This is a genomic window from Streptomyces sp. NPDC007157, from assembly GCF_040634235.1.
GTDB lineage: Bacteria > Actinomycetota > Actinomycetes > Streptomycetales > Streptomycetaceae > Streptomyces.
The window spans coordinates 11,998-59,355 of the sequence record NZ_JBEYFE010000043.1; the positions used below are offsets into that span (position 1 = coordinate 11,998).

Annotated in this window: 46 protein-coding genes and 1 pseudogene; 29 read left to right on the top strand and 18 right to left on the bottom strand. The window is 71.9% G+C overall.

Annotated features, from left to right (window positions below; all coding sequences use genetic code 11):
* Positions 1-90 precede the first annotated feature (90 nt).
* The gene (locus ABZ642_RS43445) at positions 91-495 is read right to left on the bottom strand and encodes a tautomerase family protein (protein ID WP_360496297.1); all 405 of its coding nucleotides are present in this window, start codon (positions 493-495) and stop codon (positions 91-93) included.
* Positions 496-561: 66 nt separating this feature from the next.
* Here ABZ642_RS43445 and ABZ642_RS43450 point away from each other — a divergent pair, with 66 nt between their 5' ends.
* The 4 genes from ABZ642_RS43450 to ABZ642_RS43465 all read left to right on the top strand — a co-directional run bounded on the left by ABZ642_RS43450 (position 562) and on the right by ABZ642_RS43465 (position 5,462).
* Positions 562-1,566 carry an alcohol dehydrogenase catalytic domain-containing protein gene (locus ABZ642_RS43450; RefSeq protein ID WP_360496300.1) on the top strand — a complete coding sequence of 335 codons (1,005 nt, stop codon included), beginning with the start codon at positions 562-564 and terminating at the stop codon, positions 1,564-1,566.
* Positions 1,567-1,805: 239 nt separating this feature from the next.
* The gene (gene mdlC / locus ABZ642_RS43455) at positions 1,806-3,389 is read left to right on the top strand and encodes a benzoylformate decarboxylase (protein ID WP_360496303.1); all 1,584 of its coding nucleotides are present in this window, start codon (positions 1,806-1,808) and stop codon (positions 3,387-3,389) included.
* An 11-nt stretch (positions 3,390-3,400) separates the two neighbouring features.
* Positions 3,401-4,150, top strand: coding sequence for an SDR family oxidoreductase (locus ABZ642_RS43460; RefSeq protein ID WP_360496306.1), 750 nt, complete (start codon positions 3,401-3,403; stop codon positions 4,148-4,150).
* Positions 4,151-4,238: 88 nt separating this feature from the next.
* Positions 4,239-5,462: a cytochrome P450 gene (locus ABZ642_RS43465; RefSeq protein ID WP_360496309.1), complete on the top strand. Its 1,224-nt coding sequence runs from the start codon at positions 4,239-4,241 to the stop codon at positions 5,460-5,462.
* On the opposite strand, the gene ABZ642_RS43470 is transcribed toward ABZ642_RS43465, so the two are convergent.
* Positions 5,459-6,454 (bottom strand): Lrp/AsnC family transcriptional regulator, encoded by a 996-nt coding sequence (locus ABZ642_RS43470; RefSeq protein WP_360496312.1) that lies wholly within the window; start codon positions 6,452-6,454, stop codon positions 5,459-5,461. The genes ABZ642_RS43465 and ABZ642_RS43470 overlap by 4 nt on opposite strands.
* Before the next feature lie 191 nt (positions 6,455-6,645).
* Between ABZ642_RS43470 and ABZ642_RS43475 the strand changes: the two genes are divergently transcribed.
* The 3 genes from ABZ642_RS43475 to ABZ642_RS43485 all read left to right on the top strand — a co-directional run bounded on the left by ABZ642_RS43475 (position 6,646) and on the right by ABZ642_RS43485 (position 10,801).
* Entirely contained in the window at positions 6,646-8,238 is a 1,593-nt protein-coding gene (locus tag ABZ642_RS43475) for an MFS transporter (protein ID WP_360496315.1), read from the top strand.
* Positions 8,239-8,536: 298 nt separating this feature from the next.
* Positions 8,537-9,670, top strand: coding sequence for an SPFH domain-containing protein (locus ABZ642_RS43480; protein ID WP_360496318.1), 1,134 nt, complete (start codon positions 8,537-8,539; stop codon positions 9,668-9,670).
* A 48-nt stretch (positions 9,671-9,718) separates the two neighbouring features.
* Positions 9,719-10,801, top strand: coding sequence for a hypothetical protein (locus ABZ642_RS43485; RefSeq protein ID WP_360496321.1), 1,083 nt, complete (start codon positions 9,719-9,721; stop codon positions 10,799-10,801).
* A gap of 76 nt (positions 10,802-10,877) precedes the next feature.
* Here ABZ642_RS43485 and ABZ642_RS43490 read toward each other — a convergent pair whose 3' ends face one another.
* From ABZ642_RS43490 to ABZ642_RS43500, 3 genes are all read right to left on the bottom strand, one after another.
* Positions 10,878-12,209 carry an enolase C-terminal domain-like protein gene (locus ABZ642_RS43490; RefSeq protein WP_360496324.1) on the bottom strand — a complete coding sequence of 444 codons (1,332 nt, stop codon included), beginning with the start codon at positions 12,207-12,209 and terminating at the stop codon, positions 10,878-10,880.
* A 183-nt stretch (positions 12,210-12,392) separates the two neighbouring features.
* A complete protein-coding gene (locus tag ABZ642_RS43495) occupies positions 12,393-13,067 on the bottom strand; it encodes a response regulator transcription factor (RefSeq protein WP_360496327.1) in 675 nt (224 codons plus the stop codon).
* Entirely contained in the window at positions 13,064-14,293 is a 1,230-nt protein-coding gene (locus tag ABZ642_RS43500; RefSeq protein ID WP_360496330.1) for a histidine kinase, read from the bottom strand. The genes ABZ642_RS43495 and ABZ642_RS43500 overlap by 4 nt, the downstream gene beginning before the upstream one ends.
* A gap of 173 nt (positions 14,294-14,466) precedes the next feature.
* Here ABZ642_RS43500 and ABZ642_RS43505 point away from each other — a divergent pair, with 173 nt between their 5' ends.
* From ABZ642_RS43505 to ABZ642_RS43520, 4 genes are all read left to right on the top strand, one after another.
* On the top strand, positions 14,467-15,159 hold the full coding sequence (locus ABZ642_RS43505) for an ABC transporter ATP-binding protein (protein ID WP_360496333.1): 693 nt from the start codon (positions 14,467-14,469) through the stop codon (positions 15,157-15,159).
* Entirely contained in the window at positions 15,156-17,498 is a 2,343-nt protein-coding gene (locus ABZ642_RS43510) for an FtsX-like permease family protein (protein WP_360496336.1), read from the top strand. The genes ABZ642_RS43505 and ABZ642_RS43510 overlap by 4 nt, the downstream gene beginning before the upstream one ends.
* A gap of 79 nt (positions 17,499-17,577) precedes the next feature.
* Positions 17,578-17,943 carry a DUF779 domain-containing protein gene (locus ABZ642_RS43515; protein ID WP_360496339.1) on the top strand — a complete coding sequence of 122 codons (366 nt, stop codon included), beginning with the start codon at positions 17,578-17,580 and terminating at the stop codon, positions 17,941-17,943.
* Positions 17,944-18,086: 143 nt separating this feature from the next.
* On the top strand, positions 18,087-19,259 hold the full coding sequence (locus ABZ642_RS43520) for a phosphodiester glycosidase family protein (RefSeq protein ID WP_360496342.1): 1,173 nt from the start codon (positions 18,087-18,089) through the stop codon (positions 19,257-19,259).
* Positions 19,260-19,295: 36 nt separating this feature from the next.
* On the opposite strand, the gene ABZ642_RS43525 is transcribed toward ABZ642_RS43520, so the two are convergent.
* From ABZ642_RS43525 to ABZ642_RS43550, 6 genes are all read right to left on the bottom strand, one after another.
* Complete coding sequence (locus tag ABZ642_RS43525; RefSeq protein ID WP_360496345.1) at positions 19,296-19,490, bottom strand: hypothetical protein; 195 nt, start codon at positions 19,488-19,490, stop codon at positions 19,296-19,298.
* 102 nt (positions 19,491-19,592) lie between these two features.
* Complete coding sequence (locus ABZ642_RS43530; protein ID WP_360496347.1) at positions 19,593-20,456, bottom strand: phosphatidylinositol-specific phospholipase C/glycerophosphodiester phosphodiesterase family protein; 864 nt, start codon at positions 20,454-20,456, stop codon at positions 19,593-19,595.
* A 226-nt stretch (positions 20,457-20,682) separates the two neighbouring features.
* On the bottom strand, positions 20,683-21,774 hold the full coding sequence (locus tag ABZ642_RS43535; RefSeq protein WP_360496350.1) for an acyl-CoA dehydrogenase family protein: 1,092 nt from the start codon (positions 21,772-21,774) through the stop codon (positions 20,683-20,685).
* Positions 21,771-22,952, bottom strand: coding sequence for an acyl-CoA dehydrogenase family protein (locus tag ABZ642_RS43540; RefSeq protein WP_360496353.1), 1,182 nt, complete (start codon positions 22,950-22,952; stop codon positions 21,771-21,773). The genes ABZ642_RS43535 and ABZ642_RS43540 overlap by 4 nt, the downstream gene beginning before the upstream one ends.
* On the bottom strand, positions 22,949-23,917 hold the full coding sequence (locus tag ABZ642_RS43545) for an NADPH:quinone oxidoreductase family protein (RefSeq protein ID WP_360496356.1): 969 nt from the start codon (positions 23,915-23,917) through the stop codon (positions 22,949-22,951). Before ABZ642_RS43545 ends, ABZ642_RS43540 begins: the two co-directional genes overlap by 4 nt.
* Positions 23,918-24,008: 91 nt before the next feature.
* Positions 24,009-24,584 carry an XRE family transcriptional regulator gene (locus tag ABZ642_RS43550; RefSeq protein ID WP_360496359.1) on the bottom strand — a complete coding sequence of 192 codons (576 nt, stop codon included), beginning with the start codon at positions 24,582-24,584 and terminating at the stop codon, positions 24,009-24,011.
* A 78-nt stretch (positions 24,585-24,662) separates the two neighbouring features.
* Here ABZ642_RS43550 and ABZ642_RS43555 point away from each other — a divergent pair, with 78 nt between their 5' ends.
* The 6 genes and pseudogenes from ABZ642_RS43555 to ABZ642_RS43580 all read left to right on the top strand — a co-directional run bounded on the left by ABZ642_RS43555 (position 24,663) and on the right by ABZ642_RS43580 (position 28,746).
* The gene (locus tag ABZ642_RS43555) at positions 24,663-24,800 is read left to right on the top strand and encodes a hypothetical protein (protein WP_360496362.1); all 138 of its coding nucleotides are present in this window, start codon (positions 24,663-24,665) and stop codon (positions 24,798-24,800) included.
* A gap of 66 nt (positions 24,801-24,866) precedes the next feature.
* Positions 24,867-24,992, top strand: a pseudogene (locus tag ABZ642_RS43560) (thioredoxin reductase); the annotation flags it as partial.
* Positions 24,993-25,021: 29 nt separating this feature from the next.
* Positions 25,022-26,560, top strand: coding sequence for an ATP-dependent DNA ligase (locus ABZ642_RS43565; RefSeq protein ID WP_360496365.1), 1,539 nt, complete (start codon positions 25,022-25,024; stop codon positions 26,558-26,560).
* Positions 26,557-27,024, top strand: a complete 468-nt coding sequence (locus ABZ642_RS43570; RefSeq protein ID WP_360496368.1) for an NUDIX domain-containing protein — start codon at positions 26,557-26,559, stop codon at positions 27,022-27,024. The genes ABZ642_RS43565 and ABZ642_RS43570 overlap by 4 nt, the downstream gene beginning before the upstream one ends.
* Positions 27,025-27,099: 75 nt before the next feature.
* Complete coding sequence (locus ABZ642_RS43575; RefSeq protein ID WP_360496371.1) at positions 27,100-28,485, top strand: NADP-dependent succinic semialdehyde dehydrogenase; 1,386 nt, start codon at positions 27,100-27,102, stop codon at positions 28,483-28,485.
* A gap of 24 nt (positions 28,486-28,509) precedes the next feature.
* Positions 28,510-28,746, top strand: coding sequence for a DUF6213 family protein (locus ABZ642_RS43580; protein ID WP_351733680.1), 237 nt, complete (start codon positions 28,510-28,512; stop codon positions 28,744-28,746).
* Positions 28,747-28,820: 74 nt separating this feature from the next.
* Here ABZ642_RS43580 and ABZ642_RS43585 read toward each other — a convergent pair whose 3' ends face one another.
* A complete protein-coding gene (locus tag ABZ642_RS43585; RefSeq protein ID WP_360496374.1) occupies positions 28,821-29,489 on the bottom strand; it encodes a transcriptional regulator in 669 nt (222 codons plus the stop codon).
* 185 nt (positions 29,490-29,674) lie between these two features.
* On the opposite strand from ABZ642_RS43585, the gene ABZ642_RS43590 reads away from it, so the two are divergent.
* The 3 genes from ABZ642_RS43590 to ABZ642_RS43600 are packed head-to-tail and all read left to right on the top strand — an operon-like array spanning position 29,675 to position 32,500.
* On the top strand, positions 29,675-30,739 hold the full coding sequence (locus tag ABZ642_RS43590) for a type III polyketide synthase (RefSeq protein ID WP_360496377.1): 1,065 nt from the start codon (positions 29,675-29,677) through the stop codon (positions 30,737-30,739).
* A 5-nt stretch (positions 30,740-30,744) separates the two neighbouring features.
* Positions 30,745-31,971 (top strand): cytochrome P450, encoded by a 1,227-nt coding sequence (locus ABZ642_RS43595; protein WP_360496425.1) that lies wholly within the window; start codon positions 30,745-30,747, stop codon positions 31,969-31,971.
* Between the two features lie 7 nt (positions 31,972-31,978).
* Entirely contained in the window at positions 31,979-32,500 is a 522-nt protein-coding gene (locus ABZ642_RS43600; RefSeq protein WP_360496380.1) for a cupin domain-containing protein, read from the top strand.
* Between the two features lie 83 nt (positions 32,501-32,583).
* On the opposite strand, the gene ABZ642_RS43605 is transcribed toward ABZ642_RS43600, so the two are convergent.
* Positions 32,584-33,810 carry an acyl-CoA dehydrogenase family protein gene (locus ABZ642_RS43605; RefSeq protein WP_360496383.1) on the bottom strand — a complete coding sequence of 409 codons (1,227 nt, stop codon included), beginning with the start codon at positions 33,808-33,810 and terminating at the stop codon, positions 32,584-32,586.
* A 172-nt stretch (positions 33,811-33,982) separates the two neighbouring features.
* Here ABZ642_RS43605 and ABZ642_RS43610 point away from each other — a divergent pair, with 172 nt between their 5' ends.
* Entirely contained in the window at positions 33,983-34,627 is a 645-nt protein-coding gene (locus tag ABZ642_RS43610; RefSeq protein ID WP_360496386.1) for a TetR family transcriptional regulator, read from the top strand.
* 100 nt (positions 34,628-34,727) lie between these two features.
* Here the strand turns inward: ABZ642_RS43610 and def are convergent, their stop codons facing one another.
* Positions 34,728-35,267: a peptide deformylase gene (gene def / locus ABZ642_RS43615; protein WP_360496389.1), complete on the bottom strand. Its 540-nt coding sequence runs from the start codon at positions 35,265-35,267 to the stop codon at positions 34,728-34,730.
* A 151-nt stretch (positions 35,268-35,418) separates the two neighbouring features.
* Between def and ABZ642_RS43620 the strand changes: the two genes are divergently transcribed.
* The 5 genes from ABZ642_RS43620 (at position 35,419) to ABZ642_RS43640 (ending at position 40,218) form a co-directional block, all read left to right on the top strand.
* Entirely contained in the window at positions 35,419-36,657 is a 1,239-nt protein-coding gene (locus tag ABZ642_RS43620) for a MurT ligase domain-containing protein (RefSeq protein WP_360496392.1), read from the top strand.
* 23 nt (positions 36,658-36,680) lie between these two features.
* Positions 36,681-37,409: a glutamine amidotransferase gene (locus tag ABZ642_RS43625; protein ID WP_360496395.1), complete on the top strand. Its 729-nt coding sequence runs from the start codon at positions 36,681-36,683 to the stop codon at positions 37,407-37,409.
* A gap of 178 nt (positions 37,410-37,587) precedes the next feature.
* On the top strand, positions 37,588-38,613 hold the full coding sequence (locus ABZ642_RS43630) for a 6-phosphofructokinase (protein ID WP_351733704.1): 1,026 nt from the start codon (positions 37,588-37,590) through the stop codon (positions 38,611-38,613).
* A 168-nt stretch (positions 38,614-38,781) separates the two neighbouring features.
* The gene (locus ABZ642_RS43635) at positions 38,782-39,732 is read left to right on the top strand and encodes a cytochrome c oxidase assembly protein (RefSeq protein ID WP_360496398.1); all 951 of its coding nucleotides are present in this window, start codon (positions 38,782-38,784) and stop codon (positions 39,730-39,732) included.
* 315 nt (positions 39,733-40,047) lie between these two features.
* Positions 40,048-40,218, top strand: coding sequence for a hypothetical protein (locus ABZ642_RS43640; protein ID WP_351698366.1), 171 nt, complete (start codon positions 40,048-40,050; stop codon positions 40,216-40,218).
* 135 nt (positions 40,219-40,353) lie between these two features.
* Here ABZ642_RS43640 and ABZ642_RS43645 read toward each other — a convergent pair whose 3' ends face one another.
* Genes ABZ642_RS43645 through ABZ642_RS43660 form a run of 4 tightly spaced genes read right to left on the bottom strand, consistent with a single transcriptional unit; the run spans position 40,354 to position 44,378 of the window.
* Positions 40,354-41,535, bottom strand: a complete 1,182-nt coding sequence (locus ABZ642_RS43645; protein ID WP_360496401.1) for a histidine kinase — start codon at positions 41,533-41,535, stop codon at positions 40,354-40,356.
* Positions 41,532-43,244 (bottom strand): cation acetate symporter, encoded by a 1,713-nt coding sequence (locus tag ABZ642_RS43650; protein ID WP_360496404.1) that lies wholly within the window; start codon positions 43,242-43,244, stop codon positions 41,532-41,534. The genes ABZ642_RS43645 and ABZ642_RS43650 overlap by 4 nt, the downstream gene beginning before the upstream one ends.
* Before the next feature lie 22 nt (positions 43,245-43,266).
* Positions 43,267-43,626, bottom strand: coding sequence for a hypothetical protein (locus ABZ642_RS43655; protein ID WP_360496407.1), 360 nt, complete (start codon positions 43,624-43,626; stop codon positions 43,267-43,269).
* Between the two features lie 2 nt (positions 43,627-43,628).
* Positions 43,629-44,378, bottom strand: a complete 750-nt coding sequence (locus tag ABZ642_RS43660) for a LytTR family DNA-binding domain-containing protein (protein ID WP_360496410.1) — start codon at positions 44,376-44,378, stop codon at positions 43,629-43,631.
* Between the two features lie 121 nt (positions 44,379-44,499).
* Here ABZ642_RS43660 and ABZ642_RS43665 point away from each other — a divergent pair, with 121 nt between their 5' ends.
* From ABZ642_RS43665 to rocD, 3 genes are all read left to right on the top strand, one after another.
* Positions 44,500-44,985, top strand: coding sequence for an Lrp/AsnC family transcriptional regulator (locus tag ABZ642_RS43665; RefSeq protein WP_360496413.1), 486 nt, complete (start codon positions 44,500-44,502; stop codon positions 44,983-44,985).
* Positions 44,986-45,103: 118 nt separating this feature from the next.
* Positions 45,104-45,961: a dimethylargininase gene (gene ddaH / locus ABZ642_RS43670; protein WP_360496416.1), complete on the top strand. Its 858-nt coding sequence runs from the start codon at positions 45,104-45,106 to the stop codon at positions 45,959-45,961.
* Between the two features lie 19 nt (positions 45,962-45,980).
* Positions 45,981-47,201, top strand: a complete 1,221-nt coding sequence (gene rocD, locus ABZ642_RS43675) for an ornithine--oxo-acid transaminase (RefSeq protein ID WP_360496419.1) — start codon at positions 45,981-45,983, stop codon at positions 47,199-47,201.
* Positions 47,202-47,358 lie beyond the last annotated feature (157 nt).

The window sequence follows — 47,358 nt, forward strand, 5'->3', positions numbered from 1 at the left end:
GGCGGGGGGGGGGGCGGGGGCGGGGGGGGGGGGGGGGCGCGGGCCCCCCCCCCCCCCCCCGGCCGGGTCACGGTGTACGGCTGTCCGCCGTCAGGCCTCGCCCCGGCGGGCCAGCCACTCCCGCTCCGCGCCCGGCTCGGGCAGCACCTGGCCGCCTTCGACGGCGGACCGGGCGGGGCCGTCCTCCAGCACCACCATGACGTGGCTCTCCGGCACCCCGGTGACGCGGGCGGCCGCCGAGGACAGCTCCAGCGCCAGCCGGGTCGCGTCCTCCTGCGGATGTCCGCGCCGGACCCAGCCGCTGACGATCAGCGGGGCCCCCGGCACCCCGCCGGCGAAGACACTGTCCGGCGGCGGCTCGGAGAAGATCACGTTCACGTAGGCCGGTGGCACATGGTTGACCGCCACGTGGATCCGGGTGATCTCGGCCGCCAGCGCGGCCTTCGACTCACTTGTCAGAGTTCCCTGTGCTGCGGTGCAGGTGTAGACGGGCATTTCGGCTCCTCCTCGAACGGGGCGGAATCGCTCACGGCAACGGCGGAAGGGCTGTGATCGGCCGTGATGGAAGCAGTGGTCCTGGGTGTGGACCGGAAGATCGTGCTGGAGTCGAGGCCCGAGCCCGAACTCCGTCCCGATCAGGTGGTCGTGGAGGTCGACCTGTGCGGCATCTGTGGCACCGACCTGCATGCGCCGCAGATGCCGCAGGTCTACCGCGGCGGTTTCGTCATGGGGCACGAGCCGTCGGGCCGGATCAGCCGCGTCGGAGACGCGGTCGAGGGCTGGGAGGTGGGGCAGCGGGTCGCCGTCAACCCGAACGGCAACGTGTGCGGCCGGTGCCCGTACTGCCTCTCGGGGCGGCCCAACTTCTGCCGCCGGGCGACCATGGAGACCGCGCTCGGGCTCCAGTCGGACGGCGCCCTCGCCCGGCAGATGGCCGTCTTCCCGGGCACCCTGCGGGCGCTCCCCGCCTCCATGGGCCGCTTGGAGGCCGCCTGGGTCGAGCCGACGGCCACGGCCCTGCGGGCGGCGGTGCTGGCCGGAGATCTCAAGGGGGCCACGGTCGCGGTGTTCGGCGGCGGCCCGATCGGGCAGCTGGCCTGCCGTATCGCCGCCCACCGGGGCGCGGACCGGATCGTCCTGGTGGAGCCGGCCCCGGAGCGTCGCCGCTTCGGCCCGGCCTCGGGCGCCGACCTGTCGCTGAGCCCGGCCGAGTCCGGTGCCGGGCTCGCCGAGTCCTCGGTGGACGTCGTGTTCGAGTGCTCGGGCAACGCGGCGGCCCGTACCGAGGCCCTGCGGCTGCTGACCCCCGGCGGGGTGCTGGTCAACGTGGGCGCGGGTCCCGGCGGCGGCTTCGATCCCGATGTGGTGCTGCTCAAGGAGATCACCATCCGCGGGTCGTTCGTGTACGGCTCGGAGTTCGACGACGCCGTCGGCCTGCTCGCCCGCGGCGACGTCCGCGTCGACGACCTCACCACAGAGATCGTCCCGGTCGGTGAGGCGCTGCGAGCCATCGACACCCTCCGATCGGCCGAGGTGATGAAGGTGTTCGTAGCACCGAACGGCTGACCCCACACTCCGACGGACCAAGGTGTTCCGGCTTCGGTCATCCGACTGACGCCCGAACTGCGGTATGAGCCCGCACCCGGCCGGGAGCGGCCCGGAACCGTCGTCTCAGCAGACACTTCAGTCATCGGACGGAAGGCGTGGCGGCCACCCTCCAGTCAGTATGGGGGTGATCATCCCGATATCGGGCCCGCCACGAGAACCGGCAGGTTGCCATGACCGAACAAGCCACCGTCCGAACCGTGACCTACGACCTGCTGCGCTCCCTCGGGCTCACCACCGTCTTCGGTAATCCGGGGTCGACCGAGCAGACGTTCCTGCAGGAGTTCCCCGAGGACTTCACCTATGTACTGGCCCTGCAGGAGGCCTCCGTCATCGCCATGGCCGACACCTTCGCCCAGGTGACCGGCCGGCCCGCGCTGGTCAACGTGCACTCCTCGGCCGGGCTGGGCAACGCCGTGGGCAATCTGGTGGCCGCCTACCACGGCAACACCCCACTGATCGTCACCTCCGGGCAGCAGCACCGGGAACTGCTGATCGGCGAGCCGTACCTGGGCAACCGCGAGGCCACCACGCTGCCCAAGCCGTGGGTGAAATGGTCGTACGAACCCGCCCGCGCCGAGGACGTGCCCGAGGCGTTCCTGCGGGCCTACGCGATGGCACTGCAACCGCCCGCCGGTCCCGTCTACCTGTCGATCCCCATGGACGACTGGAAGCGGCCGCTGTCCGGCTTCACCCGCACGCGGACCTTCAGCGACCGGGTGATGCCCGACCCGGACCGGCTGCGGACCTTCGCCGACCGCATCTCCGCCAGCAGCCGTCCCGCACTGGTCTTCGGGCCGGAGGTCGACAAGGCCGGCGGCTGGGACGTGGCCGTCGCGCTCGCGGAGAGACTGCGCGCGGCCGTCTACGGCTCCCCGTTGCTGGACCGCGCCTCCTTCCCCGAGGACCACCCGCTCTTCCGCGGCCCCCTCGGCATGTCGGTGAAGACCATCAGCGACCGGCTGGAGGGACACGACCTGGTCGTCGTGATCGGCGCCGAGGTGTTCCGGTACTACCCCTACGTCCCGGGGCCCTACCTGCCGGACGGCACCGAGCTCCTCCAGATCACCGGCAACCCCGACGTCGCCGCGTCCGCACGCGTGGGCGACAGCCTGCTGGGCGACCCCAAGGCGGCGATCGAGCAACTCCTGGCCGCGGTCGAGGAGGGCACCGCCCGGACCGCTCCGCAGCCGATGGAGCGTCCCCGGGTGCTCCCGGAGGCACCGAACAGCCCGCTGACCCCGCCGGAGGTCTATGCGGCCCTGAGCAGCGTCAAGCCGGCCGACGCGGTCATCGTCAACGAGTCGACCTCCACGATGGCCCAGCAGATCGAGTGGCTGCCCACCACCCGCACCGGATCCTTCTTCGCCACCGCCAGCGGCGGCATCGGGTGGGGCGCGCCGGCGGCCGTCGGCGTGGCCCTGGCCGACCGGCAGCGGGGCGTGGCCCGGCCGGTCGTCGGACTGATCGGCGACGGCTCCTTCCAGTACTCCGTGCAGTCCGTCTGGACGGCGGCGCAGCACGGGCTGCCCATCGTCTACGTCGTGATGCGCAACCAGGAGTACTCGATCCTCAAGTCGTTCGCGGTGCTGGAGGAGACGCCGGGCGTGCCCGGCCTCGACCTGCCCGGGCTCGACATCGCCGGCGTGGCCCGCGGCTTCGGCTGCCACGCGGTCGACGTCGACACGACCGAGGACCTGCAGCGCGAGTTCAAGGCGGCCCTGACCGCGGACACCACCACCGTGCTCGTGGTGGCCACCCAGCCCCAGAAGGCGATGCTGTAACGGGAGCAGTGATGGATCTCGGACTCAAGGACCGCGTCTACATCGTCACGGGCGGCACCCGCGGCCTCGGCCTGGCCGCCGCCCGTGAACTGACCGCAGGCGGAGCGAAGGTGGTGGTCAGCGGGCGCAGCACGCACTCGCTGGCCGCGGCGGAGGCGGAGCTCGGCGGCCCCGGGCAGGCCGTCGGCGTCGTCGCCGACAACGCCGACCCCGGGACCCCGGACCGGCTGATCACCTCGGCACACGGGGCGTTCAAGGGGCTGGACGGCGTGCTCATCAGCGTCGGCGGCCCGCCGACGGGCACCACGGACGCCATCGACGACGAGCAGTGGCGTACGGCCTTCGAGTCGGGCTTCCTGGGCGCGGTGCGGCTCTCCCGAGCCGTCGCCGCGCAGCTCGGCGAGGGCGGGGTGATCGGCTTCGTCCTGTCCACCTCGGTGTACGAGCCGATCCCCGGCCTCGTCGTCTCCAACGCACTGCGTCCGGCGCTGGCCGGCTACGCGAAGACCCTCGCGGGGGAACTCGGCCCCCGGGGCGTCCGCGTGGTCGGCCTGGTGCCGGCCCACATCGGGACCGACCGCACCCTCGAACTCCAGTCGATCACCGGCGACGCGGAGAGCACCGCCGCGGGCATCCCGCTGCGCCGACTCGGCACCCCGGAGGAGTTCGGCCGTACCGCCGCGTTCCTGCTGTCGCCCGCGGCGTCGTACGTCACGGGCGCCATGGTGACGGTCGACGGCGGAACGCGGGCCAGTTTCTAGCCTCACTACACATCCAACTCTCCTTGACACACTCCCGCTTGACCATGATGCTTGCCGACGAAAGCAACTTGTTCGGCGGGAGAAGTCGATGACCACACACACCCCGGGCGGCCCGCTGCGAGCCGCCCTGGAGGGGCCCGCGTTCCAGGCGGACCCGCATGCGGTACTGCGGACCCTGACGGACTCCGCGTCCGCACACCGCTGCGAACCGGACGGCGCTCCGCCGCAGTTGCTGGTCACCGGGTACGACGCGGCGCGCGAGGTGCTCACCGATCCGCGGGTGTCCAAGCGGAGCGAGCGCGCGGGCCTGGAGTCCGGCTGGCTGATGAGCGGGGTACGGGACGAGGTCGGGATCGACTACATGCTGACCGTGGACCCGCCCGAGCACACCCGGCTGCGCAAGGTGGTGGCACGCGCCTTCACGCCGCAGCGCGTCGAGGCCCTGCGGCCACGGACCCGGGAGATCGCCTCCCGGGCGGCGGACACCGTACTGGCCCAGAAGACCCCGGAGCTGGTCGGCGGCTTCGCCGCCCGCGTGCCCATCTCGGTGATCTGCGAACTGCTCGGCGTGCCGCTCGTGGACCGGGACCGCTTCGGCTGGGCCTCCGAGCAGGTCGTGGCCCCGGTCGCCGGTTCGGACCGGGAGGAGGCCTACCTGTGGCTGAGCGGGTATCTGGCGGAGCTGATCGCGGGCAAGCGGGCCGAGCCCGGACCTGACCTGCTCAGCGCGCTGGCCGTGGACACCGACGAGGACCGGCTCTCCGACCCGGAGCTGATCGGCATGGCCTTCCTGCTCCTGATCGCCGGGTACGAGACCACCGCGAACCTGATCGGCACCGTACTGCTCGGCCTGGCCCGGCAGCCGGACCTCCTGCGGACCCTGCGCGCCGATCCCGGTCTGATCCCCGCCGCGACCGAGGAGTTCCTCCGCCTGGACGGGCCGGTGGTGACCGCCACCGAACGGTTCGCCACCGAGGACATGCGGGTCGGTGAGGTGCCGGTGCGGCGAGGGGACATGCTGCTGGTCTCCCTGGCGGCGGCGAACCGGGACCCGGCCCGGTTCGAGGAGCCGGACTCCTTCCGCCTCGGGCGTCCGGCCGGCGGCCATCTCGCCTTCGGACACGGCGTCCACCACTGCCTGGGCGCTCCGCTGGCGCGGATGGAGGCACAGGTCGCGATCACCGTGTTCGTCCAGCGCGTGGAGAGTCTCGCCCTGGCCGTGGCCGAGGCCGACCTGGAGTGGGCACCGGGCCTGCTGATGCACGGGGTCCGGCGGCTTCCCGTGTCGGTCGTGCTCCGGGACTCCGTCTAGACGGAGGACGCGGGCACCAGCCGGCCCCGGGAGATGAGGGAGGCCGCCTTCTTCAGGTGGTGGACGCTGATGCTGACGCCATAGCCGTCGATGCCCGGGGTCGCGGCGATCCGGGTGGTCAGAAAGCGGTAGAAGTCCTCGGGATCGCGGGCGATGACGGTGACCATCAGGTTGTGCTCCCCGCTGATGGCCCCGACGAAGGGGACCTCGTCGTGCCGGGCGGTCTCCGCACCGACCCGCTCGAGTCGGGCGGGGGCCACCCGCAGCCACAGGACGGCGTGCAGCCAGTGGCCCAGTCGCTCCGGGAGCAACTCCACCTCGTACTCGAGGGTGCCGGAGCTCTCCAGCGACTCCAGCCGCCGGGCCACCCGGGACAGGGACCAGCCGGTGAGTTCGGCCAGCCGGGTGTGGGTGGTACGGCCGTCCTGGGCCAGGGCGTCCAGCAGCGGGGCGTCCTCGTCGGCCGGCGGGAGCGGAGGGCCGGGGGTGAGCGGCGGCCGCTCCGAGGTCAGCCGCAGGACCTGCTCGGGGTCGAGGTTGTCGCCGTAGCCGGTCCAGCCGGCGGTGCCTGGAGCGTCGTAGTTGTGGATGATCAGGTCGATGCTGACGTCCAGGACCGAGGCGGACCTCGGCAGTTGCCGGAGCAGCACGTCCTCGCGAGGCATGTCGAACGGCGCGTGGATGACGCAGATGATCTCCGAGCCGCCCGAGGCCAGATGGGCCCAGGAGATGTCGGGGCGGCGGGCGAGGGCCTCGGCGAGCGGGGCCACGCGGTCGGGGCGGCAGCGGATGCGGGCGACCCACTCCGCGGCGCCGTACACCCGCCGGTTGACCAGGCCCACCACCCGGAGCGCCCCGCTGCGGCGCAACGCCTGGTAGCGGCGGGCGGCGGTCTGCTCGGAGACGCCCGCCACCTCGCCGATCCGGCGGAAGGGCAACCGGGGCGCACACTGCAGGGCACGGAGGACTTTCCTGTCCACGTCGTCGAGCATGGTGGAAGTGTGTCACGGCGCTACCACGTTCTGGAGGATTCTGCTGCCGGAGGGACGGTTGGTTGGTGGTTGCGCGTGCGGGACCGGATGCTGTGGCGGCGGGTTTCCCCTCGGACGTCCGTACGACACAGGCCACCGGACCCGCCGGTGGTCTTCGACCGCGGTGCGGTGCGCCGCGAAGGAGTATCTCCGTGAACGTCACGACGCCGGCGAGCGCGCCGGTCGAGCGGCGGGCGGCCACGATCGTCATGGCCTGCCTGGGCGTCTTCGTCGCCTATCTTCCTGTCACCACCGTCGCCGTGAGCCTGCCGGCCCTGCAGGGGGCGCTGAACGCCTCGACGGCCCAACTGTCGTGGGTGCAGGACGCGTTCGTGCTGCCGATGGCCGCGTTCATCCTGACCGCGGGCGTCTTCGGGGACGTCCACGGACGCAAGAAGGTCTTCCAGGCCGGCCTGCTCTTCTCGGCGGCGGGCGCGGTCACGGCCTGGTGCGCGCACTCCATCGAGGTCGTCTGGGCCGGGCAGGCGCTGGCCGGTGTCGGCGCGGCCGCGCTGCTGCCGACCACGCTGGCGCTGATCAGCCACGTGGTGCCGGACCACCGGGAGCGCGGGAAGTACATCGGCATATGGGCGACCTGCCTGATGGCGGCCCTGGCGATCGGTCCGGTGATCGCCGGTGTGGTCGTCGCGCACTTCTCCTGGCGCTGGATCTACCTGCCGGCCGTCCCGGTCGCGCTGCTCGCCGTCGCCGTCGCGGCCCGGCAGCTGACCGACTCCCGGGCTCCGCACGGCCGCCGGCTGGACTGGCCCGGCCAGCTCACCGCCACGCTCGCGATCACCGCGCTGGTCTACGGCGTGATCGAGGGCGGCGCGGGCTCGTTCACCGACGCCAAGGTGATGGTGGCGCTGTTCACCGCCGTGGCCGCCGGTGTCGCCTTCGTCCTGGTGGAACGGCGCAGCGACAGCCCGATGCTGGACCTGAGCCTGTTCCGCAGCCCCGCCTTCACCGCCACCACGCTCGTCGCGATGATCAGCTTCCTGGCGCTGATCGGGTTCTTCTTCGTCCTCAGCCTCTACTTCGGCATGGTGCAGCGGCTGGACACCCTGCAGGCCTGCTGGCGGCTGCTGATGGTCACCGGGGCGGCCCTGCTGGTCGGCGGTCCGGCCGGGCGGCTGATGCACCGCGTCTCCGCACGCTGGATGATCACCGGCGGTCTGCTGCTCGTCGCCGCCGCCCAGTTCACGCTGACGGGACTGGCGGCCGACACCTCCTTCGCCTCGGCCGCCTGGCGGCTCGCCCTGCTGGGCCTGGGCATGGGCTTCGTCATGACCCCCATGACGGCGACCGCGGTGGCCTCCGTGCCGTACCACCAGGCCGGCATGGCCGCCGCCGGCAACAACGCGTTCCGGCAGGTCGGCGGTGCCCTGGGGCCGGCCGTCCTGGGTGCGCTGCTCACCACCCGGGCACTCCACGCGCTGCCGGGTCACCTCACCGACGCGGGGGTCACCGGCGCGGCGCAGGACCGTGTCGTCTCGGCCGCGCAGACGGACGGTCTCGGCGCGGTCGCCGAGCTGGACCTGGGAGCACAGACCGGGCAGGCGCTGGGCGCGCTGGGCGACTCCTTCCTGGACGGGATGCGGCTGTGCCTGATCACGGCGGGGAGCCTCACCGTGCTGGCAGCCCTGGTCGCGGTGGTCCTGCTGCGCGGTCCCCGGCCGCAGTCGACGCCCAGGGCGGCGGGAGACACCGCCGACGAGACGGCATCGGCCCTGCAGGGCGCCTGACGGCGAGCCGCCGCCGAGGACACCCGCCGGGGGTGTCTTCGCGTCCACGCGTGAGGAGTCCGGGCGGGCGGCGCGGTCGGCCGGTGAAGGGCGGGGGCGCGCAGGGGGGGCTGGAAACGGACGCCCGACGGGCGGCAGGGGCGGGCACGCCGGGGGTACGCACCCGCCCGTAGCGGCGTCGGCTCCATTGGGCATACTGTCGGCTGATCGCTTGATCGCCGCGCCGCCGCCGTCCCAGGGGCCGACCGGGGAGCGGCGGTCTCCGGAGCGCGGGGAGTGGGGGATTGCTGTGGGGCTGATGGACCGCATCCGCGGTGAGTTCATCGACATCATCGAGTGGACCGACGACGGCCGGGACACCATCGTGTGGCGCTTTCCGCGCTACGGCAACGAGATCAAGATGGGCGCCCGGCTCGTGGTGCGCGAGTCACAGGTGGCCGTCTTCGTCAACGAGGGCCGGCTGGCCGACGTCTACCAGCCCGGCACGTACACCCTCTCGACCCAGAACATGCCGGTCCTGTCCACGCTGAAGGGCTGGAAGCACGGCTTCGAGTCGCCGTTCAAGGCCGAGGTCTACTTCGTCACCACCCGGCAGTTCACCGACTTCAAGTGGGGCACCCAGAACCCGGTGATACTGCGGGACGCCGAGTTCGGCATGGTCCGGGTGCGCGCCTTCGGCACCTTCGCCGCCAAGGTGGTGGACGCCGCCGCACTGCTGCGCGAACTGGTCGGCACCGATCCGCAGTTCCGCACCGAGGAGGTCGGCGAGCACCTGCGGCAGCTGATCGTCTCCAAGCTGGGCTCCGCGCTGGGCTCGTCCGGCGTACCGCTGCTGGACCTCGCCGCCCGGCAGGACGGCATCGGGCAGCAGCTGGCCAAGGTACTGACCCTGGAGCTGGCCTCCACCGGCATCGCCATCCCCCGGTTCTACATCGAGAACATCAGCGTCCCGCCGGAGGTCGAGGCGGCGATCGACACCCGCTCCCGGATGACGATCACCGGCAATCTGGACGACTACGCCAAGCTCCAGGCGGCCGACGCGATGCCGATCGCCGCCGCCAACCCCGGCACCGGCGGCGACGCCGTCGGGCTGGGCGTCGGCATGGCACTGGGCCAGCGGATCGTGCAGAGCACGTCCGGTGCGGCGGCTCCCCCGGTCCCGGTGACACAGGCCCCGGCGCAGCCCGCACCCGCCGCCGCCGACGTCCCGCCGCCGCTGCCGAGCGCACCGCGCTGGTTCATCGCGGTCGGCGGACAGCAGCAGGGCCCGTACGACGAGAGCGCGCTGGCCGGGCAGGTGGCGACCGGAAACCTGAACCGTACGACGCTGGTCTGGCGCAGCGGGCAGGCCACCTGGCAGCCCGCGGACCAGGTCCCGGAGCTGGCGTCGCTGCTCGCCGACGTCCCGCCGCCGCTGCCCCCGCAGGGCTGAGATCCGCCATCCGGAACCTCCCGGCAACAGGGCACAAGGAGAAGTGAGTTGACGGATCAGGATGTCGCGCCGGCACCCGACCGGGCGTTCCAGTGCGAGGCGTGCGGCGGGGTCAGCGAGTACGCGCCCGGGACGTACGCACTGCGCTGCCCGTACTGCAAGCACGAACAGGACATCACGCCGATACCGCGGCAGGTGACCGAGCACCCGATCGAGGAACTGGCCGTGCTGCCCCGCCGGGCGTCCGCGCCGGACCGGGTGAAGGTGTACACCTGCCCCGGCTGCCATGCGGTGACCGAGAGCGATTCGCTCAGCGACAAGTGCCAGTTCTGCGCCACCCCGCTGGTCGCGGACGCCTCCGCCACCGAGCGCGTGGTGCCCGAGGCCGTCCTGCCCTTCGGGGTGGGCCGCGAGCAGGCCCGCGACGCGCTGGCGAAGTGGACCAGCTCCCGCTGGTTCGCGCCGAACGAGCTGAAGAAGGTCACCGAGGCGGAGACCTTCCGGGGCAGCTATCTGCCGCACTGGACGTACGACGCGCAGACCACGACCCAGTACTCCGGCGAACGCGGCGAGTACTACTGGGTGGAGGAGAAGGACTCCGAGGGCAACACCCGGCGGGTACGGCACACCCGCTGGTACCACAGGTCCGGAATGGTCGGCCGGTTCTTCGACGACGTGCTGGTGCCCGGCAGCGGGCAGGTGCCGGAGAAGGAACTGGACAAGCTGGCCCCCTGGCCGCTGGAGGAGACGGTTCCCTACCAGGAGGAGTACCTGGCGGGCTTCCGCACCGTCCGGTACGACGTCGAGCCGGAGGCCGGCCTGGAGTCGGCGAAGGCGCGGATGGCGCCGGTGATCCGCGCCGACTGCAAGCGGGACATCGGCGGCGACGAGCAGCGGGTGCACTCGATGTCCACCTCCTACAGCGGCCTCACCTACAAACTGGTGCTGCTGCCCGTCTGGTTCCTGACCTACCTCCACGCGGGCAAGGCGTGGCCGGTGATGGTCAACGCCCGTACCGGCGAGGTCATCGGCGAGCGGCCGTACAGCGCGGTGAAGATCACCCTGGCGTCGGTGGGCGGCGCGCTGCTGATCGCCCTGGTGGTGCTGCTCGTGATGATGCTGCGCAACTGAGGACGCCGCCGCCGGCCGAGAAGCGGGAGTCGCCCGAGCCGTGCCCGAGCCCGCTGGGCCGGCGGCCCGCGTAGGCCTAGCGCACCAGGCAGGGACGCCTGGCGTCGAAGGTCCAGCCGTCCACGAGGTAACGCATCCCGGTCGCGTCGTCACGGCCCGCGCCGAGGTTCCGCTCCTCGTGGAGGGCGTGGGCCGCGAGCAGCCGGTCCGGGTCGAGGCGGATGCCGAGGCCCGGGGCGTCGGTGACGGCGACCTCGCCGTCGACGATCCTCGGGGGTGCGACGGTGAGGCGCTCCCGGCCCTCCTGCCAGATCCAGTGCGTGTCCAGGGCGTTGTAGTCGCCGGGGGCCGCGGCCCCGCAGTGGGCCATCATGGCCAGGGAGATGTCGAAGTGGTTGTTGGAGTGGCAACCCCAGGTCAGCCCCATCTCGTGGCAGAGCTGCGCCACCCGCACCGATCCGCTCAGGGTCCAGAAGTGCGGATCCGCGAGCGGGATGGAGACCGACTGCAGGGCCAGGGCGTGGGTGAGCTGCCGCCAGTCGGTGGCGATCATGTTGGTCGCGGTGGGCAGGCCGGTGGCCCGGCGGAACTCGGCGAGGATCTCGCGTCCGGAGTAGCCGCCCTCGGCCCCGCAGGGGTCCTCGGCGTAGGCGAGGGTGCCGAGCAGCGGCCGGCACAGCTCGACGGCCTCCCGCAGGGACCAGGCGCCGTTGGGGTCGAGGGTGATCCGGGCCTCGGGGAAGCGTTCCTTCAGTGCCTGTACGGCCTTGACCTCCTCGGTGCCCGCCAGGACCCCGCCCTTGAGCTTGAAGTCCCGGAAGCCGTAGTGGTCGTAGGCCGCCTCCGCCTGCCGGACGATCGACTCCGGGGTGAGCGCCTCCTCCCGGCGGATGCGGTACCAGGCCACGTCGGCGTCGGGTTCGCGGAGGTAGTCCAGGTCGGTGCGGTCGGGGTCGCCGACGTGGAAGAGGTAGCCGAGGACGCGTACCGAGTCGCGCTGCTTGCCGTCGCCGAGCAGGGCTGCGACCGGTACCTCCAGGTGCTGGCCGAGCAGGTCGAGAAGGGCGGACTCGACGGCGGTGACGGCGTGCACGGTCGTCCGCAGGTCGAAGGTCTGCTCACCGCGGCCACCGGCGTCCCGGCCGCCGAACGCCTCCCCCATGGCCCGCAGCACCCGCTTGTGGTCACCCAATCGCGCGCCGACGACCAGGGGCTCCGCGTCCCGTAGCGTCCGGGTGATCGCCTCCCCGCCGGGCACCTCGCCGAGCCCCGTCCGGCCCTCGGAGTCCTCCACGACCAGGACGTTGCGGGTGAAGTACGGCGCATGGGCGCCGGAGAGGTTGAGCAGCATGGAGTCCTGGCCCGCCACCGGGTACACGGAGAAGCGGGTGACGACGGGCTGGCTCATGGGGAACGTCCTTACGGGAGAGGGGCTTGCGCACCACGGCCACGCCGACGGCGACGAGTGGAGGCGCGCCGGTTCCCCTTTGAACCGAGCATCACATCCATATTGAACCGAGCGCACATCCATGTCCGTGAATGATGCCTCCGTACAGAGACTACGTCTACATACGGAGACAGGCTAGGGCTCCTACCGGCCGCCCGGCGTGACCAGTCCCGTCTCGTAGGCGACCACCACCGCCTGGGCGCGGTCGCGCAGGGAGAGCTTGCCGAGGACGCGGGAGACATGGGTCTTGACGGTGGCCTCGGAGAGGTGGAGGCGGGCGGCGAGTTCCGCGTTGGAGAGGCCCTGGGCGAGCAGGCGCAGGACGTCGAGTTCGCGTGGGGTGAGATGACCGAGGTCGCGGTGGAGCGCGGCACTGTCGGCGCCGCCGCGGGCGAAGCGTTCGACGAGGCGGCGGGTGATGGCGGGCGCCAGCAGCGCGTCACCGGCCCTGACCGTGCGGACGGCGGCCGTCAGGTGCTCGGGGGTGACGTCCTTGAGCAGGAAGCCGCTGGCCCCGGCGGACAGCGCCGCGTACACGTACCGGTCGAGGTCGAAGGTGGTCAGCATCAGGATCCGGGGCGGCTCGGGGGTGGCGAGGATCCGGCGGGCCGCCTCCAGACCGTCCAGCTCGGGCATCCGGATGTCCATCAGGACGACGTCGGGCCGGGTGCGCCGGACCGCGTCCACGGCCTGGTGGCCGTCGGTGGCCTCGGCGACGACCTCGATGCCGTCGGCGGTGAGGATCAGCCGGAAGCCGGTGCGCACCAGAGCCTGGTCGTCCACGACGACGACCCGTGGCGGACTCACCGGTGTACTCACGCGCTCTCCAGGGGAATCAGGGCGCGGACCCGGTAACCGCCGAGCGGACGCGGTCCGTTGCTCAGGGTGCCGTCGTGCACGGCGAGCCGCTCGCGCAGCCCGATCAGCCCGCGCCCGTTGCCCGTGGCGGCGCCCGGTCCGCGGGTGCCGCCGGAGTCGGTGACCTCGACCCGCAGTTCGGCGGCGCCGTACTCGACACGCACGCTCGCCTTCGAACCGGCAGCGTGCTTCAGGGTGTTGGTCAATGCCTCCTGCACCACCCGGTAGGCGGTCAGCTCCACGCCACCGGGCAGCGGCCGGACCGTCCCGGACACCGTGAGCTCGACGGGCGTTCCGGTGTCGCGGGTGCGGTCGATCAACGGTCCGAGCCGGTCGAGACCCGGCTGCGGATCGAGGACCGCCGTGCCGGGATCGTCCATGGTGAGCAGTCCCATCACCTGCCGCAGCTCCCCCATCGCCGTACGCCCGCCCGCCTCCACCGCGCGCAGTGCCTCGCGCGCCTGCTCGGGCGAGCTGTCCATGATCTTGCGGGCGGCGCCGGCCTGGATGACCATCACGCTGACGTTGTGGGTCACCACGTCGTGCAACTCCCGGGCGATCCTGGCCCGTTCGTGCTCCACGGCCCGGCGCGTCTCCTCCGCCCGCCGCCGCTCCAGCTCCGCCAGCCGGTCCCGGCTCTCCTCGGCCCGGGCCTTCCAGGTGCGCAGTCCGAGGGTGGCCAGGACCAGCGGGGCGGAGATGAACAGGGGCACGTACTGGGTGGGGACGGTGGGTTCGACGCCGAACGGAGTGTGCGGCACCGATCTCCCGATCGTGAGGCTGAGCAGCACGGCGAGCGCGAGCGAGGCCCTCGCCGCCGCCTGGTAACGGCCGTAGGCAGCGGCGCTGTACGCGGCGATGACACAGGCGTAGAAGGTGAGCCGGGTGACGTCACCGGGGGTGACCGCGTTCGCCGCCAGCACGATCCAGAGCACGGCCAGTGGGTAGCGGCGGCGCCAGGCGAGCGGTACGGAAGCCAGGAACGCCAGGCAGATCAGGCCCACCGTGCTGTGCCGCCCGGTCGGATCGTCCGGGTCCACCGCGTACTGGACCTCACAGACGAGGACGAGCAGGGCGACGGCGGCGTCGAAGAGCCGGCCGCGCGTGGTGGGTTCGGGCACGGGACCGCTCGGCTCCGCCAGTGCGCGCAGTCGTACCCGCGGGCCCGGCACCCAGGTCGTCGTCATCCTCCTATTCTCGACACCCCCGGGGCCCTGGGCATCCCTCCCCGGACTACATCTCAGGGATGACCCCGCCGTCCCTGCATCCGACGTGGTACGCCGATTACGCCCCGCGCCCGTCGTGCCCGGCCCGCCCCGTTCCCTAGCGTCGGCGGCCACCGAGGGACGGAGACCCACCGATGACGACACCGCTGATCGAACTGCGGGACGTGACCCGGCGCTACGACGCCGGACCGCCCGCGCTGCTGGACGTGACCCTGACCGTGGCACCCGGGGAGGCCGTCGCGGTGCTGGGTCCCTCCGGCAGCGGCAAGTCGACGCTGCTGAACCTGATCGCCGGCCTGGACGGTCCCGACGAGGGCACGGTGACCGTGGACGGCGTCCGGGTGGACCGGCTGGGCGAGGCGGGCGCGGCCCGTTACCGGCGGAACAGGGTCGGGATGGTGTTCCAGTTCTTCAACCTGCTGGACGACCTGACCGTCGCCGACAACGTCGTGCTGCCCGCCCAACTCGCCGGTACCGGACGGCGGGAGGCCGCCCGCCGGGCGGCGGAACTGCTCGAATCGCTGGGCATCGCGGCGCACGCGACCGCCTACCCCGGCCGGCTCTCCGGCGGCCAGCGGCAACGCGTCGCGGTGGCACGGGCGTTGATGAACCGGCCCGCGCTGCTGCTGGCCGACGAACCGACCGGCGCGCTGGACTCCGCGTCCGGCGCGGACGTCAGCCGTCTCCTCGCAGAACTCAACGCCGACGGCCAGACCCTAATCCTGGTCACCCACGACCACGACCTGGCCAGGGCGTGCACCCGGCGCACGGTCCACCTCGCCGACGGCCGGATCAGCACCGACGTCACGACGGAGGCGGTCCGATGAGCGCCCTGGTCCGGGTCGTCCGGTCGGGCATGGCCCGGCGCCGCACCCAGACGCTGGTCATCGCCCTGGCCGCGCTGCTGGCGGTGACGGCGTCCGTGCTGGCCGGTGCGCTGCTGGTGGCCTCCCGCGCGCCCTTCGACAAGGCGTTCGGGAAGCAGCACGGGTCCCAGCTCACCGCGCAGTTCGACCCGCGCCGGGCCGGGCCGGCCCAACTCACGGCCGCCGCGCACGCGTCCGGGGTGACGGGGTCGTCCGGTCCGTTCCCCACGACGACCGCCACGCCGGACGGCGCGGGCGCGCTGTCGGTCGTCGGCCGGGCCGGACCCGGCGGGGCGGTGGACCGGCTCACCGTGACCGAGGGCCGGTGGGCACGGCGGACCGGCGAGATCGTGCTCGCGACGGACCCGGACAGACCGCCCGTACGGCTCGGGCAGCGGCTGGACTTCGCGGACCTGCCCGGCAGCCCGACGCTCACCGTGGTGGGCACGGCCCGCTCGGTCAGCCGTACCGCCGACGCGTGGGTGGTGCCCGCGCAGATCGCCGGGCTCACGGCGTCCGGTCGTGCCGACGGCTACCAGATGCTGTACCGCTTCGCCCACGCGGCGACCGAGGCGCAGGTGGCCCGGGACCGTGCGGCGGTGACGGCGGCCGCACCGGCGGGAGCGCTCTCGGGTGCCCGGTCCTGGCTCGCCGTACGGCAGTTCGCGACCCGTGAGACCGCCCTGTACGTGCCGTTCCTGGTCGCCTTCGCGGTGCTGGGGCTGGTGATGTCGGCGCTGGTCGTCGGGAACGTGGTGGCCGGTGCGGTGGGCACCGGGCTGCGGCGGATCGGCGTCCTCAAGGCGGTCGGCTGCACTCCGGGACAGGTCGTCGGGGCCTATGGGGCGCAGGCGCTCGTGCCCGCCGCGATCGGCACCGGGCTGGGCCTGGCCGCAGGGCACCTGCTCGCCACCCCGCTTATGGCGGACACCTCGGCCGTGTACGGGTCGGTCGGGCTCGGGGTCTCCGCCGGGGTCGATCTGGCCGTCGTGGGCGGGGTGCTGGGCCTGGTGGCCGGCACGGCGTGGCTGAGCGCCTGGCGCGCCGGGCGGCTGCGCACGGTCGACGCGCTGGCCGTGGGCCGCACGCCGGCGGCGGGCCGGGGCCGTACGACGGCACGGCTGGCCGCGCGGCTGCCGGTACCGCGGGCGGTGGGCCTCGGACTGGCCCGGCCCTTCCACCGGCCCGCCCGCGCCGCCTCGATGGCCGCGGCGGTCGTCTTCGGCACGGCGGCGGTCACCTTCGCGGTCGGTATGGCCGCGTCCCTGGGTGAGGTGATCACGGCCAAGAACCACAACGCGGCAGACGTGACCGTGAGCGCCCGGCAGCCGGCGGGTCCGGGCCGCGTGCCGCCGGGCACCACGCGGGTGACGGCGGCCGAGGCCGCCGCCGTGCGGGCCGCGATCGCCGCCCAGCCGGGCACCCGCGACCAGTACGGCGGCGTCTCGGCCGAGGCCGAGGTCGCCGGGGCGACGGGGAGTGTGCCGGTGTTCGCCTACGACGGCGACGCCTCCTGGGGCGGCTTCGCCATGGTCTCCGGCCGCTGGTTCCGCGCGGCGGGCGAGGCGGTCGTACCGGCCCCGTTCCTGACCGCGAGCGGAGCCGAGGTGGGCGGCACGGTCACGCTCACCGTGAACGGCACGCCGGTGCGGATACGGATCGTCGGCGAGGTCTTCGACACCGGCCAGCAGGGCATGCGGGTCTTCACCGACCTGGCCACCCTGCGGACGGCCGCGCCGGACCTGCACCCGGCCGACCACGCCGTGCGGCTCGTCCCGGGCACCGACGCCGACGCGTACGTGGCACACCTCAACGCGGCGCTCAGGCCGTTCGGCGTCACGGCCACCGACGCCAGGTCGGTCAACGGCAGTGACGGCGTGGTCGCTCTCGACACGCTCGCGGCCACGCTCACCCTGATCCTGGTGGCGGTGGCCGGACTCGGAGTGCTGGGCGGGGTCGTGCTCGACACCCATGAGCGCATCCGCGACCTGGGCATCCACAAGGCGCTCGGGATGACACCCCGGCAGACGGTGACGCTGGTGATCGCCTCGGTCGTGCTGCCGGGGCTGGCGGGCGGGGCGCTGGGGGTCCCGCTGGGTTTCGCCGTGCACCGTGTGGTCATGCCCGCCATGGGCGACAGCGCCGGACTGCGCCTGCCCGACGTGGTCATGGACGTCTACCAGGCACCCGGACTGCTGCTCCTCGCCCTGGGCGGCACGGTGATCGCGGTTCTCGGCGCGCTGCTCCCGGCGGGCTGGGCGGCCAGCGTCCGTACGGCGACGGCGCTGCGCACCGAGTAGTCAACGACCGCTTCTGGACCGGCCGGTGACGAGAGGTGAGACTGGGGGGATCCGACACCCCGGCCCCAGGAGGGTGACCATGGACGACCGGACGGCGCCACCGCGCGTCGAGCTCACCCCGCGCGCCGCCGAGCTGGTGCGCCGACTGCGCGCCGAGCACGGCCCGCTGATGTTCCATCAGTCCGGCGGCTGCTGCGACGGCAGCGCGCCGATGTGCTACCTCGACGGCGAGTTCCGCACCGGAGGCTCGGACGTGCTGCTGGCCGAGCTGGCGGTGGACGGCGTCGAGGAGCCGGTCACCTTCTGGATGTCCCGGAGCCAGTACGAGGCGTGGAGCCACACCCGGCTGATCGTGGACGTGGTACCCGGACGAGGGAGCGGATTCTCGCTGGAGGCACCCGAGGGGGTGCGTTTTCTCACCCGTTCGCGCGTAGTCGACGTCTAGCCGCCCTGCCGGTCACTCCCGTCTGCTGCACTTCCCTGAGTCCTGAGGTACTTGACGAGACATCAGGGGGTGCGGTGACGCATCGTCAGAGACGATTTGCAGCGACGACCCGAACTCTGTTCACGCTTCTCACGACGTCCGGCGTGCTGGCCGGTGCGGCCCTCGCGGGGGCGGCACCGGCCGGCGCCGTGTCGGACACCGGACGGATCGCGTCCGGCGTCACCTACCGGCAGTTCGACGTCCCGGCGGCCAAGGGCACGGTCCACGCCCATCTGCTGACCGTCGACCTGACCGATCCGCACGTCCATGTGGACCTCCTCGACCCGGGCGCGGTGGCCGCCCGGTCGCCGGTGTCCACGATGGCGGACGCGGCGGGCGCGGTCGCGGGCGTGAACGGCGACTTCTTCGACATCACCGAGACCCAGCACCCGGGCGTCGAGGTGACCGGCGCGAGCGTGGGCCCGGCGATCGCCCAGGGCCGGCTGCTCAAGGCGGCGGTGCCGACGGCCCAGCGGTTCGGCCCGGTGCTGCCGCCCGGCACCGACACCACCGACGTCCTCGGCGTCGGCGTGGACCGCCGCGCCCGGCTGGACCGGCTGACGCTCGTGGGTACCGTCCGCACCCCGGACGGGAACCTGGCGCTGCGGGGGCTCAACCAGTACGCGCTGGCGCAGGACTCCGTCGGCGCCTACACCGCCGCCTGGGGCCCGGCCTCCCGCAAGCGTGCCACCTGCGGCTCGGACACCGACCGGGCGGCCGGCTGCAGCACGGACACCTACGAGGTGCGGATCCGCGACGGCAGGGTGGTCGCCACCGCCGACAGCCCGGGCAGCGGTGCCATCGCGGCGGATACGACGGTCCTGCTGGGCCGGGAGGCCGGCGCCGACCGGCTGCGCGAGCTCACCAAGGGCGAACGGGTCACGGTGCGCAGGCAGATGGTGGCGTCCGACTCCAAGGTCCCCTACCGCTTCGCGGTCGGCGGCTACCCGGTGCTGCGCAACGGTGAACCGCTGGCCGGCCTCAACGACACCACCACGGCCGTACGCACTGCCGCGGGCTACACGAGCGGCGGACGCAAACTCCTGCTGCTCGCGCTGGACGGCGCGGTGGCCTACCGCAGCGGCATGACCATCGCCGAAGTTGCCGACGAGATGCGGGAGTTGGGGGCGGCCGACGCGTTCAGCCTGGACGGCGGCGGCTCCACGACGCTGGTGGCCCGCACCCCGGGCGACCGCACGGTGAGCGTGCTCAACCACCCGACCGTGAGCCCGGAACGCCCCGTGGCGAACGGGATCGGGGTCTTCTCGACACCCTGACCGCGAGCCCTGGGCCGGCGGCCCCCGTCCGCCGGCTCAGGGCCGCAGACTGCTCACCATGTCGGCGGTCGCGGTGAGCCCACTGCTGATGGTGGGCGCCACGCTGGTGCTGGCCAGGTAGAAACCGAGCAGCATGCAGACCAGGGCGTGCGAGATCTTCAGGCCGCCCTGGCGCATGAAGAGCACCGCCAGGAGCAGAAGCAGCAGCACCACAGAGATGGAAACGGCCATCGCGAACCTCCTCCGCCACGCCCGTTTCAGGGCGTTCGGCCGCAAGTGTGGCGTAGCGGAGGGGAGGCCCGTGCGGTCGACACGTCCCCCGATCGGGTGGTGTTACGACGCCCGGTGGGTGTCCAGGAAAGCCTCCAGGCCGGCCAGGTCGTCGGTGTTGAAGTAGTCGACGTCGGCGGCGAGCAGTTCGCTCCACAGCGCGTCGCGGGCGGACCCGGCCGCGTCGGGGGTGTTCCAGAAGCGCACCGTCTGGCCGCGGTCGTGCGCCTGGCCGATGATGGCGCGCAGCTTCCGCCGCTCGGCCTCGGGGAACGCGCCCGCCCCGAGCCAGGTGAAGTTGAGCTGCCAGTTGTCGCTGATCAGCGGGACGAAGGAGGCGGGCGCCGAGGTGCCGAGGTCGGTGAGCCGGCCGTCGTAGAAGGCCCGGCGCACGGTCTGTGCCTCCATCGGCGTACGCGCGGCACGGTCACCGGAGATGACGTTGGTGACGGCACCGGGGATGACGCGGCCGTGGGCGTACGTCGTGAACAGGTGCCGGTAGCGCCGCAGATGCCGGTCGAGTTCGAGGTACGTGGACGATCCCTCGGTCTTGATGTCGATGAGCAGCTGCAGCGGCTGACGCCAACCCCGGTACACGGAACCGTGGTTGGCCTTCACGATCCGGGCCAGCGGGTCGAGGTAGAGGGACTCCAGGGTGCGGCTGGGGTCCAGGTCGTCCTCGGTGTGGCCGATGAGCAGCTGGTCACCGACGAGGAAGATGTCGGCCTCGACACTGCCGAAGCGGTGGTCGAGGGCGTCGAGGAGGGGGCGGGTGTGCTCGTAGTCGTTGTGGGCGTGGGCACGCCACAGCGGACGCGGTCCGCGGTGACCGCCGCCCGCCCAGGCCTGCGCTCCGGGCAGCGCGACAGCGCCCGCGAGGGCGGCGCCGAGGGCGGTGAGGGCTCTGCGACGGGTGGTGAGGGCCATGTGCTCTGCCTCCCTTGTAGGGCCTTGAGGAACCCAAGGGAGTATGCGGGCGGGCAGAGCCCAATAGGGGGCGGCAGGAAGGGAATTGGCTGGACTGCCACCCCTGGTTCACTTCATACGTGCCTCAGCAGGCGCGCCCCGGAGGGGCGCGGGGCCGTATCGCCGATGCGGCTCCGCCGCGGGTGCGCGACCAGCCCCCACGCACCCGCACCGAACAGCCGTCACATCACGGCGCCTGAAGATCGACCAGTTCGGCCAAGGCCCCCCGATGCGCCCCCGCCGTACCAAAGGCGATCGCATCCGCCTTGGCCCGCTTCAGGTACAGATGGATAGGATGTTCCCAGGTCATCCCGATCCCCGCATGCAACTGCAGCGCCTCCTCCGCCGCCCGCACCGCGACCGGCCCCGCATAGGCCTGCGCAACGGCAACCAGCACGTCGGCATCCTCGCCGGAGGCCAGCGCGTCGGCGGCACCCCGCGCAGCGGCCCGCAGATTGACAACCTCCAGCCACAGCTGTGCCAGCCGGTGCTTGAGCGCCTGGAACCCGCCCACCGGCCGGTTGAACTGCTTGCGCTCCTTGAGGTACCGCACGGTCTCGGTCAGCGCCCACTCGGCGAGACCGAACTGCTCGGAGGCCAGCAGCCCGGCCCCGGCCCGCAGCGCACGCCGGACGGCGGGTCCGGCGTCGCCCAGGCGGCGGCCGGCCGCCCCGTCGAGGGTGACCGTGGCGAGCGGCCGGGTCAGGTCGAAGGACACCTGCGGGGTGACGGTGCCGGCCGCCGCCTCGACGGCGTACAGCCCCCCGTCGTCTCCCGGCACCAGCAGTACGTCCGCGGCGACCGCGTCCGCGATCCCGGTCAACTCGCCGTACAGGCGCCCGTCCTCGACGCGTACGGCCCGCGCCGCGGCGCCCGGAGCGACGTGCAGCCCCACGGCCAGCGCACCGATCGTCCGCCCGGATGCCAGTTTCCCGAGCAGTTCCTCGTCGCCGCAGGCCAGCAGCGCTTCGGTGGCCACCACCGCACTGCTCAGATACGGCACGGGCGCCACGGCCCGCCCCAACTCCTCCAGAACCACGGCGACTTCGCGGTGCGAAGCACCCTGGCCGCCCTGCTTCTCCGGCACCAGCAGTCCGGCGAGCCCCATCCCCTCGGTGAGGGCCTTCCAGGCCGCCAGGTCGTGCGGGGCGTCCGACTCGGTGCGGGCGATGACGCCCGGCGCGTCGCAGTGGTCGGCCAGCAGGTCCCGCACCGCGGCCCGCAGCGCCTCTTCCTCCTGCGAGTACAGCAGGTCGGGCTGTGTGCGCCGTGTTGTCATCGGGCGAGGTCCTTCCACGCGACGTCCTTGTCGGTGCGCGGCTCGGCCGGCAGGCCCAGCACGCGCTCGGCGACGATGTTCAGCAGGACCTCGCTGGTCCCGCCCTCGATGCTGTTGCCCTTGGCGCGGAGGTAGCGGTAGCCGGCGTCCCGGCCGACGAAGTCCACCAGTTCGGGTCGGCGCATGGTCCAGTCGTCGTACAACAGGCCTTCCTCGCCTCGCAGTTCCACCTCCAGGCCACTGATCTCCTGGTTGAGGCGGGCGAAGGCGAGCTTCATGCCGGCACCCTCGGGGCCGGGCTGTCCGGCGACGAGCTGCTGGCGCAGCCGCTCGGCGGTGAGCCGGGCGACCTCGGTCTCGACCCACAGCTTCAGCAGCCGCTGGTGCAGGTCGTGGGTGCGCAGTTCGGGGCGTTCGCGCCAGGTCTTCACGACCGGGCCGATCATGCCGCCCTCGCGGGGCAGCCGCATACCGCCGATGGCGACGCGCTCGTTGTTCAGCGTGGTCTGCGCGACCCGCCAGCCGTCACCGGTCTCGCCGAGGCGGCGGGAGTCCGGGACGCGGACGTCGGTGAGGAAGACCTCGTTGAACTCGGCCTCACCGGTGATCTGCCGCAGCGGCCGGACGTCCACGCCCGGGTCGGTCATATCGCAGATGAAGTAGGTGATGCCGGCGTGCTTGGGCACGTTCGGGTCGGTGCGGGCGATCAGGATGGCCCAGCGGGCGTTGTGCGCGCCGGACGTCCACACCTTCTGCCCGTTCACGATCCAGCCGTCGCCCTCACGCACGGCCCGGGTGCCGAGCGCGGCCAGGTCGGAGCCGGCGCCGGGCTCGCTGAACAGCTGGCACCAGACCTCCTCACCGATCCACAACGGCCGCAGATAGCGCTGCTTCTGCTCCTCGGTGCCGTACTTCAGGATGGTCGGCGCGGCCATGCCGAGTCCGATGCCGTTGCGCCGCGAGTCGTTGTCGGGGGCGCCGGCGGCCTCCAGCTCGGCGTCCACGACGACCTGGAGGGAGCGCGGGGCGCCGAGGCCGCCGAGGCCCTCCGGGTAGTGCACCCAGGCGAGTCCCGCGTCGAAGCGGGCCTTGAGGAAGTCGAGCCGGTCCGTCGTGGCGGGCGGGTGCGCGGCCAGCAACTCGGCTGTGCGGCGCTGCAGTTCGGTGGCGTCGATCATGCCTCGGCTCCCTTCGGTACGACGGTGACCCGGCCGGTGGTGACGCCGTCACCGACCCGCTGTACGGCCGCGGCCGCCTCGGCCAGCGGGACCCGCTCGCTGACCAGCGGCTTGATGGCACCCTTGGCCGCCAGCTCGGTGAGCTGCCGATGGCAGTCCAGGATCAGCCTGGGGTTCTTGGTGGCGTACAGGCCCCAGTGCAGGCCCAGGATGGAGTAGTTCTTCACCAGGGCGTGGTTGAGCGCCGGGCTCGGGATGGTGCCACTGGCGAAGCCCACGACCACGATCCGGCCCTCGAAGGCGACGACCTTGGTCGACTGGGTGTACGCCTCGCCGCCGACGGGGTCGTAGACCACGTCGACGCCCCGGCCGCCGGTGGCCTCCTTCACGGCGCCGACCACGTCCTCGGCGCGCCGGTCGACGACGACGTCACAGCCCAGCTCGCGGGCGACGGCCGCCTTGTCGGCGCCGCCGACCACACCGATCACCGTGGCCCCGGCCGCCTTGCCGAGCTGTACGGCCGCGCTGCCGACCCCGCCGGCGGCGGCGTGCACCAGCAGCGTCTCACCGGCCTGGAGCCCGGCCCGGCGGTGCAGTCCGAACCAGCCCGTCTGGTACCCGATGTGCAGGGCGGCGGTCTCGGCGTCGTCCAGCGCGTCCGGCGCGGGCAGCAGGGCGGCGGCGTCCGCGACCGCGTACTCGGCGAAGCCGCCGTACGGGAGCACGGGGTTGGCGATCACCCGGCGCCCGTCCTCGGTCTCACCGCAGATCTCCACGCCGGGCGTGAACGGCAGCGGTGGGCGCACCTGGTAGTGGCCCCGGCACATCAGCACGTCGGGGAAGTTGATGTTGGCGGCACGCACCTTGAGCAGGACCTGGCCGTCACCGGGCGTGGGCCGCTCGACCTCCTGGAGCCGCATCACCTCGCTCGGCTCGCCGTTCTCGTGCACTTGCCATGCCTGCATGCGGTGCCTCCACAGACTGCTTCGTCGGGGTCCATCGCATACTAAGCGGTCGCTTGCCGATGAGGGAACAGCTGACGGCACAGCGGACGTGTCACGCCGTACTTCTCGGCCGTGCCCGGACGTGCATCCGCTCACCCTGTGGCCCGAACAGGCTGAGGAACTCCACCGGCCCCTCCCCCGTCGACCCGAACCAGTGCGGCACCCGGGTGTCGAACTCGGCCGCCTCCCCGGCCGCCAGGACGACGTCGTGCTCGCCGAGGACCAGCCGCAGCTTCCCGGACAGCACGTACAGCCATTCGTAGCCCTCATGGGTACGCGGCTCGGGATCGAGTTTCCGCTTCGGTTCGACCACCTTGAAGGCCTGCAGGCCGCCGGGCTGCCGGGTCAGCGGCCAGAAGGTCCGGCCGTGCCGCTCCATCGGCTTGGCGCGCACCCGGGGATCGCCGACGGGCGGGGCGCCGACCAGTTCGTCCAGGGGCACCTGGTGGGCCTGTGCGATCGGCAGCAGCAGCTCCAGGCTGGGCTTGCGCAGCCCCGCCTCCAGCCGGGAGAGGGTGCTGACCGAGATGCCGGTGGTCTCGGAGAGGGCGGCGAGAGTGACCTCCCGCTCCTTGCGGAGCCTGCGCAGCCGGGGGCCCACCCCCGCGAGAACATCGTCCGTAGTCATGGACGTATTGCAGTTTCGGCAAAGAGGTTTGTCAATCCGGCCACGGATGCGCGACCGGCGCCGACGGAGGTGATCACCATGACCGGTGCGTACGAAGTGGTCGTCGCCGGATGCGGTACGGCCGGGCTCTCCGCCGCGCTGGTCATCCAGGGTCCAGAGACCGGCTCACCGGCGTACGGCTCTCGGACGGCGGCGCGCACACGCGGCGGGCCCTGACCGTGCCCGGGCAGTGGGCCGCGGGCGATGGGCGGCAGGCGGCAGGCGGCAGGCGGCAGGCGGCAGGCGGCAGGCAACGCCAGCGGCTTCGCCGAGCAGGTGGTCGACGCGGCCGGCGGGGGCCACCGCGCCGGTGCGGCGGTCAACGGCGAGCTGCTCTTCGCGGAGCTGGACGCCGCCGTGCGGGTGTAGTCCGGAGCCGCCCGTTGCACCATGGCTGCATGCTGCTGACCCGGCTCGCCGAAGTGTCCCGGGAGGTCGCCGCCACCGCGGCCCGGTCCCGCAAGACCGCCCTGCTCGCCGACCTCTTCCGGGAGACGGCCCCGGACGACGTGCCGGTCGTCATCCCCTATCTGGCGGGCCGCCTCCCGCAGGGCCGCCTCGGCGTCGGCTGGAAGGTGCTGAGCCGAGCGGTCCCGCCGGCCGCCGAGCCGTCCCTCACCGTCCGTGAGGTCGATACCCGGCTGACCGAGCTGGGCAAGGTCGCCGGACCCGGTTCGCAGGCCGAACGGGCCCGGATCGTGGGCGAGTTGATGGGCGCGGCGACCGCCGACGAGCAACGCTTCCTGCTGGGGCTGATCACCGGTGAGGTACGGCAGGGCGCCCTGGACGCGGTGGCCGTGGAGGGGCTCGCGCAGGCGACCGGCGCGGACGCGGCCGACGTGCGCCGGGCGGTGATGCTCGCCGGGTCCCTCCAGACGGTGGCCGAGGCCCTGCTCGCGGACGGCCCGCCGGCCCTCGCCCGCTTCCGGCTCACCGTCGGCCGCCCGGTGCTGCCCATGCTGGCGCACACCGCCTCCTCGGTCGCCGAGGCGGTCGGCAAACTGGGCGCCTGTGCGGTCGAGGAGAAACTCGACGGCATCCGGGTCCAGGTCCACCGGGACGGCGACACCGTACGGGTCTTCACCCGCACCCTCGACGACATCACCGACCGCCTGCCCGAAGTGACGTCCGCGGCGAGAGGGCTGAGCGGCGACCGGTTCATCCTGGACGGCGAGGTGATCTCCTTCGACGCCGAGGGCCGCCCCCGCTCCTTCCAGGAGACGGCGGGCCGGGTCGGCTCCCGGACGGACGTGGCGAAGGCCGCTCGCGAGGTGCCGGTCTCCCCCGTCTTCTTCGACGCGCTCTCGGTGGGCGACCACGACCTCCTCGACCTCCCCTGCGCCGAACGGCACGCGGAGCTGGCCCGGCTGGTCCCCGAGCCGATGCGGGTCCGCCGGGCGCCGGTGTCCGGACCCGAGGACACGGCGGCCGCCGAGGGGTTCCTGGCCGCCAGCCTGGAACGCGGCCACGAGGGCGTGGTCGTCAAGGCCCTTGACGCCCCCTACAGCGCGGGCCGGCGCGGCGCCTCCTGGCTGAAGGTCAAGCCGGTGCACACCCTCGACCTGGTCGTCCTGGCCGCCGAGTGGGGGCACGGCCGGCGCACCGGCAGGCTCTCCAACCTCCACCTCGGCGCCCGTACCCCGGACGGCGGCTTCGCCATGCTCGGCAAGACCTTCAAGGGCATGACCGACGCGATGCTGGAGTGGCAGACCGCCCGGCTGAAGGAACTGGAGGTCTCGGACAACGGCTGGGTGGTGACCGTACGCCCCGAACTCGTCGTCGAGATCGCCTACGACGGCCTGCAGAGGTCCTCCCGCTACCCGGCCGGTGTCACCCTGCGGTTCGCCCGGGTCGTCCGCTACCGCGAGGACAAGCGGCCGCAGGAGGCCGATACGGTGGAGACCCTGCTGGCCGCCCACCCGGAGGTACGGCGTTGACGGAGCCGAAGCGAAGCGCCGGACTGCTGTTGTTCCGGCACACCGACGAGGGCCTTGAGGTGTTGCTCGGCCATATGGGCGGCCCCTACTTCGCGAAGAAGGACGCGGGCGCGTGGAGCGTCCCCAAGGGCGAGTACGAGCCCGGCGAGACCGCCTGGGAGGCGGCCCGCCGGGAGTTCCAGGAGGAGCTGGGCCTCGCGCCGCCGGACGGCGAGGCGATCGCCCTCGGGGAGGTCCGGCAGAGCAACGGCAAGATCGTGACGGTGTGGGCGATCGAGGCTGACCTGGACCCGGCCGCGGTCGCCCCCGGCACCTTCACGATGGAGTGGCCGCCGCGCTCGGGCCGGGTCCAGGAGTTCCCCGAGCTGGACCGGGTGGCCTGGCTCGGCCCCGACCGGGCCCGCGAGGTGATCGTCAAGGCGCAGGCGGCATTTCTCGACCGGCTGGCGGAGCACACGGACTGAACAGATGCGCATGCGTTGCGGTCCACCGGGCCGCGCGCGAAGGTCGAAGCAAACCCGCTCCCAGGGAGGTCAGCCATGCCCATCGCGACGGTGAACCCGGCGACCGGCGAGACGCTCGAAACGTTCGAGGCCATGGACGAGGACGAACTCGAACGCCGGCTCGAACTGGCTGAGGCGACGTTCCGCACCTACCGCGCGAGCGCCTTCGCCGAGCGGGCCCGGCTGCTGCACCGGGCCGCCGACCTGCTGGACGCGGACAAGGACGATGTCGCGCGCACCATGACCACCGAGATGGGCAAGCCACTGGCGCAGGCCCGCGCGGAGGCCGCGAAGTGCGCGAAGGCGATGCGCTGGTACGCCGACCACGCGGAGGAACTGCTGGCCGACGAGGAGCCGGCGGAGACGGACGTGAAGGACTCGGGCGCGTCCCGGGTCCGGGTGCGCTACCGCCCCATCGGGCCGGTGCTGGCCGTGATGCCGTGGAACTTCCCGCTCTGGCAGGTGGTCCGGTTCGCCGCGCCGGCGCTGATGGCGGGCAATGTGGGCCTGCTCAAGCACGCGTCGAACGTGCCGCGGACCGCCCTGTATCTGGAGGACCTCTTCCACCGGGCGGGCTTCCCGGCGGGCTCCTTCCAGACCCTGCTGATCGGCTCCGGCGCGGTCGACGACATCCTGCGCGACGAGCGGGTGCGGGCCGCGACGCTCACCGGCAGCGAGCCCGCGGGCCGCGCGGTCGCCGCCACCGCCGGCGAGATGATCAAGAAGACGGTGCTGGAGCTGGGCGGCAGCGACCCCTACGTGGTGATGCCCTCGGCGGACATCGACCGCGCCGCGCGGATCGCGGTGACCGCGCGGGTGCAGAACAACGGGCAGTCGTGCATCGCCGCGAAGCGGTTCATCGTGCACGCCGATGTGTACGACGCCTTCGCCGAGCGGTTCGTGGCGGGCATGCAGGCGCTGCGGACGGGCGACCCGATGGACGAGGGGACGGACGTCGGGCCGCTGTCGAGCGAACAGGGACGGGCCGACCTGGAGGAACTCGTCGACGACGCGAAGCGGTCGGGTGCGCGGGTGCTGTGCGGCGGGCAGCGGCCGGAGGGGCCCGGCTGGTTCTACCCGCCGACCGTGCTCGCCGGGATCCACCGCGACATGCGCATCCACCGCGAGGAGGCGTTCGGGCCGGTGGCCACGCTCTACCGGGCCGGGGACCTGGACGAGGCGGTCCTCATCGCGAACGACTCGCCCTTCGGGCTGAGTTCGAACGTGTGGACGCGGGACGAGGCCGAGGTGGACCGGTTCGTACGGGATCTGGAGGCCGGCGGCGTGTTCGTCAACGGCATGACCGCCTCCCACCCGGCGTTTCCGTTCGGGGGTGTGAAGCGGTCCGGGTACGGGCGTGAGCTGTCCGGGCACGGAATCCGGGAGTTCTGCAACATCACCACCGTTTGGCAGGGTGCGTGACGGTTGCGCGGCTACGATCCGGGTGTGAACCGGGAAGTGACTCTGCCTCTGATCGTCGACGACCGCGGGACCCTGCAGGTGGCCGCGGCCGACGTGAGTAAGTTGTTGCGGACCATGGGCGGGCGGTGGGTCCGGCTGGTGGAGGCCGGGGAGAGCGGGCTGGACGAGGACACGGTGGCCGCGCTGACCATTGAGCTCGCGAAACTCGCCGACCGGATCGACGTGGCTTGTATCGCCCATAGCAGTGGGCAGGGTGGGTGAGACGGCGAGTGCGGGTCGGGTTCGACCGGTCGCGCCCACGCGGCGGTAGCCGCAAATCGATACAGCACGCGCCCCTAAAGCTGGTGGGTTGAGCTCAGCGACCGCCAGAACGACTCCTCGTATTCCTGGAGCAGGCGGCCGTATGTGTGCACCCGCTTCTCGTGCAGGCTGCCCGAGTTGAGCCCCGCCTCCACCGCCGCCTCCGCCTGTTGGTCCAGGGTCGGGGACGGAGTGGCGAAGAAGTCGAAGAAGGCGCAGGCCTCGTCCGTGAAGCCGTAGTGGGTACGGAGCCCCTCGGCGATGCGGGCGCAATACGTGCCCCAGGTCGCGAAGTTGGCCGTGATGGCCAGGACGGCGTCCGTCGGGCCGGCGTTGAGGGCGAGCCAGGAGATGTACGCCGGGTACGCCTGGCAGCCCGGTAGGGGCTCGTACGCTTGCTTGCGCCGCTCATCCACTTCGCACGCCTCGGTGAACGCACCCAGCCGCTCTGCCGCCAGTTCCTCGCCCTCGGCCAGCATGGTGAAGAACCCGGCGGCCGGCGGCTCCTCGGCGGCGCGCTGCGCCAGATGCACGAACGCGCGGTGGTCGGCGGGAATCACGTGGTGTTGTTCCAGGGCAAGTGCGGCGAGTGTCTCCAGGCTCGCCCGGCCGCTGGCGACGAGGGGGACCAATGGATTGGCGTTCGGGTCGGGGGAAAGCTCTGACCTGGTCGTTTTCAGCATTTCCGCGGCCGTGCCGGGCATCGCGTCCTCCTCGTTCGGATACCTCTGCGCTGATCCGACCCTGACACGGGGTCACCGGTTCGGAGTAGTCCGGCGAGAGATCATCGCCCTCACGGGTGATCGTGAGGGAACCACCTCCTGAGGTGAACCACCTCTCTGACCGGTCGGGCCCAAACCCGCCGGAAGGCTGAAAGCAGGCACGGTTCATGGCGACTTTGTGCAAACCCTCAGTGTCGGTCCCGGAGTACGTGATCACGATGGAGGAGACGCTGGAACTGGCGCGCTCCCACCACGAGAACCACCCGCAGCTGCCACTGGCGCTGAGACTGATCGAGAACACGGGCGTTCGCACCCGGCACATCGTGCAGCCGATCGAGGAAACCCTGAAGCACCCCGGCTTCGAGGAGCGCAACAAGCTCTACGAGGTCGAGGCCAAGGCCCGGGTCCCCGAAGTCATCCGACGAGCGCTCGACGACGCCGAGCTGCTCACCAGCGACATCGACGTGATCATCTACGTCTCGTGCACGGGCTTCATGATGCCCTCGCTCACGGCGTGGCTGATCAACGAGATGGACTTCGACTCCACCACCCGCCAGATCCCCATCGCGCAGCTCGGCTGCGCGGCCGGCGGAGCGGCGATCAACCGGGCGCACGACTTCTGCTCGGCGTACCCGAACGCCAACGCGCTCATCGTGGCCTGCGAGTTCTGCTCGCTGTGCTACCAGCCCACCGACCTCGGCGTCGGCTCGCTGCTCTCCAACGGCCTCTTCGGTGACGGCATAGCCGCCGCCGTGGTCCGCGGCAAGGGCGGCACCGGCGTCGAACTCGAACGCAACGGTTCGTACCTGATCCCCAAGACCGAAGAGTGGATCATGTACGACGTCCGGGCCACCGGGTTCCACTTCCTGCTGGACAAGCGGGTCCCGGCGACCATGGAGCCACTCGCACCGGCCCTCCAGGACCTGGCGGGACTGCACGGCTGGAACGCGTCCGACCTGGACTTCTACATAGTCCACGCGGGCGGCCCGCGAATCCTGGACGACCTGAGCAAGTTCCTCCAGGTCGATCCGCACGCGTTCCGGTTCAGCCGGGCCACGCTCACCGAGTACGGCAACATCGCGAGCGCCGTCGTCCTGGACGCACTGCGCCGGATGTTCGACGAGGGCGGTGCCGAGCACCAGGCGCGCGGCCTGCTGGCCGGCTTCGGTCCCGGCATCACCGCGGAAATGTCGCTGGGTCGCTGGCGGCGTTCGGACGAAGAGGCGGCTTGACCGAGATGACGCTCAGCGAACCCCTGGACTCCGTCCCGGAGGCCATCTGCCCGGTCCGGCACTGGAAGGTGCCGGACCTGGCGGGGGTCGACTTCGACCCGACCCTGGCCGAGCTGATGCGGGAGGGTCCGGTCACCCGGATCGAGCTGCCCAACGGCGAGGGCTGGGCCTGGCTGGTCACCCGGTACGACGACGTACGGATGGTGGCCAACGACCCCAGGTTCAGCCGTGAGGCGGTGATGGAGCAGCCGGTCACCCGGCTCGCCCCGCACTTCATCCCGGACCGTGGCGCGGTCGGCTTCCTGGACCCGCCCGACCACACCCGGCTGCGCCGGTCGGTGGCCTCCGCGCTCACCTCCAAGGGGGTGGAGCGGGTCCGCGAGAAGGCGCGCCGGATGCTGGACGAGCTCGTCGACGAGCTGGTCCAGGACGGCCCGCCCGCCGATCTCACGGCGACGGTCCTGAGCCCCTTCCCCATCGCGGTGATCTGCGAGGTGATGGGCGTTCCGGCCGCCGACCGGCACAGCATGCACCTCTGGACCCAGCTGATCCTGTCCTCCAGCCACGGCAAGGAGATCAGCGAGAAGGCCAAGCGGGAGATGGGCGCCTACTTCGGCGACCTCATCGCCCTGCGCGATGGCAGTACGGGCGAGGACGTGGCCTCCCTGCTGGGCGCGGCCGTGGGCCGCGGCGAGGTCACGCTGGAGGAGGCCGTCGGTCTCGCCGTCCTCCTCCAGATCGGCGGCGAGGCGGTCACCAACAACAGCGGGCAGATGTTCTACCTGCTGCTGACCCGCCCCGACCTCCTCGACCGGTTGCGCGGCGAACCGGAGATCCGCCCCAGGGCGATCGACGAGCTGCTGCGCTACCTCCCGCACCGCAGCGCGGTGGGACTGTCCCGGATCGCCACGGAGGACGTGGAGATCAAGGGCGTACGGATCCGCGCCGGCGACCCCATCTACGTCTCGTACCTGGCCGCCAACCGCGACCCGGAGGTCTTCCCGGACCCCGAGACGATCGACTTCACCCGCAGTCCCAACCCGCATGTGTCCTTCGGGTTCGGCCCGCACTACTGCCCGGGCGGCCAGCTCGGCAGGCTGGAGGAGGAGCTGCTGGTCGACGCCCTCCTGGACCGGCTGCCCGGGCTGCGGCTCGCCGTACCCGCGGACCAGGTCCCCTTCAGGAAGGGCGCGTTGATCCGGGGACCCGAGGCACTTCCGGTGACCTGGTGAGTGGCCCATGACCACGACCGAGGGACTCCTCGTACCACCGGGACACGGGCGTGTGGTCCACACGCCGGCCCAGCGCGTCACCTTCAAGGTGACGGGCACGCACTCGCGGGCGGCCTCCACCTTCGAGGTGGAGGTGCCGCCGGGCTTCGACGTGGGCGCCCATGTGCACACCCGCAGCGAGGAGTTGTTCTACGTCCTCGAAGGCGAGCTGGACGTCCTCGCCTTCGAGCCCCGCATCCGCACCCCCGACAACTGGCAGAAGTGGGAGTCGAGTTCGGGAACGAGGGTGGTGCGGGCAACCCCGGGCACGCTGATCGTCGTACCCGCCGGCTGCCCTCATGCCTTCGCCAACCCGACGGACACCCCGTCGAGGATGTTCTTCCAGTCATCGCCACCGCCGGACCACGAGCGCTACTTCGAGGAGTTGCTGGAGATCCTCGGCAGCGACGGTCCCCCGGACCTCGAGGCGATCGAGCAGCTCCGCAAGCGCTACGACATCGAGCAGCTCACGCCTCTGAAACACCGATGAGGAGATCCGCCCAGGGGCGCGGGGAACCGCGCGGGCGACCACGACGCCGCGTGGGCCCGCAACGCACCCGCACCCCCACGGCGCTACCGGATCGGCATCCCCGACAAGGTACGGGCGATCACCAACCGCTGCACCTCACTCGTACCCTCGAAGATCGTGTAGATCGCCGCATCGCGGTGCATCCGCTCCACCGGATACTCCCGTGTGTACCCGTTGCCGCCCAGGATCTGGATCGCCTGGGCGGTGACCTTCTTCGCGGTCTCGCTGGCGAACAGCTTCGACATCGAGCCCTCGGCGGCGGTGAACGGCCTCCCGTTCACCGCCATCCATGACGCACGCCACACCAGCAGCCGGGCCGCGTCGATGGACGTACGCATGTCCGCGAGCTGGAAGGCCACGCCCTGGTTGTCGATGATCGGCCGCCCGAACTGCTCACGGGTCTTCGCGTAGTCGAGGGCGACCTCGTAGGCGGCCCGCGCGGTACCCACCGCCATGGCCCCCACCGCGGGGCGGCTCGCCTCGAACGTGGCCATCGCCGCGTTCTTGACCCGCTCGCCGCCCGTCCTGGCTCGCTCCCGGGCACGGGCGAGGCGCTCGTCCAGCTTCTCCTTGCCGCCGAGCAGGCAGGAGCCCGGCACCCGGACGCCGTCCAGGACGACCTCGGCGGTGTGCGAGGCACGGATCCCGTGCTTCTTGAACTTCTGGCCCTGGGCGAGCCCGGGCGTCCCCGGCGGGATGATGAAGGACGCGTGGCCCTTGGAACCGAGCTCCGGGTCGACGACCGCGACGACGACATGGACGTTGGCGATGCCGCCGTTGGTCGCCCAGGTCTTCGTGCCGTTGATCACCCACTCGTCCTTGGCCTCGTCGTACACGGCCCGGGTGCGCATGGAGGCCACGTCGGAGCCGGCGTCGGGCTCGGAGGAGCAGAACGCGGCGACCTTGACGTCGTTGGGGTCGCCGTACATCTGGGGGATCCAGGTGCCGATCTGCTCCTCGGTACCGTTGGCGAGGACGCCGACGGCGGCCAGACCCGTGCCCACGATGGAGAGGGCGATGCCCGCGTCACCCCAGAACAGCTCCTCCATGGCCATCGGTATGCCGAGACCGGTGGCGTCGAAGTACTGCTGGGCGTAGAAGTCGAGGGAGTAGATGCCGACCTTCGCGGCCTCCTGGATGACCGGCCAGGGAGTCTCCTCACGCTCGTCCCATTCGGCGGCCGCGGGGCGGATGACGTCGGCGGCGAAGCCGTGCAGCCAGTCCCGGACCTCCTTCTGTTCGTCGTTGAGTTCCATGGTGAACTCGGCCATGACCCCTCCAGCGGCAGCGCATAATGTGTTACTAGCGGTAACCCGAGTCTGTTACTCGTCGGTAGGAAAAGTCAACTCCCAAGGTCACCTCGGCAGCCAGTTCGAGATGGGTCGGCTGTCAGGTGTTAGTTTGCGCAGGCGTCACCGAAACAGCACGGGGTGGGGAGAGCACATGGACACCACACAGCGGACCGAACAGCAGCGGTCCGCCGACCGCCGACGGCGGGAGCTGTTGGAGGCCGCCGACCGGGTGGTGCTGCGCGACGGCCCGCAAGCCTCCATGAACGCGATCGCGGCGGAGGCCGGCATCACCAAACCGATCCTCTACCGCCACTTCGGCGACAAGGGCGGCCTCTACGCGGCCCTGGCCAAGCGGCACACGGACGCCTTGCTGAACTCCCTGCGGGAGGCGCTGGACGCGCCGGCGGACCGACGCGAGCGGGTCGAGGCCACGTTGGACACCTATCTCGCGGCGATCGAGGCGCGGCCTCAGGTGTACCGGTTCCTGATGCATCCCGCGGAGGGCAGCACAGGGTCCGACCAGGGGTTCGACGTGGGGAAACACTCTGCCCCCCTGTTGCGGCGGATGGGTGAGGAGCTGGCGCAGGTCATCGAGGACCGGCTGGATCTCGGGCCCGGGAGTCAGCAGCTGGCGCGGGTGTGGGGGCACGGGATCGTCGGCATGATGCACGCGGCCGGGGACTGGTGGCTGGGAGAACGGCCCTGTTCTCGTGCGGAATTGGTGAAGAGTTTGGCGGACCTGCTGTGGGGTCGGTTGGCCGCCGCCGGGGACAAGATCGGGGGTCCGGGGTTCTGAGGGCCGGGTTTCGAGTGCGGGTGGGTGGGGGCTGGTCCCGCCCACGCGGCGCAGCCGCACATCGGCACAGCCCCGCGCCCCTGGAAGCCGGCAGATGTCCTCACCGGCGCCAAGAGGATCTGGCCACCTGCCTCATCAGCTTGCGCCCGCGCCAACCCGAGAGGTGGTCGGAATAGACACGGCCGTCCAGATGGTCCGTCTCGTGCTGCAGGCACCTCGCGAAGAAGCCCGTGCCGTGGATCGTGATCGGCTCCCCCGTCATCGTGAACCCCTCCACCACCGCGTGGTCGTGGCGCTCAGTCCCCGCCTCCAGGCCCGGCAGGGACAGACAGCCCTCCGGGCCGCGGATCGTCACGCCGTCCGCCGCCACCAGGCGGGGGTTCACCACATGGCCCAGATGCCGCACGTCCTCGTCGTCGGGGCAGTCGAAGACGAACACCCGCAGCGGCTCCCCCACCTGGTTCGCCGCCAGGCCCACGCCCTCCGACGCGTACATCGTCGCGAACAAGTCCTCCACCAGACGGGAGAGTTCGGGGCCGAAGTCGGTGACCTCCGCGCAGCGGGCGTGCAGGACGGGGTCGCCGAGCAGGGTGAGGGGCCGGACCCGCCCACGGGCGCCCGGAATGGAACCTTGTCGCATGGTCGCAAGGGTACGGTTCGAATCGGCCCCTGCCCGCCGCGCAGGCGAGGGCCGGAATTCGGGTGTGCGAATGGATCTCGATAGGCTGAGGCGCACACCACGTTGCCGGATGGCTGAAGCGCGGCGCGTAGTCAAGGAGGATCGAGAACTGATGGCAGGCAACTCGGACCCGCTCACGCCGCGGGCCAAGATCGCCGTGACCGCGGGCAAGGCGGTCGCGGCGGCGTCCCGTGCTGCGGGACGCGGCAGCGGATCCGTGATCGGCGGCCGGGTCGCACTGAAACTCGACCCCGACCTTCTCGCCCGGCTCGCCCAGAACCTGGACGTCACCCTCGTCTCGGCGACGAACGGCAAGACGACCACCACCCGGCTCATCGCCGAGGCGCTGAAGGCCGCGGGGCCGGTCGTGTCCAACGCGCTCGGGGCCAACATGCCGGCCGGTATCACGTCGGCGCTGGCAGGTGGCTCGGAGTCCAAGTTCGGTGTGATCGAGGTCGACGAGAAGTACCTGGCCGGGGTCGCCCGGGACACCGACCCGAAGTGCATCGCCCTGCTCAACCTCTCCCGAGACCAGCTCGACCGGGCCGCCGAGACCCGGATGCTCGCCGAGAACTGGCGGGAGGGCCTGGCCGGGACCAAGGCCGTCATCGTGGCGAACTGCGACGACCCGCTGGTGGTGTGGGCCGCGTCCTCCTCCCCCAATGTGATCTGGGTCGCCGCCGGGCAGATGTGGAAGGACGACGCCTGGTCCTGCCCGTCCTGCGGCGGTGTGATGCAGCGCCCGGGCGACGACTGGTTCTGCGGTGAGTGCGGGTTCCGGCGGCCGACCCCGAGCTGGGTGCTGTCCGGGGACCACGTCCTCGACCCGCACGGGTCCGCCTGGCCGATCCACCTCCAGCTGCCGGGACGCGCCAACAAGGCCAACGCGGCCTCCTCGGCCGCCGTCGCCGCCGTCTTCGGGGTGCCACCACAGGTCGCCCTGGAGCGCATGTACCAGGTGCAGGCCGTCGCGGGGCGGTACGACGTCGTGCAGTTCCAGGGACGTGACCTGCGGCTGCTGCTCGCGAAGAACCCGGCCGGCTGGCTGGAGACGTTCTCGCTGATCGACCCGCCGCCAACCCCGGTGATCCTCTCCGTGAACGCGCGCGGCGCGGACGGCACCGACACCTCCTGGCTGTGGGACGTGGACTACACCCGCCTCACCGGCCACCCGATCTTCGTGCTCGGCGACCGCAAGCTGGACCTCGCGGTGCGTCTTGAGGTCGCGAACCAGCACTTCCAGGTCTGCGACTCCCTCGACCAGGCCGTGCAGATGGCCCCGCCCGGCCGGATCGAGGTCATCGCGAACTACACCGCGTTCCAGGATCTGCGCCGCCGCGTCGGCAACTGACTGACCCCGAAGGACGATCATTGATGAGCGACAACCAACTGCGGCTGGTGTGGATCTACCCGGACCTGCTCAGCACCTACGGCGACCAGGGCAACGCGCTCGTCGTGGAGCGCCGGGCGCGGCAGCGCGGTCTCGACGTGGCCCGGCTGGACGTGCGCAGCGACCAGCCGATCCCGACCTCCGGCGACATCTACCTGATCGGCGGCGGTGAGGACCGTCCGCAGCGGCTCGCCGCCGAGCGGCTGCGCCGCGACGGGCACCTGTACCGGGCCGTGGAGAACGGCGCGATCGTGTTCTCGGTGTGCGCCGGCTACCAGATCCTCGGGCACGAGTTCATCAACGACCTGGGCCAGCGCGAGCCGGGCCTCGGCCTGCTCGACGTGACGACCGTGCGCGGCACCGGGGAGCGGTGCGTCGGTGACGTCCTCGCCGACATCGACCCGCGCCTCGGGCTGCCCCAGCTCACCGGGTTCGAGAACCACCAGGGCATCACCCAGCTCGGCCCCACCGCCCGCCCCCTCGCCCGCGTCCAGCTCGGCCGGGGCAACGGCACCGGGGACGGCACGGAGGGCGCGTACAACGACACCGTCTTCGGCACGTACATGCACGGGCCGGTGCTCGCCCGCAACCCGCTCATCGCCGACCTGCTGCTGAAGCTCGCGCTCGACGTGAACGCGCTGCCGCCGATCGACGACCGGTGGTACGAGGCCCTGCGCAGCGAGCGGATCGCGTCGGCGCAGCAGCCCGCCTGACCGTACCGGAACGGTCGACTCCGGGCCCGCCTGACCAGGTGTCCGCTCACATGTGCGGGCGCGTCCAGCAGGCGGACGCCCGGTACGGCGAGACCCCCTCCCGCCGGTAGGGTGACGGCGATGTCAGCCGGACAGCGTGGTCCGGTCTTCGGCCCACGTGGAGAAGGTTGTTCGGGCTATGCGCATTGGTGTCCTCACGTCCGGCGGCGACTGCCCCGGCCTGAACGCCGTCATCCGGTCCGTCGTGCACCGTGCCGTCGCCGACCACGGCGACGAGGTCATCGGCTTCCGGGACGGCTGGAAGGGCCTCCTGGAATGCGACTATCTCAAGCTCGACCTCGACGCCGTGGCCGGCATCCTGGCCCGTGGCGGCACGATCCTCGGCTCCTCCCGGGTCCAGCCCTCGCACCTGCGGGACGGCGTGGAGCGGGCCAGGGGCCATGTGGCCGAACTCGGCCTCGACGCGATCATCCCGATCGGCGGTGAGGGCACGCTGAAGGCGGCCCGGCTGATGTCCGACGCCGGTCTGCCGATCGTCGGCGTGCCGAAGACCATCGACAACGACATCGCCGTCACCGACGTCACCTTCGGCTTCGACACGGCCGTGGGTGTGGCCACCGAGGCCCTCGACCGGCTGAAGACCACCGCCGAGTCCCACCAGCGGGTCCTCGTCGTCGAGGTCATGGGCCGGCACACCGGCTGGATCGCCCTGCACTCCGGCATGGCGGCCGGCGCCCACGCCATCGTCGTACCGGAACGGCCCTTCGACATCGAGGAGCTGGCCCGCCGGGTCGGCGAGCGGTTCGAGGCCGGGAAGCGGTTCGCGATCGTCGTCGCGGCGGAGGGGGCCAAGCCGAAGGCGGGCACGATGGCCTTCGACGAGGGCGGCAAGGACATCTACGGCCACGAGCGGTTCGCCGGGATCGCCCGGCAGCTCTCCATCGAGCTGGAGCAACGGCTCGGCAAGGAGGCGCGGCCGGTCATCCTCGGGCATGTGCAGCGGGGTGGCACGCCGACGGCGTACGACCGGGTGCTGGCGACGCGGTTCGGGTGGCATGCGGTGGAGGCCGTGCATCGCGGGGAGTTCGGTCACATGACCGCGCTGCGGGGGACGGACATCGTGATGGTGCCGCTCGCCGAGGCGGTGGAGACGTTGAAGACGGTTCCCGCGGAGCGGTACGACGAGGCGGAGACCGTGCTTTAGGGGACTTGCCGCTGTGTTGCGGGTGCGGGCGCGTGGCGGTTGCTCGCGCAGTTCCCCCGCGCCCCTGACGGGGCGCTCCGGTGCCCCCGGTCGTAGGCGTGACCCGGGACGGTTCTACTCTTGTGGGCGGCAGAAACGCACAACCCCCCACGAATCAGGAGCCGCCGGATGGATCACAGCGGGCACGGCATGCCCATGGACTTGCCGCCGTTCACGCTGGGGCGGGGGCTGGAGTGGTCGGCGGATCCCTTCTTCCTCGTGGCCTGTGTCGCGGGGCTCGCGCTGTACGGGTGGGGTGTGGCGCGGCTGCGGCGGCGCGGGGACGCGTGGTCCGTCGGACGTACGGTGTCGTTCGTCGTCGGTGTGCTGACCATCATGCTGGTGATGTGCACCAGGCTGAACGACTACGGGATGGTCATGTTCAGCGTGCACATGGTGCAGCACATGGTCATCAGCATGCTGTCGCCCATCTTCATCCTGCTGGGCGCCCCGGTCACGCTCGCGCTGCGTGCGCTGCCCGTCGCCGGGAAGGGCCGCAAGGGACCCCGCGAGCTGTTGCTGGCGCTGCTGCACAGCCGGTACATGCGGATCATCACCCATCCCGCCTTCACGATCCCGCTGTTCATCGCGAGCCTCTACGCGCTCTACTTCACCCCGCTGTTCGACTTCCTGATGGGGTCGAAGGCCGGGCACGTCGCGATGATGGTGCACTTCCTGGCGGTCGGTGTCGTCTTCTTCTGGCCGATCATCGGTGTCGATCCGGGACCGCACCGGCCGGGGTACCTGATGCGGATGCTGGAGCTGTTCGCGGGCATGCCGTTCCACGCGTTCTTCGGTATCGCGTTGATGATGGCGTCGGAGCCGATGGTCGAGACGTTCAAGAACCCGCCCGCCTCGCTCGGCATCGACGCGCTCTCCGACCAGACCGCGGCCGGTGGTATCGCCTGGGCGTTCAGTGAAGTCCCGTCCGTGCTGGTGCTGATCGCCCTGCTGTTCCAGTGGTACGGCTCCGAGCAGCGGCAGGCCCGGCGCACGGACCGGGCCGCGGACCGGGACGGCGACAAGGAACTCGAGGCCTACAACGCCTATCTGGCCTCGCTGAACGCACGCAAGGGCTGACGGGGCTCTCCTCTCCGCGGCCGTCGTCCGAGGAACCGTCGCGCCGGCCCCCGTGGTGCTCGCCCCGGGCGGAGGTGCTCGGGTTCGCCCGGCTCGGTGCCCAGGTGACCCGGGCGCGGACGCGGACCGGTCGGGCACGGCCTGTGCCCGTCACGTGCCGACCCGGGGGTAGGGATTCGGTCCTTTTGGGCGTCGGGCGGCCGCCTGGGCCAGTGCGGGGATGTGGAAGACAGGTGGCTCATTTCGTCGTGTGCGCCGTACGGAGGCAGAACGGGGGCACCATGGAGGGAGTCGGACCATGAGGAGGGTGTCGTGATGCCCGGTTCTACGAACGGTTCCACCAAGGCGATGGGGGTCCTCACCGTAGGCGGACTCGTGGTGGTGACGGCCTACACGGTGGCTCTCGGCAGCAACGGCTGGCTCTGGTTCGGGTGGGTGGTACTGGGGCTGCTGACCCTCGCGATGGTGGTCACCCAGAGCAACTGACGCAGCGCCCCGAAGGGGCGCGGGGCTGTACTGAATGTGCGGCCACCGCCGCGTGGGGTTGAATGCGCAGCCACCGCCGCGTGGGCGCGACCGGCCACGACGGCGCCGCGGACGACGACGGCATGCCGCGGAGCGCTAGTGCACCCCGGGCTGGTACTTGGGCAGCCGGGCGATGATCTTCATGCCCGCGCCGGGGGCGGTCTCGATGACGAGGCCGTGGTCGTCGCCGTAGACCTGGCGGAGCCGGTCGTCGACGTTGGACAGGCCGATGCCGCCGGACGGGCTGGTCTCGCCGGCGAGGATGCCGCGCAGCAGGCCGGGGTCCATGCCGGTGCCGTCGTCCTCGATGACGACCAGGGCCTCGGCGCCCTCGTCCTGCGCGGTGATCTGGATGTGACAGGTGCCGGTCTTGCCCTCCAGACCGTGTTTGACGGCGTTCTCGACCAGGGGCTGGAGGCAGAGGAAGGGCAGGGTGACCGGCAGTACCTCCGGGGCTATCTGGAGGGTGACCGTGAGGCGGTCGCCGAAGCGGGCCCGGACGAGGGCCAAGTAGTGGTCGATGGCGTGGAGTTCGTCCGCGAGGGTGGTGAAGTCACCGTGCCTGCGGAACGAGTAGCGGGTGAAGTCGGCGAACTCCAGCAGCAGTTCACGGGCCCGCTCGGGATCGGTACGCACGAAAGAGGCGATCACCGCGAGCGAGTTGAAGATGAAGTGCGGGGAGATCTGGGCGCGCAGGGCACGGATCTCGGCCTCGATGAGCCGGGTGCGGGAGCGGTCCAGGTCGGCCAGTTCCAGCTGGACGCTCACCCAGCGGGCGACCTCGCCGGCCGCGCGGACCAGGACGGCGGACTCGCGCGGGGCGCAGGCGACCAGGGTGCCGTGGACGCGGTCGTCGACGGTGAGGGGGGCGACCACCGCCCAGCGGACCGGACAGTCGGGCTGTTCGCAGTGCAGCCGGAAGGCCTCGCCGCGGCCGGACTCCACCGGTCCGGCGAGGCGTTCCATGATCTCGGTGCGGTGGTGGGCGCCGACGCCGTCCCAGACCAGCAGGTTCTCGTGGTCGGTGAGGCAGAGGGCGTCGGTGCCGAGCAGGGTGCGCAGCCGGCGGGCCGACCGGCGGGCGGTCTCCTCGGTCAGGCCCGCGCGCAGCGGGGGCGCGGCGAGGGAGGCGGTGTGCAGGGTCTCGAAGGTGGCGTGTTCGACGGCGGTGCCGAGACCGCCGAGGCTCTCGGGGCGTGCGGTGCGGCGGCCCAGCCAGAAGCCGGCGGCCAGCAGTGGGAGTACGGCCACCAGGAGGCCGGCCAGGAATCCGGTCACGCCTTCACCTCCGCACGCAGTTCCTCGGGGAGGTGGAAGCGGGCCAGGATCGCGGCCGTGCCCGGCGGAACCCGGCCCGGCGTCGCCAGGGACACCAGGATCATGGTGAGGAAGCCCAGCGGCACCGACCAGAGGGCGGGCCAGGCGAGCAGGGCGTGCAGGTTCCCGGTGCCCGGGAAGTCGGCCATCGTGGCGGCCACCGCGCAGAACGCCGAGCCGCCCCCGACCAGCATCCCGGCGGCCGCGCCGGGCGGGGTCAGCCGCCGCCACCAGATGCCGAGGACCAGCAGCGGGCAGAAGGAGGAGGCGGACACCGCGAAGGCGAGCCCCACGGCGTCCGCGGCCGGCAGCCCGCCGACGACCACGCTGGCGGCGAGCGGTACGGCCATGGCCAGTACGGTCCCGAGTCTGAAGTGCCGTACCCCGCGCGCCGGGAGGACGTCCTGGGTGAGGACGCCGGCGACCGCCATGGTCAGTCCGGAGGCGGTGGACAGGAACGCGGCGAAGGCGCCGCCCGCCACCAGGGCGCCGAGGAGATCGCCGCCGGGGCCGCCGATGACCCGGTCGGGCAGCAGCAGGACGGCCGCGTCCGCGTTGCCGGTGAGGGTGAGCTCGGGGGTGTAGAGCCGGCCGAGGGCGCCGTACACCGGCGGCAGCAGGTAGAAGAGGCCGATCAGGGCGAGGACGGCGACCGTGGTGCGGCGGGCCGCGACGCCGTGCGGGCTGGTGTAGAAGCGGACGACGACGTGCGGCAGGCCCATGGTGCCGAGGAAGGTGGCGAGGATCAGCCCGTACGTGGCGTACAGCGGGCGTTCCTCGCGGCTCTCGGCGAGCGAGGTGGACATGCCGCCGTTGGTGCCCCGGTCGGTGGCGGGCACCCGGGTGCCCTTGGCGAAGGTCAGCCGGGTGCCGGCGGCGATGCGGTGGGTTCCCTCGGGGAGGGTGACCCTGGTGTCCTGGCGCGGGCGGCCGTCGACGGTGCCGGTGACGGTGACCGTGAGGGGGCGGTCCAGCCTGAGGTCGAGGGTGTCCTGGACGGCGACGGTGCGCTGGTCGCGGAAGGCGGCCGGTTCGTCGAAGGCGTGGGTGGGGGCGCCGGCGCCCTGCCAGGCGAGGATCAGGAAGAGGGCGGGGACCAGCAGGGCGGTGAGTTTCAGCCAGTACTGGAAGGCCTGTACGAAGGTGATGCTGCGCATGCCGCCGGCGGCGACGGTGGCCACCACGACCACGGCCACGATCAGTCCGCCCAGTGCGTCCGGGGCGCCGGTGAGAACCGCCAACGTCAGCCCGGCGCCCTGGAGTTGGGGCAGCAGATAGAGCCAGCCGACGCCGACGACGAACGCCCCGGCCAGCCGTCGTACCGGCTGCGAGGCGAGCCGGGCCTCGGCGAAGTCGGGGAGGGTGTAGGCGCCGGAGCGGCGCAGCGGGGCAGCGACGAAGAGCAGCAGGACCAGGTAGCCGGCGGTGTAGCCGACCGGGTACCAGAGCATGTCCGGGCCCTGCACCAGGACCAGTCCGGCGATGCCCAGGAAGGAGGCGGCGGAGAGGTACTCGCCGCTGATCGCGGCCGCGTTGAGGCGCGGGCCCACGGTGCGCGAGGCGACGTAGAAGTCGGATGTGGTCCGGGAGATGCGCAGGCCGAAGGCGCCGACCAGGACGGTGGCGACGACCACGAGGGCGACGGCCGGGACGGCGTAATTGGAGTTCATCCGGTCTCGTCCGGACGGGAGTTCATCGGTCCTCGACGAGTCGGACGAAGTCCTCCTCGTTGCGTTCGGCGCGGCGCACGTACCAGCGGGCCAGCAGGATCAGCGGGGCGTACAGGCAGAAGCCGAGCACCAGCCACTCCAGGCGGCGGGCCTGCGGGGCGGCCGCGAACACCAGCGGGAGCGGGCCGACGAGCAGCACGAGCACGGCGAACACGACGACGGCGACGCGGAGTTGGGAGCGCATGAGGGAGCGGACGTAGGTGTGGCCGAGGGTGGTCTGCTCGTCGATCTCGGTGCGCGGCCGGTAGTAGCCGGAGCCACGGCGGCTGCGGCGGGGCGGGCCGGTGACGGTGACCCGGCGTTCGGCGGGGTCGGTGGGCACCGTCAGGCCCTCCTCATCAGCAGGTCCCGCAGCTCGCGCGCGTGGCGCCGGCTGACCTGGAGTTCCTCGCCGCCGACCAGGACGCTCACCGTACCCGCGTCCAGGCGGAGTTCGCCGATGTGGCGCAGGGCGACCAGGTGGCGGCGGTGGATGCGGACGAAGCCGCGGGAGCGCCAGCGGTCCTCCAGGGTGGAGAGCGGGATGCGCACGAGGTGGCTGCCGCGCTCGGTGTGCAGGCGGGCGTAGTCGCCCTGGGCCTCGACATGGGTGATGTCCTCGACGGCCACGAACCGTGTGACACCGCCGAGTTCGACCGGCAGGTGGTCCGGGTCGGGTTCGTGCACGGGTATGTGCGGTGCGGTGCCGCGCAGTTCGGCGACCCGTCGTACCGCCTCCGCCAGTCGCTCCTTGCGTACCGGCTTGAGGACGTAGTCGACCGCCTTGAGATCGAAGGCCCTGACGGCGAAGTCCTCGTGGGCGGTGACGAACACGACCAGCGGGGGCCGGGCGAAGCCGGTGAGCAGCCGGGCCATCTCCAGTCCGTCCAGGCCGGGCATCTGGACGTCCAGGAAGACGACGTCGACGGCCTCGGGGCCGTGCGGTCCGGACTCCAGGGCGCGGGTGATGCGGCGCAGCGCCTCGGTGGCGTCCCCGGCGCCCTCGACGCTGCCGATGCGCGGATCGGCGTTCAGCAGGTAGCGGAGCTCCTCCAGCGAGGGGCGTTCGTCGTCGACGGCGAGGGCGCGCAGCATGAACGGAGTGTAGGCGGCGGACCGGGGCGCTGGACATGCACCGGACATGGACGTCCGCGCCGGACGAACCGTGTGAAGTGGCGTGGCCGGAAGTGTCTTTCCCCGTGGATACAGTGCGGACATGAACAGCGGCACCGCCCCCTTCGACGATCTCGACCGGAAGATCACCACCGCGCTGATGGCGAACGCGCGGACCAGTTTCGCCGAGATCGGCGCGGCCGTCGGGCTCTCCGCGACGGCCGTGAAGCGGCGGGTCGACCGGTTGCGCGAGACCGGAGTGATCACCGGGTTCACGGCCACCGTGAAGCCGTCGGCCCTCGGCTGGCGTACCGAGGCGTATGTCGAGGTGTACTGCGAGGGCGCGGCCCCGCCCAGGCGGCTCGCGGAGGTGGTCCGCAACCACCCGGAGATCACCGCGGCCATGACGGTGACCGGCGGCGCGGACGCCCTGCTGCATGTCCGCGCCCGGGACGTGGACCACTTCGAGGAGGTGCTGGAACGGATCCGGGTGGAGCCCTTCATCCGGAAGACGATCAGTGTGATGGTGCTGTCGCATCTGCTCCCGGAGAGCCCGGAGGCCGGTGCGACCCACGCGGCACCGCCGTAGAGCGGGGGCAGGCAGGGAGTAAACGCACCGATGCTGCGTTTGGGCGATCAGAGACGCAGCAATCCTGCGCGGACACGCAACATCCATTGCTTGTCGCCCGTATCCGACGCTTTCTACCTTGGTCTCAACCCTCCTCGACACCGCAGGAAAGCGGAGGAACACCTCTGTGTCCGAAAGCCGTGTGCCGCGCGTCCGGCGCTTCCTCGTCTGCGAACCCAGACACTTCGCCGTGCAGTACGCGATCAATCCCTGGATGAACCCCGACACCAGGGTCGACGTCGACCTGGCCCGTGAGCAGTGGACCGCGCTCATCAGCGCCTACCGCGCCCATGGCCACAGCGTCGACCACCTGGAGCCGGTCCCCGGCCTGCCCGACATGGTCTTCGCCGCGAACTCGGCGGTGGTCGTCGGCGGCCGTGTCTTCGGCTCCCTGTTCCACGCGCCCGAGCGGCGCCCCGAGTCCTCCCACTACGACCTCTGGTTCAAGACCGCCGGCTACGACGTGTACCGCCCGGGCTCGGTGGTCGAGGGCGAGGGCGACCTGGTCTGGACGGGCCGGTACCTGCTCGCCGGCACCGGTTTCCGCACCACCCGGGAGGCGCACCGGGAGGCGCAGGAGTTCTTCGGCCATCCGGTGATCAGCCTGACCCTGGTGGACCCGTACTTCTACCACCTGGACACCGCGCTGTTCGTCCTCGACGACGAGAACATCGTGTACTACCCCGAGGCCTTCTCCAGCGGCAGCCGCGAGGTACTGCGCCGGCTGTACCCGGAGGCGGTTCTCGCCACCCGCGACGACGCCATGGCATGGGGGCTGAACTCCGTCTCCGACGGCCGCCGGGTCTTCATCGCGCCGCAGGCCGAGGCGCTCGCCGCCCGGCTCGCCGACCAGGGCTACGAGCCGGTCGCCGTCGACCTGTCGGAGTTCCACAAGGCCGGCGGGGGCATCAAGTGCTGCACCCAGGAAATCCGCTGAGGTCCGAGGAGAGTCATCGATGACCGCACCCGCGCACACCCGTACCTCCGCCGAGCTGATCGAGGCCGAGGAGCCGGTCCTCGCGCACAACTACCATCCGCTGCCCGTGGTCGTCGCCGGTGCCGAGGGCGCCTGGGTGGAGGACGTCGAGGGCCGCCGCTATCTCGACATGCTGGCCGGCTACTCGGCCCTCAACTTCGGCCACCGCCACCCGGCTCTGGTCGAGGCCGCACACCGCCAGCTGGACCGGCTGACCCTCACCTCGCGGGCCTTCCACAACGACCGGCTCGCCGAGTTCGCCGAACGGCTGGCCGCGCTGACCGGCCTGGACATGGTGCTGCCGATGAACACCGGCGCCGAGGCGGTGGAGAGCGGCATCAAGGTGGCCCGCAAGTGGGCCTACGACGTGAAGGGCGTCCCGGCCGACCGGGCCACGATCGTCGTCGCGGCGGACAACTTCCACGGCCGTACGACCACGATCGTCAGCTTCTCCACGGACGAGACCGCCCGCGCGGGCTTCGGACCGTTCACGCCGGGCTTCCGGATCGTGCCGTACAACGACCTGGCGGCGCTGGAGGCGGCGGTCGACGAGACGACGGCGGCCGTGCTGATCGAGCCGATCCAGGGCGAGGCCGGGGTCATGATCCCCGACGACGGCTATCTGGCCGGGGTCCGCGAACTGACCCGGCGGGCGGGCTGCCTCTTCGTGGCCGACGAGATCCAGTCCGGCCTCGGCCGCACCGGCCGTACCCTCGCCGTCGACCACGAGGACGTCGTCCCGGACGTCGTGCTGCTCGGCAAGGCGCTGGGCGGCGGGATCGTGCCGGTGTCGGCGGTGGTGGCCCGGCGAGAGGTGATGAGTGTGCTGCGGCCGGGCGAGCACGGCTCGACGTTCGGCGGCAACCCGCTCGCCGCCGCGGTCGGCACGGCCGTGGTCGAGCTGCTGGAGAGCGGCGAGTTCCAGCGCCGGGCCGCCGAGTTGGGCGTGGTCCTGCGCGACGGTCTGGCGGAACTGGTGGGCAGGGGCGTGGTCGGCTTCCGCGCGCGCGGGCTGTGGGCGGGCGTCGACGTGGACCCGGCGATCGGCACCGGGCGCGAGATCAGCGAGCGCCTGATGCGCGAGGGCATCCTCGTCAAGGACACGCACGGCTCGACGATCCGGCTGGCCCCGCCGCTGACCGTCACGGCGGAGGAACTGCGGTCGGCGCTGGGGGCGTTGGAGAAGGTACTGGCGGCCTGAGCGAGGCGGCGGCGCAGGCCGGGCGTGGTGGCCTGAGCGCAGAGGCGGCCGCGCCGGCCGGGGGGGGGGGCCGGGGCGCCGGGGAGGCCGGGGCGAGGGGGGGGTTTAAATGCAATTTTAGTGGGGTGTGGGGGGGGGGGTGTTGAACGGGCCGGGC

Bases quoted from the DNA above. Each gene is read 5' to 3' on its own strand.
- ABZ642_RS43635 (WP_360496398.1), top strand. From the start codon at position 38,782: ATGGATCACAGCGGGCACGGCATGCCCATGGACTTGCCGCCGTTCACG.
- ABZ642_RS43540 (WP_360496353.1), bottom strand. From the start codon at position 22,952: ATGATCGACGCCACCGAACTGCAGCGCCGCACAGCCGAGTTGCTGGCC.
- ABZ642_RS43610 (WP_360496386.1), top strand. From the start codon at position 33,983: ATGGACACCACACAGCGGACCGAACAGCAGCGGTCCGCCGACCGCCGA.
- ABZ642_RS43445 (WP_360496297.1), bottom strand. From the start codon at position 495: ATGCCCGTCTACACCTGCACCGCAGCACAGGGAACTCTGACAAGTGAG.
- ABZ642_RS43545 (WP_360496356.1), bottom strand. From the start codon at position 23,917: ATGCAGGCATGGCAAGTGCACGAGAACGGCGAGCCGAGCGAGGTGATG.
- ABZ642_RS43505 (WP_360496333.1), top strand. From the start codon at position 14,467: ATGACGACACCGCTGATCGAACTGCGGGACGTGACCCGGCGCTACGAC.
- ABZ642_RS43595 (WP_360496425.1), top strand. From the start codon at position 30,745: ATGACGCTCAGCGAACCCCTGGACTCCGTCCCGGAGGCCATCTGCCCG.
- ABZ642_RS43470 (WP_360496312.1), bottom strand. From the start codon at position 6,454: ATGCTCGACGACGTGGACAGGAAAGTCCTCCGTGCCCTGCAGTGTGCG.
- ABZ642_RS43640 (WP_351698366.1), top strand. From the start codon at position 40,048: ATGCCCGGTTCTACGAACGGTTCCACCAAGGCGATGGGGGTCCTCACC.
- ABZ642_RS43490 (WP_360496324.1), bottom strand. From the start codon at position 12,209: ATGAGCCAGCCCGTCGTCACCCGCTTCTCCGTGTACCCGGTGGCGGGC.
- ABZ642_RS43660 (WP_360496410.1), bottom strand. From the start codon at position 44,378: ATGCTGCGCGCCCTCGCCGTCGACGACGAACGCCCCTCGCTGGAGGAG.
- ABZ642_RS43600 (WP_360496380.1), top strand. From the start codon at position 31,979: ATGACCACGACCGAGGGACTCCTCGTACCACCGGGACACGGGCGTGTG.
- ABZ642_RS43550 (WP_360496359.1), bottom strand. From the start codon at position 24,584: ATGACTACGGACGATGTTCTCGCGGGGGTGGGCCCCCGGCTGCGCAGG.
- def (WP_360496389.1), bottom strand. From the start codon at position 35,267: ATGCGACAAGGTTCCATTCCGGGCGCCCGTGGGCGGGTCCGGCCCCTC.
- rocD (WP_360496419.1), top strand. From the start codon at position 45,981: ATGACCGCACCCGCGCACACCCGTACCTCCGCCGAGCTGATCGAGGCC.
- ABZ642_RS43590 (WP_360496377.1), top strand. From the start codon at position 29,675: ATGGCGACTTTGTGCAAACCCTCAGTGTCGGTCCCGGAGTACGTGATC.
- ABZ642_RS43500 (WP_360496330.1), bottom strand. From the start codon at position 14,293: ATGACGACGACCTGGGTGCCGGGCCCGCGGGTACGACTGCGCGCACTG.
- ABZ642_RS43555 (WP_360496362.1), top strand. From the start codon at position 24,663: ATGACCGGTGCGTACGAAGTGGTCGTCGCCGGATGCGGTACGGCCGGG.
- ABZ642_RS43450 (WP_360496300.1), top strand. From the start codon at position 562: ATGGAAGCAGTGGTCCTGGGTGTGGACCGGAAGATCGTGCTGGAGTCG.
- ABZ642_RS43625 (WP_360496395.1), top strand. From the start codon at position 36,681: ATGAGCGACAACCAACTGCGGCTGGTGTGGATCTACCCGGACCTGCTC.
- ABZ642_RS43665 (WP_360496413.1), top strand. From the start codon at position 44,500: ATGAACAGCGGCACCGCCCCCTTCGACGATCTCGACCGGAAGATCACC.
- ABZ642_RS43585 (WP_360496374.1), bottom strand. From the start codon at position 29,489: ATGCCCGGCACGGCCGCGGAAATGCTGAAAACGACCAGGTCAGAGCTT.
- ABZ642_RS43630 (WP_351733704.1), top strand. From the start codon at position 37,588: ATGCGCATTGGTGTCCTCACGTCCGGCGGCGACTGCCCCGGCCTGAAC.
- ABZ642_RS43525 (WP_360496345.1), bottom strand. From the start codon at position 19,490: ATGGCCGTTTCCATCTCTGTGGTGCTGCTGCTTCTGCTCCTGGCGGTG.
- ABZ642_RS43530 (WP_360496347.1), bottom strand. From the start codon at position 20,456: ATGGCCCTCACCACCCGTCGCAGAGCCCTCACCGCCCTCGGCGCCGCC.
- ABZ642_RS43650 (WP_360496404.1), bottom strand. From the start codon at position 43,244: ATGAACTCCAATTACGCCGTCCCGGCCGTCGCCCTCGTGGTCGTCGCC.
- ABZ642_RS43565 (WP_360496365.1), top strand. From the start codon at position 25,022: ATGCTGCTGACCCGGCTCGCCGAAGTGTCCCGGGAGGTCGCCGCCACC.
- ABZ642_RS43515 (WP_360496339.1), top strand. From the start codon at position 17,578: ATGGACGACCGGACGGCGCCACCGCGCGTCGAGCTCACCCCGCGCGCC.
- ABZ642_RS43480 (WP_360496318.1), top strand. From the start codon at position 8,537: ATGGACCGCATCCGCGGTGAGTTCATCGACATCATCGAGTGGACCGAC.
- ABZ642_RS43575 (WP_360496371.1), top strand. From the start codon at position 27,100: ATGCCCATCGCGACGGTGAACCCGGCGACCGGCGAGACGCTCGAAACG.
- ABZ642_RS43510 (WP_360496336.1), top strand. From the start codon at position 15,156: ATGAGCGCCCTGGTCCGGGTCGTCCGGTCGGGCATGGCCCGGCGCCGC.
- ABZ642_RS43465 (WP_360496309.1), top strand. From the start codon at position 4,239: ATGACCACACACACCCCGGGCGGCCCGCTGCGAGCCGCCCTGGAGGGG.
- ABZ642_RS43535 (WP_360496350.1), bottom strand. From the start codon at position 21,774: ATGACAACACGGCGCACACAGCCCGACCTGCTGTACTCGCAGGAGGAA.
- ABZ642_RS43460 (WP_360496306.1), top strand. From the start codon at position 3,401: ATGGATCTCGGACTCAAGGACCGCGTCTACATCGTCACGGGCGGCACC.
- ABZ642_RS43605 (WP_360496383.1), bottom strand. From the start codon at position 33,810: ATGGCCGAGTTCACCATGGAACTCAACGACGAACAGAAGGAGGTCCGG.
- ABZ642_RS43620 (WP_360496392.1), top strand. From the start codon at position 35,419: ATGGCAGGCAACTCGGACCCGCTCACGCCGCGGGCCAAGATCGCCGTG.